Source organism: Gilliamella sp. wkB171, from assembly GCF_001693755.1.
Lineage (GTDB): Bacteria > Pseudomonadota > Gammaproteobacteria > Enterobacterales > Orbaceae > Gilliamella > Gilliamella apicola_F.
Genome location: NZ_LYST01000043.1, coordinates 1 through 57671, shown reverse-complemented (window position 1 = coordinate 57671; position 57671 = coordinate 1). Strand labels below are relative to the sequence as shown.

At 35.6% G+C, this 57671-nt stretch carries 51 protein-coding genes; 33 read left to right on the top strand and 18 right to left on the bottom strand.

Annotated features, from left to right (window positions below; translation table 11 throughout):
* The first annotated feature begins 1203 nt into the window (after positions 1–1203).
* Positions 1204–2448, top strand: a complete 1245-nt coding sequence (locus A9G03_RS06385; protein WP_143425827.1) for a hypothetical protein — start codon at positions 1204–1206, stop codon at positions 2446–2448.
* Positions 2449–2758: 310 nt separating this feature from the next.
* Positions 2759–2893 (top strand): hypothetical protein, encoded by a 135-nt coding sequence (locus A9G03_RS12720; protein ID WP_257006545.1) that lies wholly within the window; start codon positions 2759–2761, stop codon positions 2891–2893.
* A 252-nt stretch (positions 2894–3145) separates the two neighbouring features.
* Here A9G03_RS12720 and A9G03_RS06375 read toward each other — a convergent pair whose 3' ends face one another.
* From A9G03_RS06375 to A9G03_RS06350, 6 genes are all read right to left on the bottom strand, one after another.
* A complete protein-coding gene (locus tag A9G03_RS06375; RefSeq protein WP_065798732.1) occupies positions 3146–4261 on the bottom strand; it encodes an ABC transporter permease in 1116 nt (371 codons plus the stop codon).
* Between the two features lie 19 nt (positions 4262–4280).
* Positions 4281–5399 carry an ABC transporter permease gene (locus A9G03_RS06370; RefSeq protein WP_065798731.1) on the bottom strand — a complete coding sequence of 373 codons (1119 nt, stop codon included), beginning with the start codon at positions 5397–5399 and terminating at the stop codon, positions 4281–4283.
* Positions 5396–7126 (bottom strand): ATP-binding cassette domain-containing protein, encoded by a 1731-nt coding sequence (locus A9G03_RS06365; RefSeq protein WP_065798730.1) that lies wholly within the window; start codon positions 7124–7126, stop codon positions 5396–5398. Before A9G03_RS06365 ends, A9G03_RS06370 begins: the two co-directional genes overlap by 4 nt.
* 10 nt (positions 7127–7136) lie before the next feature.
* Entirely contained in the window at positions 7137–8126 is a 990-nt protein-coding gene (gene hlyD, locus A9G03_RS06360; RefSeq protein ID WP_065798729.1) for a secretion protein HlyD, read from the bottom strand.
* A gap of 18 nt (positions 8127–8144) precedes the next feature.
* Positions 8145–8639: a MarR family transcriptional regulator gene (locus tag A9G03_RS06355; protein WP_065798728.1), complete on the bottom strand. Its 495-nt coding sequence runs from the start codon at positions 8637–8639 to the stop codon at positions 8145–8147.
* 147 nt (positions 8640–8786) lie between these two features.
* On the bottom strand, positions 8787–9314 hold the full coding sequence (locus tag A9G03_RS06350) for a DUF4865 family protein (RefSeq protein ID WP_065634851.1): 528 nt from the start codon (positions 9312–9314) through the stop codon (positions 8787–8789).
* Between the two features lie 107 nt (positions 9315–9421).
* Between A9G03_RS06350 and A9G03_RS06345 the strand changes: the two genes are divergently transcribed.
* Positions 9422–10159, top strand: coding sequence for a LysR family transcriptional regulator (locus tag A9G03_RS06345; protein ID WP_065634850.1), 738 nt, complete (start codon positions 9422–9424; stop codon positions 10157–10159).
* A gap of 17 nt (positions 10160–10176) precedes the next feature.
* Here A9G03_RS06345 and A9G03_RS06340 read toward each other — a convergent pair whose 3' ends face one another.
* The gene (locus tag A9G03_RS06340) at positions 10177–11043 is read right to left on the bottom strand and encodes a helix-turn-helix transcriptional regulator (RefSeq protein WP_065634849.1); all 867 of its coding nucleotides are present in this window, start codon (positions 11041–11043) and stop codon (positions 10177–10179) included.
* Positions 11044–11297: 254 nt separating this feature from the next.
* Between A9G03_RS06340 and fsa the strand changes: the two genes are divergently transcribed.
* From fsa to A9G03_RS06325, 3 genes are all read left to right on the top strand, one after another.
* The gene (fsa, locus tag A9G03_RS06335) at positions 11298–11960 is read left to right on the top strand and encodes a fructose-6-phosphate aldolase (RefSeq protein WP_065798727.1); all 663 of its coding nucleotides are present in this window, start codon (positions 11298–11300) and stop codon (positions 11958–11960) included.
* Positions 11961–12111: 151 nt separating this feature from the next.
* On the top strand, positions 12112–12900 hold the full coding sequence (locus A9G03_RS06330) for a siderophore-interacting protein (RefSeq protein ID WP_065798726.1): 789 nt from the start codon (positions 12112–12114) through the stop codon (positions 12898–12900).
* A gap of 17 nt (positions 12901–12917) precedes the next feature.
* Positions 12918–13505: an acyl carrier protein phosphodiesterase gene (locus A9G03_RS06325; RefSeq protein ID WP_065798725.1), complete on the top strand. Its 588-nt coding sequence runs from the start codon at positions 12918–12920 to the stop codon at positions 13503–13505.
* Positions 13506–13564: 59 nt separating this feature from the next.
* Here A9G03_RS06325 and A9G03_RS06320 read toward each other — a convergent pair whose 3' ends face one another.
* Complete coding sequence (locus A9G03_RS06320; RefSeq protein ID WP_065798724.1) at positions 13565–15646, bottom strand: 3-hydroxybutyrate oligomer hydrolase family protein; 2082 nt, start codon at positions 15644–15646, stop codon at positions 13565–13567.
* A 113-nt stretch (positions 15647–15759) separates the two neighbouring features.
* A complete protein-coding gene (gene ilvY, locus A9G03_RS06315) occupies positions 15760–16665 on the bottom strand; it encodes an HTH-type transcriptional activator IlvY (RefSeq protein ID WP_065798723.1) in 906 nt (301 codons plus the stop codon).
* A gap of 199 nt (positions 16666–16864) precedes the next feature.
* Between ilvY and prfC the strand changes: the two genes are divergently transcribed.
* The 12 genes from prfC (at position 16865) to A9G03_RS06255 (ending at position 32364) form a co-directional block, all read left to right on the top strand.
* The gene (gene prfC, locus A9G03_RS06310) at positions 16865–18457 is read left to right on the top strand and encodes a peptide chain release factor 3 (protein WP_065634843.1); all 1593 of its coding nucleotides are present in this window, start codon (positions 16865–16867) and stop codon (positions 18455–18457) included.
* Between the two features lie 532 nt (positions 18458–18989).
* The gene (gene ptrA / locus A9G03_RS06305; protein WP_065798722.1) at positions 18990–21863 is read left to right on the top strand and encodes a pitrilysin; all 2874 of its coding nucleotides are present in this window, start codon (positions 18990–18992) and stop codon (positions 21861–21863) included.
* 100 nt (positions 21864–21963) lie between these two features.
* Positions 21964–22836, top strand: coding sequence for a helix-turn-helix domain-containing protein (locus A9G03_RS06300; RefSeq protein WP_065798721.1), 873 nt, complete (start codon positions 21964–21966; stop codon positions 22834–22836).
* A 19-nt stretch (positions 22837–22855) separates the two neighbouring features.
* Positions 22856–24139 carry a 3-phosphoshikimate 1-carboxyvinyltransferase gene (gene aroA, locus A9G03_RS06295; protein WP_065798983.1) on the top strand — a complete coding sequence of 428 codons (1284 nt, stop codon included), beginning with the start codon at positions 22856–22858 and terminating at the stop codon, positions 24137–24139.
* A gap of 1 nt (position 24140) precedes the next feature.
* Entirely contained in the window at positions 24141–24821 is a 681-nt protein-coding gene (gene cmk, locus A9G03_RS06290) for a (d)CMP kinase (RefSeq protein ID WP_065634840.1), read from the top strand.
* A 110-nt stretch (positions 24822–24931) separates the two neighbouring features.
* A complete protein-coding gene (gene rpsA, locus A9G03_RS06285; protein WP_065634839.1) occupies positions 24932–26614 on the top strand; it encodes a 30S ribosomal protein S1 in 1683 nt (560 codons plus the stop codon).
* A 57-nt stretch (positions 26615–26671) separates the two neighbouring features.
* Complete coding sequence (ihfB, locus tag A9G03_RS06280; protein WP_306453255.1) at positions 26672–27004, top strand: integration host factor subunit beta; 333 nt, start codon at positions 26672–26674, stop codon at positions 27002–27004.
* Positions 27005–27362: 358 nt separating this feature from the next.
* Positions 27363–29606 carry a DNA internalization-related competence protein ComEC/Rec2 gene (locus A9G03_RS06275; protein ID WP_065798720.1) on the top strand — a complete coding sequence of 748 codons (2244 nt, stop codon included), beginning with the start codon at positions 27363–27365 and terminating at the stop codon, positions 29604–29606.
* 82 nt (positions 29607–29688) lie between these two features.
* Positions 29689–30696 carry a tetraacyldisaccharide 4'-kinase gene (gene lpxK, locus A9G03_RS06270; protein WP_065798982.1) on the top strand — a complete coding sequence of 336 codons (1008 nt, stop codon included), beginning with the start codon at positions 29689–29691 and terminating at the stop codon, positions 30694–30696.
* A 3-nt stretch (positions 30697–30699) separates the two neighbouring features.
* Complete coding sequence (locus A9G03_RS06265; protein ID WP_065634836.1) at positions 30700–30885, top strand: Trm112 family protein; 186 nt, start codon at positions 30700–30702, stop codon at positions 30883–30885.
* Positions 30886–30904: 19 nt separating this feature from the next.
* Positions 30905–31672, top strand: coding sequence for a 3-deoxy-manno-octulosonate cytidylyltransferase (gene kdsB, locus A9G03_RS06260; protein WP_065634835.1), 768 nt, complete (start codon positions 30905–30907; stop codon positions 31670–31672).
* Positions 31672–32364 (top strand): DUF2461 domain-containing protein, encoded by a 693-nt coding sequence (locus tag A9G03_RS06255; protein ID WP_065798719.1) that lies wholly within the window; start codon positions 31672–31674, stop codon positions 32362–32364. Before kdsB ends, A9G03_RS06255 begins: the two co-directional genes overlap by 1 nt.
* Positions 32365–32452: 88 nt before the next feature.
* On the opposite strand, the gene A9G03_RS06250 is transcribed toward A9G03_RS06255, so the two are convergent.
* The gene (locus A9G03_RS06250; protein ID WP_065634833.1) at positions 32453–33115 is read right to left on the bottom strand and encodes a MarC family NAAT transporter; all 663 of its coding nucleotides are present in this window, start codon (positions 33113–33115) and stop codon (positions 32453–32455) included.
* A gap of 103 nt (positions 33116–33218) precedes the next feature.
* On the bottom strand, positions 33219–33737 hold the full coding sequence (locus tag A9G03_RS06245; RefSeq protein ID WP_065798718.1) for a single-stranded DNA-binding protein: 519 nt from the start codon (positions 33735–33737) through the stop codon (positions 33219–33221).
* A 212-nt stretch (positions 33738–33949) separates the two neighbouring features.
* Here A9G03_RS06245 and corA point away from each other — a divergent pair, with 212 nt between their 5' ends.
* The 4 genes from corA to A9G03_RS06225 all read left to right on the top strand — a co-directional run bounded on the left by corA (position 33950) and on the right by A9G03_RS06225 (position 37095).
* The gene (gene corA / locus A9G03_RS06240; RefSeq protein WP_065798717.1) at positions 33950–34891 is read left to right on the top strand and encodes a magnesium/cobalt transporter CorA; all 942 of its coding nucleotides are present in this window, start codon (positions 33950–33952) and stop codon (positions 34889–34891) included.
* A gap of 553 nt (positions 34892–35444) precedes the next feature.
* Positions 35445–36416, top strand: a complete 972-nt coding sequence (locus tag A9G03_RS06235) for a glucokinase (RefSeq protein ID WP_065798716.1) — start codon at positions 35445–35447, stop codon at positions 36414–36416.
* An 11-nt stretch (positions 36417–36427) separates the two neighbouring features.
* Positions 36428–36676 (top strand): YcgL domain-containing protein, encoded by a 249-nt coding sequence (locus A9G03_RS06230; protein ID WP_081297552.1) that lies wholly within the window; start codon positions 36428–36430, stop codon positions 36674–36676.
* Entirely contained in the window at positions 36673–37095 is a 423-nt protein-coding gene (locus tag A9G03_RS06225) for a YcgN family cysteine cluster protein (protein WP_065798715.1), read from the top strand. Before A9G03_RS06230 ends, A9G03_RS06225 begins: the two co-directional genes overlap by 4 nt.
* A 29-nt stretch (positions 37096–37124) precedes the next feature.
* On the opposite strand, the gene A9G03_RS06220 is transcribed toward A9G03_RS06225, so the two are convergent.
* Positions 37125–37682, bottom strand: coding sequence for a YggT family protein (locus tag A9G03_RS06220; protein ID WP_065634827.1), 558 nt, complete (start codon positions 37680–37682; stop codon positions 37125–37127).
* 36 nt (positions 37683–37718) lie between these two features.
* Complete coding sequence (locus tag A9G03_RS06215; RefSeq protein ID WP_065798714.1) at positions 37719–38420, bottom strand: YggS family pyridoxal phosphate-dependent enzyme; 702 nt, start codon at positions 38418–38420, stop codon at positions 37719–37721.
* 35 nt (positions 38421–38455) lie between these two features.
* On the opposite strand from A9G03_RS06215, the gene A9G03_RS06210 reads away from it, so the two are divergent.
* The 6 genes from A9G03_RS06210 to A9G03_RS06185 all read left to right on the top strand — a co-directional run bounded on the left by A9G03_RS06210 (position 38456) and on the right by A9G03_RS06185 (position 43986).
* The gene (locus A9G03_RS06210) at positions 38456–39403 is read left to right on the top strand and encodes a type IV pilus twitching motility protein PilT (protein ID WP_065798713.1); all 948 of its coding nucleotides are present in this window, start codon (positions 38456–38458) and stop codon (positions 39401–39403) included.
* A gap of 477 nt (positions 39404–39880) precedes the next feature.
* Positions 39881–41368, top strand: coding sequence for a hypothetical protein (locus A9G03_RS06205; protein WP_065798712.1), 1488 nt, complete (start codon positions 39881–39883; stop codon positions 41366–41368).
* Between the two features lie 232 nt (positions 41369–41600).
* On the top strand, positions 41601–42143 hold the full coding sequence (locus A9G03_RS06200; protein ID WP_065798711.1) for a hypothetical protein: 543 nt from the start codon (positions 41601–41603) through the stop codon (positions 42141–42143).
* 105 nt (positions 42144–42248) lie between these two features.
* Positions 42249–43058, top strand: a complete 810-nt coding sequence (gene proC, locus A9G03_RS06195; protein ID WP_065798710.1) for a pyrroline-5-carboxylate reductase — start codon at positions 42249–42251, stop codon at positions 43056–43058.
* Positions 43059–43366: 308 nt separating this feature from the next.
* Positions 43367–43576 (top strand): transcription antiterminator/RNA stability regulator CspE, encoded by a 210-nt coding sequence (gene cspE / locus A9G03_RS06190; RefSeq protein ID WP_065634821.1) that lies wholly within the window; start codon positions 43367–43369, stop codon positions 43574–43576.
* A 128-nt stretch (positions 43577–43704) separates the two neighbouring features.
* Entirely contained in the window at positions 43705–43986 is a 282-nt protein-coding gene (locus A9G03_RS06185; RefSeq protein ID WP_065634820.1) for a DUF5339 family protein, read from the top strand.
* Between the two features lie 15 nt (positions 43987–44001).
* On the opposite strand, the gene A9G03_RS06180 is transcribed toward A9G03_RS06185, so the two are convergent.
* The 3 genes from A9G03_RS06180 to A9G03_RS06170 all read right to left on the bottom strand — a co-directional run bounded on the left by A9G03_RS06180 (position 44002) and on the right by A9G03_RS06170 (position 46975).
* Positions 44002–44487 (bottom strand): thermonuclease family protein, encoded by a 486-nt coding sequence (locus A9G03_RS06180; RefSeq protein ID WP_065798709.1) that lies wholly within the window; start codon positions 44485–44487, stop codon positions 44002–44004.
* Between the two features lie 241 nt (positions 44488–44728).
* The gene (gene fabA / locus A9G03_RS06175; RefSeq protein ID WP_065634819.1) at positions 44729–45250 is read right to left on the bottom strand and encodes a bifunctional 3-hydroxydecanoyl-ACP dehydratase/trans-2-decenoyl-ACP isomerase; all 522 of its coding nucleotides are present in this window, start codon (positions 45248–45250) and stop codon (positions 44729–44731) included.
* A gap of 147 nt (positions 45251–45397) precedes the next feature.
* On the bottom strand, positions 45398–46975 hold the full coding sequence (locus A9G03_RS06170; RefSeq protein ID WP_082209430.1) for a Lon protease family protein: 1578 nt from the start codon (positions 46973–46975) through the stop codon (positions 45398–45400).
* 385 nt (positions 46976–47360) lie between these two features.
* Between A9G03_RS06170 and A9G03_RS06165 the strand changes: the two genes are divergently transcribed.
* The gene (locus A9G03_RS06165) at positions 47361–49133 is read left to right on the top strand and encodes a DUF3413 domain-containing protein (RefSeq protein ID WP_065798707.1); all 1773 of its coding nucleotides are present in this window, start codon (positions 47361–47363) and stop codon (positions 49131–49133) included.
* A 20-nt stretch (positions 49134–49153) separates the two neighbouring features.
* Here the strand turns inward: A9G03_RS06165 and lipA are convergent, their stop codons facing one another.
* Both lipA and lipB read right to left on the bottom strand, forming a co-directional pair.
* Positions 49154–50113, bottom strand: a complete 960-nt coding sequence (gene lipA / locus A9G03_RS06160; RefSeq protein WP_065634816.1) for a lipoyl synthase — start codon at positions 50111–50113, stop codon at positions 49154–49156.
* A gap of 13 nt (positions 50114–50126) precedes the next feature.
* Positions 50127–50744, bottom strand: a complete 618-nt coding sequence (lipB, locus tag A9G03_RS06155; protein ID WP_065634815.1) for a lipoyl(octanoyl) transferase LipB — start codon at positions 50742–50744, stop codon at positions 50127–50129.
* Positions 50745–51120: 376 nt separating this feature from the next.
* On the opposite strand from lipB, the gene aceE reads away from it, so the two are divergent.
* The 4 genes from aceE to A9G03_RS06135 form a co-directional block, all read left to right on the top strand.
* On the top strand, positions 51121–53787 hold the full coding sequence (gene aceE / locus A9G03_RS06150; RefSeq protein ID WP_065634814.1) for a pyruvate dehydrogenase (acetyl-transferring), homodimeric type: 2667 nt from the start codon (positions 51121–51123) through the stop codon (positions 53785–53787).
* Between the two features lie 12 nt (positions 53788–53799).
* Complete coding sequence (gene aceF, locus A9G03_RS06145; protein ID WP_081297550.1) at positions 53800–55389, top strand: pyruvate dehydrogenase complex dihydrolipoyllysine-residue acetyltransferase; 1590 nt, start codon at positions 53800–53802, stop codon at positions 55387–55389.
* Positions 55390–55405: 16 nt separating this feature from the next.
* The gene (lpdA, locus tag A9G03_RS06140) at positions 55406–56830 is read left to right on the top strand and encodes a dihydrolipoyl dehydrogenase (protein WP_065798706.1); all 1425 of its coding nucleotides are present in this window, start codon (positions 55406–55408) and stop codon (positions 56828–56830) included.
* A gap of 302 nt (positions 56831–57132) precedes the next feature.
* Positions 57133–57671, top strand: a 539-nt coding sequence (locus A9G03_RS06135) for a ShlB/FhaC/HecB family hemolysin secretion/activation protein (protein WP_179854746.1), incomplete at its 3' end; no start/stop codon positions are given.

Genomic DNA, 57671 nt, shown 5'->3' with positions numbered 1-57671 from the left:
AGATGATTTGAGATCATACCTGTTTTTATAAAAAGCACATACACAATTCCAATAACTAACTTGAAATCACCGATAAAAATGAACCAATCATTGGTATTTTTTGACTAAGTTAACATGCAAAAACATCGTTATGTTTAACCCTTTTTTTTACCTTAAATTTAAATTAAATAAAATCAATGTATTAAAAACAAGCTCAAAAAAAGGGTTTTTAGCAAGAAAAATGTATTTTGTCTTTTATCTGACAGGCGTTATAGTATGTCTGGTTCTAGATTAACGCCGTATAGGTAGTTTATAAAATCCAGCACCGAACTCTAAACGCTAACGTCTGGATTAAGGCTGTATAAACGTCAGATAATTTAGTCTATCTCTCTTTATACTATGATCAGCAATTCATAGTATAAAGAGAGTTTCTTACTCAGAAATAGTGGGCAACATTGTACTTTTTCTGATACTTATCAATTTTGTTGCAAAAATAATTACAACTCACGTGTCCTCTTAAAAATAATCAATTAATCAGAATATATTACACAACAGATTAAGGTAGCATATGACCTTTTCACTGGTGGATAATCATCGCGGTAACCATAAAATACTATGATAATTATGCAAAAGATTCATTGATTAAGTTAATGGTTAATCCTAGTAGGTATTCGTCATTAAATTGTAGACTTAAAATACATTTATAACGTTGCTATTGATGATTATTGACAAAAATTTACATAAATACACATTACAATTTTTATATTCTATTTTACGATTGAACCGCATTATTGACATTATCACGCACAAAAAAGCTGCATTAGATGATATACATAAAAGCTAATACATTGTATTTTTTTGAAAAAAGTTAATCAAATTAGCTATAAGGAGTAGTAAAAATATGTTAAAATATGGTCTTAATCGGGCATCGGGCATCGGGCATCGGGCATCGGGCATCGGGCATCGGGCATCGGGCATCGCAATTTTTTGTTCAAAAATCCATCTTTAAATTTATTTCTACATTTTCCAAATATTAATCAAAGTAAACAATCGTTTGTCAAAATTTGTTTCAGAAAGGGCATAATAAATTTAGGATTATCAAACCTCTTTTTGTTATTAATATTGACAGCGTTATCGATAAAGCAGGTGTATGGCTTAAACTCACAAACAGCTCAGGTAATTAATGGCACAGGGCCTTATTTAACCTTTGACAATGGAAAGACAGTGTCAACAACAATATTACCACTCTTATCGTTAACGTTGCCGGATAATAAGGTGATAAGCGCGTTGGAAGACAAATCATCAGTAGTTGAGCCCATTGTGATAGAAAAAGTGCCGACAACTTTTAATGATATCAAAACCCATTTACCTTTTAACAATTATCCATCAATGCCGTTAGCCAATGCGATAGTAGCAAATAATTATTGGCGTGATCCAGATGGAGATAAACTTTTTACCATAACGGGTTCTATGAGAGTGAAATGGGAAACGTACGATGGTGAAGATGTGACCGATTATGTGAAATCGAATCCGAATAGTGAGTTAGATGCGTGTAAATCTCCCTATAAATTAACACTTAGTGCCGATGATGGTGCTTTAGCAACCCGTTATGGTATACCGGATATAGGTCAATTTACGGGGGCAAGCCACAGTTATTATATTTTATCTAAACGCGAAGTATGTTATCTCAAACCTAACGCAACAATTGTGCTACCCGCTAAGCAATGGTTAACTAATAATCAAAAAGGCGATTTTAACTTTGATTCAGATTCAGATAATTGGTGGAATATACCCGACAGCACAAAACCAGATCCTCTTAATGGCGGTGGTTATACTTCAGATTATGTGCCTAATTTGGGTTTTAAAGCGGCGCCATCAGTATCGTCAAATAAGTTTCCTTCTACTGGCTTTCCTGGTGCACAGTTTCAGCTAATATTAACTGGTGCGCAAACAGATTATAACTATTCTGTTCCTAACAATCCTGGTGGAAAAGTCTCGATTGATAAATTAGGCAACGTACTACTTAGTGATAAGCCTTCTGGACCTGTCACTGTTCGGGCAACGTTAAAAAACAATCCATTGTTAAAGTATGATTATACTTTTGATCCACGAGGTATTTGGGTTGTACCTTATGAATTTGCATATAATTGGCAGAATGCGTCTAATTTTTGTAGTTTGATAACTCGTAAAGAATTAACTAATTCCCCTCGTAGTGCTGCGCCAATGAATTGGATTTATCAATATAGTGCTTATACAAGGTCTATTGGCGAAAGCATTTTGGGTGAATGGGGACATTTAGATAAAAATACCTATCCAAAATCACACTGGCTAGATCAGCTGTTTTGGACAGCAGACTATTGGGGAACATTATCGGGTGGTAACAGTGCGCACTTTCGAATAGGTTTGTACTATGGTGATGTTGGTGTGGGTGTCGATACCAATATGCATTATGTTTTATGTAAAGAATGATTTAACTACGTGTTTATTTAATGACTATCCAATTGATTTAAATAGTATAAATTAGATAAGGATTTCATGTTGCAATAAGGATTTATGATCAATATTTGTCATAAGTTGGATTATCAACAGAATTTAAATAAGGCATTTTTATTTAAAGAAGGTGCTTTTTTAAGCACATATAATCTAACTGTATTTGTCATTAACCAGCAATTAGGTTACTGTTTTAAAATTGTTTTATTTCAATTTAAAACATATCTTAATAAGTCGATTTTTGTGTGTAGCTTTTTCCGTAACTAAGCTAAGCGAACATTTGCCATAAGTGATTTCAACCGAGTTTGGCGTACAACTTGAGGGCGAGTATGGTGTGGATGGTTATAGCGATGAATACACGCGACGTTGCCATAACATTAACGAAGTAAATGTTGTGGCAAAAGCCCGCAACGAGTCGTTGTAAACGAACGAGGCGCGGGCGTCGGAGCCGCAAGCATACAATTAGATCAAAATTTAAGCAATACATCTATCTAACTCAGTAAGCAGCAGGTAAGTTATTCACGCGGTTGGCCGCCAAATTTTTTTCTTCAGACGCTGATTTGGTTTTATAGAGCGTTAAAAATAATAAATAACAAGCTTGTCGTAGTATAAGTGGCATAAAAATAGGTCAATAATCATAATAGGCATTATTCGAATCTTCGAATGTTATGAGATGTTACACATACTTTTTAAATAGATAGTAAGCACTACCACCTAATAATATTGTGATGGCATACAGTTTCCATAAACTATGCCAGATAATAGCAAAACTGACATTTTTTAGATAAATCTGCTTTGTTAGTTCGACAAAATGGCGCACCGGATTAATTTCTGTTAGATATTGTAAAAAAATTGGCATGTTTTCGACCGGCGCAATAAATCCTGATAATAATATTGCCGGCATCATAAAGGTAATAATACCAATAAATGCTTGTTGTTGAGTTGAACAAAGCGCAGAAATAAATAAGCCAAATCCAACTAACGATAATCCATAACTAAACATACATAAATAAAAATAAATGAGTGATCCTTGAAAGGTAATGCCATAAAGAAAAATGCTGGCAATCAGTATCAGACTGCCTTGTAACATGGCGACAATAATTGCTGGTATTGCTTTACCAGTAAAAATTTGCCAAGTCATTAAAGGTGAAATGCGTAACTGGTCAAGGGTACCTTGTTCGCGTTCACGCGCTACCGAAAGTGAGGTGACAATCATAACGCCGATAGTCGTAATTAACGCAATTAAGGACGGTAAGATAAAATGTTTATAGTCTAAATTACTGTTGTAACGATGACGGACAATCAATTGACTACTATTTTGCCCTAGTTGTTCTTGCTGATATTGCATAATAATTTGTTGAATATAGCTAGCAGCAATTTGTGCACTGTTAGACTTGCGACCATCTAAAATAATTTGGATTTGTGTGGATTGCCCACTAAGTAATTTTTGCGAAAAATCACTAGGAAATTGCACCGCAACTAAGGCTTTTTGATAATTAATTGTATCAATAATGGCCTGCTGCGAATCGAGTACTAATATTTTAGAAAAAGAACTCGAATGTGCAAATCGATCAATTAACTCTGTACTCGGTTCATCTATTGTTGGTCTATACACGGCTATTGTTGCATTGGTGACATCAAGCGTAGCGGCAAAAGGAAAGATAAAAATTTGCAGTAAAACTGGCATGACTAAAATAAGACGGGTTTGTTTATCTTGCCAAAGTAGGGCGAGCTCTTTTTTTATTAGAGTCAATGTTCGATATAGGGTTATTGTGTTAATCAATTTTATCATAGTAATTGTTCCGGTTAGCTTAATCTAATTGCATACGGGTTTTTTTAAATATCACCACAAATAAAAGACAGATACAGGTAATTAAAAAAGACGCATTAATTAGCATTACCGATACAATATCGCCGGCTAAAAACAGCGTTTGTAAAATATTGACGTAGTAACGAGCCGGGATGATATAAGTAACGAGTTGAATAATGGCCGGCATACTGTTGATTTCAAATACAAATCCCGAAAGCATAACGGCTGGTAAAAATGCCGCGTTTAATGCAATCATAGCTGCATTAAACTGGTTGCGGGCTAATGTTGATATTAATAAACCCAGTTGTAAAATAACCAGTAAAAATAAACTACTCACAATTAATAATAGTGTAATCGAACCGCGAAAAGGCACTTGCATGATGCCCACCGTCACAATTACACAAATAATTAACGCGAGTAGACCAATTAGATAATAGGGAATAAGCTTTGATAATAAAAACTCTAACTTAGTCATTGGCGTTGATAATAACGCTTCCATCGTGCCACGTTCCCATTCACGAGCAATCACCAGAGCAGTTAGAATTGAACCTATCACTGTCATAATGATCGTAATAGCGCCAGGTAAAATAAAGTTTTTGCTTATCGCCGCTGAGTTAAACCAAACGTGCGAGGTTATTTCAATACCTTGACGATGGTCAATCAATCGTTGTTGGTTTTGCTTTTGTTGCCAAATTTGCCATATGCTCGTTAAATAACCTTGTACAAAATTAGCAGTATTGGGTTCACTGCCATCGGTGATAAGTTGAATAGTTCCTTGGTGATTTTGTACTGCTTGCGCAAAATTAACGGGTATGACAACTATCCCTCGAATTTGTCCGGCGCTTAATTTTGTTGATAATTCATAGCGGTTATTTGAAAACACAGGATCAATAAAGGGGGAACCATTCAATTCTTGTACAAAATCATGAGCCGGCTGGCTTTGTTGTTCGACTAATACACCAATACGAATTTTGTTGGAATCTAAACTAATACCGTAACCAAATAGGAACAATAATAACAAGGGAATAATAATGGTGATCATCCAGCTACTTGGATCACGAAGGATTTGCTTAATCTCTTTGTTACACAGTGTCAATGTACGGCTGAATGAAAACATCATAATGTTTTTCCTGATTTAGCATCAACGACCAGTTTAATAAAAGTTTGCTCCATAGTTGCATTGTCGGCGACGGATTGCTTTAATTGATTTGGTGAACCTAAAGCAATCACTCTGCCACCATTAATTAAAGCGATGCGATCACAATATTCAGCCTCATCCATAAAGTGCGTTGTCACCATAACCGTTACACCTTTTTCAACCAGACTATTAATATGAACCCAAAATTCACGACGCGTTATCGGATCGACTCCTGATGTCGGTTCATCTAAAAAGACAATTTCGGGTTTATGCATCAAAGCACAAGCTAAAGCTAATCGTTGTTTAAATCCTAGTGGCAATGATTCAGGTTTTTTAGCTAACATTGGCGCTAAATCGAATGCGGTTATCATCTCGTTAATACGTTGTTTTTGTTCATCTGCCATCAAGCCATAAATCCCCGCAAAAAAGCGCAGATTTTGATACACACTCAATTTATCATATAGCGAAAAGCGTTGCGCCATATAGCCAATGCGTTCACGTACTTGGATCGCACTTTTTTTCAGATCTAACCCCAAGACTAAGGCTTTTCCGCGACTAACAGGCAATAAGCCGCACATCATTTTAAACGTTGTTGATTTACCTGCGCCATTCGGGCCTAATAAACCAAAAATTTCGCCACGTTTAATGGTAAAATTTACCTGATCTGTGGCAATAAAGCTGCCAAAAGTTTTTGTCAAATCTTTGGCTTCGATAACAATATCATCTAATGAACCCGATATTTTCGGCATAATTTTAGTCAATATCGATTCTTTATGAGTAATACCACCAAGTAAATCGATAAATGCATCTTCAAAACGCCCACAAGTGGGTTTACTGGTAATATCGGGGATAGGCAGATGCTTTAATATTTGCTCAATAGATTGATCTGATTTTATAATCAAGCGAATATTATCGCCTTCAATCACACCGTCACTTACTGCGGGTAATTTTAAAACTGTTTGTAATAACTTTCGATTTGATGTAGATGAAGAAAGCAAGTAAACTCGATTGGCAACGCGCTGGGTTAGCCGTTGCGGTTGTCCTTGAAAAAGTAATTCACCTTTATTAAGCAATAAAATAGATTTACATTGTTCAGCTTCGTCAAGGTAAGATGTACTCCATATGATAAGCATCCCTTCATTGGCTAACTGATGCACCATTTGCCATAGTTCCTTGCGTGAAATCGGATCAACGCCAACACCCGGTTCATCGAGCAACAAAATTTGTGGATCGCCCAATAAAGTACAAGCTAGACCAAGTTTCTGCTTCATCCCGCCGGATAACTTACCGGCTAGTCGTTCAGTAAAGCGCGCCAAATCGGTAAATTTAAGCAGTTTATCGAAAATTTGCTGACGATCTTCGCTTTTGATATCACGTAGATCAGCAAATAAATTAAGATTTTCTAACACGGTCAAATCTTCATAAAGACCAAACTTTTGGGGCATATAGCCTACAATTGTCCGTAGTTGATCACGGTTTTCTATCGGGTTTAATCCTGCAACAGTAATTTTGCCTTCACTTGGCGTAAGCAACCCTGCTAACATTCGTAACAAGGTGGTTTTGCCGGCGCCATCCGGACCCACCAAACCAGTCACCCCATGTGCGGAAAGGGTTATCGATAACGGCTTTATAGCAATTGTTACCGGTTGATTGTTTTGCACAAACTGTTTGGTGACCTTATCGAGTACAATTTGCTGATGATTTTGCATAATGTCACCATTATTGTGAAAATTTAATGGTTACCGGCATACCTTGACGTAACATCTCATCTGCTTGACCTTCACCGGTTTGGTTAATTTGAATTCGCAAACGGTAAACTAAATCAGTGCGTAATACGGGTGTTTCAACCGTTTTCGGGGTAAATTCAGCTGTAGGAGACACAAAGCCAATTTGACCGATATAGGGTCTGTCCGGCTGAGAATCGGTATATACATAAACGGTTCGACCCGGTATGGCTTGACTTAAATTGACTTCATCGATATAAGCACGCACCCAAACTGGCCTATCTAACGAAATCGCATAAATCGGTGTGCCTGCACTCAACATTGTACCGGCTTCAACTGCGCGAGTTAAAATGGTGCCGTCAGTAGGAGCATAAAGTTCGGTATCCGATAAATTAAGTTCAGCTTGTTCAAGCTCAGCTTTTGCCACTGCAACGGTTGCTTGTGCTGATTCAATTTCCTCTTTGCGATAACCGTTAGTGAGTTGATCTAGCTTTTGTTTTGCTGTCTGTAAATTGGCTTTGGCTTGATTTCGCAAGGTTAAGCTGTTATCCAGTTGATCTTTAGATATCGAGGCGGATTTAATCAATGTTGCCATGCGTTGATAATTGCTTTCGGCATAATCATAACTCGCTTGATACTGTAAGACTTGTGCAGTAGCTTGCGCGACTTCTTCTTTACGATAGCCGGTGGTGACTAAATCCAATTGCGCTTGCTGCATCATTAAATTGGCTTTCGCCTGATCTAAAGCAATTTGATAAGGTTTAGCATCAAGTTTAGCTAATAGATCACCTTGTTTGATATGATCGCCTTCTTCATGATTTAACTGCATTAAGCGACCTGAAACACGAAAACTACTATTCACAGTGCGAATATCGACATTACCATATAAAACCAGTGAAGCCGGGCTTTTATAAATAAACCAAACGATACAACTTATTGCCAAAATGAATAATAATATTAGAGGTATGAGCTGTTTTTTCTTCATAAATATTCTCGCTTATCGTTATTCAGTAAGGTGCTTTAAAAGTTTAGTTAAGATTGAACGTAACTGCTGCCGTTCTTCTTGCGAAATAATTTGCCAGGCAGCAACCATTTTCTGTTCGATAGGGGGTAACTCATTTTTCAAAAAATTAGTCCCCTTATTTGTCAAAATCAGACAGTGGGAACGACGATCGTTCGCATCATCTTGGCGTTCAACCAGACCATTTGCGACCAATGTCTCGACACAACGGCTGACTTGCACACGCGAAAAATTGGTTAACTCGCTGACTTGTGACGGCTTCACACCGTCAGGATGATGCCAATGAATCACCAGTAAAATGGCAAATAATTTGTCATCAAGCTGATACTGTTGGTAAGTTTGGTTAAGATTTTCTAACAGTGTTTCGGTACTAAACTGTAATAAACGAGTCAAAAAAATCTCATCATAGTTGAATGAAAGTCCACGAGATTTAAATTTATCAATCAGTTTTTCAACGGTTGTAATGGGGATCGCCATAAAAAAGCCTTATTAAATTAGTTTCAATTGAAACTATAACAAATGAAACTAATTTTAACAATAACAATTTATAGCATTCATTAACATGCTGTTATTTAAATGTTTTCCAATTGTAACGGCACTATTTTGCCGTTAGCTTTTAGTTAATTATTGACCGAGTGAAAGATGTAATACCTGATAGAGATTGTGATTAACTAATGTCGGTTTTTCATGAAAAAAAGTGAAAATACAATACATCCATTTATCAGGATTATAGATTACTATTTGTCCTGTTTGATTTTGATGTGTGGGATGTTTGAAGTCGAACCCTTTTAATTGTGGTTGAGCCGTAATGACGAAGTTTTCTTCTAACATGTAATTGCTTTGTTTAAAACGATCACTGAGATTGACTTGCGCAGCCACGCCTATATGAATATTTTGCCAACCAAATGAAGTCAGAATATTGTCATAATAACCGTCAAATATGAACGTTGTCATGCCTTCTGTACGTCGCCAAATATAGAGTGGGCAATAGCTATTGGCAATATTATCGTTATCTTTTTCTGAAATTAAGTAAGCTTTAAATAATAAATCTTTAAAACCATCCGTTTTGTGGCCATTAGTCATAATTCGTTGTTTGATTATCTTCATATCATAATCAGCCGGTAAATTTATTTTATATTGCATTGCTTGCATAATTTGTCTCCTTTCAATGTTTGATTTAGTTTAGAAAAGGAATTGAGATTTGAATAATCCTCATTTATGATTGGGGTATCAAAAAAAGTGATAGGTACTGTTTTTAAATGAATTTCAAAGGATTATTGATTTTTAAGACGGTTTATGAAATGAATAGTCTTAATAAAGCCGCTAAAATTTTAGGTTATACTCAATCAAATTTGACGGCTCATTTAAAAAAAATAGAGCATGAGTTACGTGCAAGCTTATTTATTCGTCGATTTGATGGTGTCATACCTACAGAAGAGGGGCAACAGTTTTATCATTTCGCTATTCAAACACTCGATAGATTTGCACAGCTTCAGACATCATTTAAATTTCGCCAACCTACGCTATTAATTTCTGAACTTCTTTTTCAATTTATTGTGATTGAACAACAAAAATATGCAATTGGAACAACGGAGATTGTTATAAAAAGAACCAGTGAGATGAACCATGTTATTAATGAGCAATTTTTTGATAATGTGATTACGTTTAAAAAATTTAATCATGCTGATTATTGTTTAGTGGCTACAAAATATTTACCTGTTACTTTTTTAAAAAGCCATTCAAATATCACTCATCAACAACTGCCTATTTTAATTAATAATGATGTTGATTGTCCGCTAAGAGCTAAGACTTTAGCTATATACCAACAGACGAGTAATATTATTACCGTTGATTCTTTAAGCCAATTGTTGAACCTTGTCGAAAAAGGGCAGGGAATTGCATTATTGCCGTTATTTTTGCAAAAAGATAATTTTGAAAAATTTAATGATGAACAGTATTTGATTGCATTTTATTGTTATCAACACCAATCGATTTAGTTTTTAAACCTCATTTATTATTTTTGTGATAATTTGCTGTGGTATTGACGGCGGTATTCGGTTGGTGTGCGTTCGGTTTTTTTTCTAAAAATTCGGCAAAAGTAGTTACTATCTTGAAAGCCCGATGCTTGTGCGACTTCTTTGACATTTAAATCATAATTTTTTAATAGTGATTTGGCATATTCTATACGTACATGATTTAAATATTCATTTAAGCCAATTTTGCCTTCACGTTGAAATAGATGAGATAAATAGTTAGGCGAGATGTAAAACATATTGGCTAAAAAGTCGCGGGTGATATCGTCACAAAAATGGGTATCGATATATTGTCGGATCGCTTGAAAAATGCTTGCCGTTTTCGATGCAGTTTCGACATTGACATTGAGAAGATCTAAGGTATTACTCAGTAGACTTTGTATCAAAAAGTGCGCGGTTTGATTGTTTTCTGATGGTTGATTATGCCAAGTCAGTTCGGCGAGAGCTTGAATAATAAAAGCGCCGACTCTTGGACCGCGCCTTAACGTATTGATTTGACCATAAGAGGTAAATTGGTTGCCATTCCAATGTAGTAAACTGAGGTTAATTTGTTGTTTGGCAAATAAAATGGTTAATGTGGTGACAGGCTCTTCTAGAATGGGTTTATTCCAACTATGGGCCACAGTATATAAGAGGTCATGGGCTGAAAGCGTTTTGTGAATAATATTGCCGGCATTATCAGTCCATTCAATTGGTTGTGTACCTTCCAGCACAATCTCTATCTTCGGAAAATCAATCTGGTAAGCTTGCAGTGGCGGTGCATTGCTATTATCGGCAAAGTAGATGTGATTAATCTTTATTTGTCCATTAACCAGCTTAGTTAGTGTGTTATTGATGGATATTTTCATGCTATTTAAGTGAGTATGATATCAAGAAATACACGCTGTTTTATAGAGTATATATCGTCAATGATTAAAGCAAAGCATAATAAAATATCTTTATTATTAAATGTGTTAATTATGTGATCAAGATCTCATTTTTATATTTAGCGTACAAAAATCCAGTAAATAGCAAAATCGTCTTCTAGGCTAACAAAACAATATTTTTTACTATGCTAGTGTCTTATCACTCAGATAATCAACCTATATACAAGAGGCATAGTATGGAATTATATTTAGATACAGCGGATATTTCAGCAATTAAGCGTCTTGCCGCAATATTGCCCATTAAAGGTGTCACGACGAATCCAAGTATTGTGGCAAAATCAGGAAAGCCGATTTTTGAGTTGTTAGCCGAGTTACAAGAACTGTTAGGTTCGGATAAAGTACTCTTTGCTCAAGTACTGTCGAATCAAGCTAAAGAGATGATAAAAGAAGCTAAGCAACTAAGAAAAGCTGTGCCAACTATCGTAACTAAAATACCCGTTAATGCCGAAGGTTTAATTGCCATAAAGGAATTGAGCAAACAAGGAATACCAACATTAGGTACGGCGGTATATGGGGCGGCACAGGGTTTTTTAGGTGCTTTAGCCGGCGCTAAATATATAGCACCTTATGTTAATCGCATTGATGCTCAAGGCGGCAATAGTAAAGAGACAATTCAAGAGTTACAGACATTATTAGATTTACATTGTCCTGAATCTATGGTGTTAGCGGCCAGTTTTAGAACACCACGACAAGCCTTGGATTGTTTATTAGCAGGATGTCAATCAATTACGTTACCTGTTGATGTGGCTGAACAATTTATTTCTGATCCAGCTGTGGATGCAGCAATAGTAAAGTTTGAGCAAGATTGGTGCCATGCTTTTGGTTCCTTAACTTATTAATTCAAACTGTCAATACTGTTGTATGCATTGCTCGTAAAGCTAAGCTTTAATTGCGGTATTGAACGCAAAACCGTTAAATAAAAAGTTGGCTATATTTTGGCTATTTTGTTGTATGATAATGCTAATAACATGGAATGAAAGGATCTTAAATATGACAGAACAACATAAAAGAGTGATTGTTAATGCAATATTGACAGTGGTTAAGATTGAAAAAATATCCCATAGTTTTGTTCGATTACACTTTACTTGTAGTAAGCCACTCACGATTGATAAATCTTGGGTTTGTCCACATATTAAATTACTCTTTACTGATCCTGAATCTGGTCAGATTCCTTTTCCCCAGTTAGATGAAAATAATAAAATTATTGTCAATGAACGAACTCGCGAATTGGCTCGAACTTATAGTGTGCGTTATTTTGATGAAGCAACACAACAATTAGCAATTGATTTTGCTATTCATCCAGAAGGTTTGGCAACGTTATGGGCACAGCGGGCAACTGTTGGCGCTCAAGTTGGTGTAGTTGGTGTTGTATCTAAATTAAACGTTGATGATCAGCAGTTAGTTTTTATGGGCGATATCGCTGCCGTGCCTACTATTAGTTACGCTATTGAGCACTTGCCTGATTATCAAAAAGTCAATGCCTTTATTGAAGTTAATCATCCAACCGATGTATTACCCTTACCTGTTCGAGACAACCAACAAATTCATTGGTTAGTCCGTGACAAAGGACAACCAAGTCAACTGATTGATAGCATTTTGGCGACAGATTTTACCGATAATCCACCACTACTTTTTTGGGGGGGAATGGAGGCATCGCTAGCACAGCAGCTGCGTCGAGCGCTAAAAGACAAATATAGTAATTTGCCAGCCGATGCATTCCAAATTACCAGCTATTGGCGTGAAGGATTTGCTGAAGGGCAGTTTAAACACCGTGAATAATTGATTATTCTTATTGTATGAATATTCTTGCACATTTACATTTGGCAACATTGGCAAACAGTTCCTTGATTGGCAATACCGTTGCCGATTTTGTTAAAGGTGATCCTTATATAACTTATCCGCAAACTATTGCAGATGGCATTATGCTTCACCGCAAAATCGATAGCCTGATCGATTCTTTACCCGAAGTGAAGCAAGCTAAACAGTTATTTAGAAAAACTCACCAACGAGTGGCGCCCATTGCATTAGATATTGTTTGGGATCATTTTCTGTCTAAATATTGGTCAGAGTATGGTATAAAATCTTATGCTGCCGTAGCTGAATTTAATCAGTTGACCAAAAAGCAAATTGCCCCTTTTATTGCTAATTATCCAACAGATTATCAATATTTTATGCAGTCAATGTGGCAAGGTAAATGGCTGGAAAATTATGCTTATATTGAATTTATTGAAAAAGTACTTAAAGGTATGGCTGCGCGAAGACCTAAACTCATTTTATTAAAAGAGACAATTGTTGATATTAAGCAACATTATTCAGCGCTTGAATCACTTTTTTTTAAATTATATCCCCAAATGATAAAATTTGTTATTTCCAATCATTTTTAAAAAATAGGCGATTATCGGAATAAGTTTAGTTAATCAACTTACCCGATAATCTTTAGTTGTTAATTTGGAATAGTAAGTTTACCGTTTTCTTTCTTAATGACATTGTTGCGATTTGGTGATTGTGAAATCGGCACTAAGTTTTTAATGGTAGCATCAAGGGTAATATCATTATTACTTACTCGTGGTTTTGTATGAACCACTTGGCTTTCGGGCAGGGTTGCTTTATTCGTTAGATTTGCCCATAACCACTCCATTGCATCTTCACCATAATAATCTATAGGGAGTAAAATGTTCTCAAATGGCGGTTTACCATCTAAATAGCTCGTATTTTCAACTTCAATGTAGCGTAATTGTGAATTTTTACCTTCTACTTGGCTATTTAACGCGACATAAGCTCGTGATGTGTAATCCGGTAATTGTTTAACATTATTACGGCCATGTACAATATAGGTTTTGATTCCATTTAAATTAGCCGAAGCAATGATTTGCCCCATACCATATTGAACGCGCGGATCGTTTATTTTTTTATATAAACATATAGCCCCTTTACTATTATAATCAATGTTTTCTTTGCTTTCAGAACTAGAATAGAAATCCCTTCTAGGTGAAATCACATCTTCATTATTGACCAGCGCTAACGCAGTTGAATCATTACCAATCCATACAGGTAAATGCCCATTAGATAATCCCCAAAGTTGTTCAAAGGCGACTTCTTTTAATGGTGCAACTTTACCGGTATAGTAAATAGGATTTTGTTGCGTGCTAGCAACCGAATAGTTGCACATTCTTTCGGTGATGTCGTAGTGTCCGTAAGCGCTAATGTATTGATAAGGTAAACTGACCGTTTCTTTAAAATAAAAATAGGGTAATTGCATATCCATTTCAGGCGTCCACCCATATTTATGCAGCTTTTCAAGCGCTTCTTCAGGTGTGCCTTCTTTTAATAGTTTAGCTTGTTTTAAGTCATTACAGCGGTTTTGTGAAAAAACATATTTATCGGCAAAAGGAATATGGTTATCTTTATTGTTTTCAATAATTGCTGGCACAGCACAAGGGATATAAAGTGAAGCATATGCGCTGTATTGTGCTATCGATTGATATTCGATTTTAACAGGAGGATTTTTACCAAATTGTACGCTAGCGGGTATTTTTTTGGAATAAGGTACAATTTGCGGGTTTACTGCGACGATTCCTTTTATCACATTATTTTTGTCAAGTTCACCCGCTTTAAGTGCCGCACCGCCGCCATCACTCGCTCCATAGACTAATACTAATGTATTGTCTTTGTTATATTTGATTGTTTTATCTGGTGAATATAATGTATTGAGTTGATAAAATGCAAATTCGATAGAATTTAAAACAAATTCCCCCCAACGCTGCTCTGAATTCTGTCTTGAATGCAGTTGCTTTATGGCGTAGCGGTTGGGATAGGCTTTAACATACCTTTCTCGATTGTTAATATCTGGTTTAAAAAGAAGATTATCTGTTTGTGTTTTGCCATCAATGGCAAATCCACGCTGATTAGTGATATCATAAATACCATTGCCTAATCCCTTATCGTTGTAAACAACCGCACAGTTATGACGTAATCCCCATAATCCTCTAATTTGTACATCGTGAGCATTAAATAATCCATCGGAATCGGTGGAAGGCACCGCAACAATGCAAGGTTTGTTTTTATCAAAATCCAAAGGGATTTGTAATAATAAACCGACAGTTTCTTCTTTATTTTTAAGGGTGGCTAAAACCTCAGTACCTGCCACTTTGCCATCAAACAATGGGGTTAAGGTTTTACGTTGATAACCAAAAAGAGTGCCTTCTCCCGTTTTAGTATCAATGAATCGGTTAAGTTTTGATTGCCTTAGTTCTTGAGTTGTTGGCTGCTTAGGGTTAGCCTGCTTAAGATTGATTTTAGTTGTTGATAGCGGTGTAAAGCCTAAACCCGCTGTGGCTAAGTCATCGCTATCACCATCATAATAGTTTGTACTTTCTATGGTTAACCATTGAGGTTTTACAATAGTATTATTCTCTTCACGGCTAATATTTAAACGTGTATTACCTTTGGCCTGTACTGTAAAAGCAATCGTAGTTGTAGTAAGAAGAATTAATGATGTTAATATTTTTATCGTTCTTGTGTTCATGAAAATATTTCCTTTTTAAACAACCAAGCTTGTCGTCAAAGTATTTTTTATGTTGCTTGCAGTATTAATAATGTAACTATTTTCTAGGTAAATGATTATACACGATATTTTGTTTATTGGGATTGGTTTGGTAAATTAAGATTGCATAATCCCCAAAACGCCGCAATAATTTTTTCTGATAAACGTCTTTTTTGAACACAGATCCCAACGTCAAACGGTTCCATTAAATTGGTTGACCATTCAGTAATTCTTTCCCGAATTCTTTCAGGGCTATTTTCCATAACAACTTTAGGTAATAAGGCTACACCGCAACCTAATGCCACCATAGAAACAATTGCCTCGTGACCTGCAACTGTTGCATAAATTTTGGGGCTCATGATTTTTTGCTGTTTAAACCATAAATCAATGCGATGCCGGCTTGGGCCATGTTCCGGTAGAATAAAAGGTATATTATGCCAATCCGGTTTTTTTTGGTGTAATTTATCACTAAATGAGCTATTGAGCTTGGGTATGAGTAACACCATCTCTATTTCACCAAACTTTAAAAATTCGACTCCTGAAGGTAATTGTTTAGGCTTGCCTGCAATGGCTAAATCGGCTTGATTGGACTGAATTTTTTCAACCGCATCTGCTGCATCGCCGGTTGAGAGTTTAATTTCTACAAGCGGGTAATTAATTCGAAAGCGGTCAAGTATTTCAGGTAAATGGCTGTAAGCGGCTGTTACTGAACAAAATAGAGTTAATTCGCCAACTAATTGTTGATTGGATTGATCTAATTCTTGGCGCACTTGCTGATGCAAACTGATTACTTGCTGAGCAAAACGTTTTACCTTTTCTCCTTCTGGTGTCATTTGGACTTGGCGATTGTCACGAATAAAAAGGGTATGACCAAAATGTTCCTCTAAGCGTTGTATTTGTCTGGATAACGTTGAAGGGCTTACATGCATAGCATCAGCGGTCATACCAAAATGGCATGTTTCGCATAAATGTAAGAACAATTTTAAATCACGAATATTCATAACAAAATCCAATTTATACTGAAAGCTAGGTTTTCTTTCAAACTAAAAAAATGGCAACTAATCAATACTAGTTTAAGCAAACATTATGCATAGATAAACCAATAACGCAAATAACAACATAAATAACTGCAATGGTAAAAATTGACTGGATCTGTTAAAATGGTCAATTATTTTTTGCAGGATAATTATCGTTAATTTTATGACAGAACAAGCTTATTTAGATGAAGTGAATGCGCGTCGCACTTTTGCTATTATTTCGCATCCCGATGCAGGTAAAACAACCATTACCGAAAAAGTATTATTATTTGGTCATGCCATTCAAACAGCTGGAACGGTAAAAGGTCGCGGCGCCAATGCCCAGCACGCTAAATCCGACTGGATGGAGATGGAAAAGCAGCGTGGTATTTCGATTACAACTTCTGTCATGCAGTTTCCTTATAATGAATGTCTGGTTAATTTACTCGATACCCCAGGACATGAAGACTTCTCAGAAGATACCTATCGAACTTTAACGGCCGTTGATAGCTGTTTAATGGTGATTGATGCAGCAAAAGGGGTTGAAGATCGCACGCGTAAATTAATGGAAGTAACGCGTTTACGTAATACGCCGATTTTGACCTTCATGAATAAGCTTGACCGCGATATTCGTGATCCAATGGAACTGCTTGATGAAGTTGAGAATGAGCTCAATATCATGTGTGCACCAATTACTTGGCCAATTGGTTGTGGTAAATTATTTAAAGGTGTCTACCATTTAGCCAAAGATGAAACATATCTTTATCAATCAGGTCAGGGCCATACCATTCAAGAAGTCCGTATTATTAAAGGCTTAACTAATCCTGAATTAGATGCCGCAGTTGGCGATGATTTAGCTGCTCAGCTTCGTGATGAACTTGAGTTAGTGCAGGGTGCATCGAATGAATTTGATTTACAAGCGTTTTTATCCGGTGATTTAACTCCCGTCTTTTTTGGTACCGCATTAGGTAATTTTGGTGTTGATCATATGTTAGATGGCTTAACGGCTTGGGCACCAACACCACAGCCCCGACAAACAGATAAGCGCGAAGTTGAGGCAAGTGAAGAAAAGTTTACAGGTTTTGTCTTTAAGATTCAGGCAAATATGGATCCAAAACACCGAGACCGCGTTGCGTTTATGCGTATTGTGTCGGGTAAATATGAAAAAGGCATGAAATTGCGCCATGTTCGTCTTGCTAAAGATGTCAATATCTCTGATGCATTAACCTTTATGGCAGGCGATCGTGAACATGTAGAAGAGGCTTACGCAGGCGATATTATTGGATTGCATAATCATGGCACTATCCAAATTGGTGACACCTTTACCCAAGGTGAAGATCTTAAGTTTACCGGTATTCCTAACTTTGCCCCGGAACTATTCCGTCGAATTCGTTTAAAAGATCCGCTAAAACAAAAACAATTATTAAAAGGATTAGTGCAATTGTCTGAAGAGGGCGCTGTGCAGGTATTTCGACCATTAGCCAACAATGACTTAATCGTTGGAGCAGTTGGTGTACTTCAGTTTGATGTGGTCGTTGCTCGATTAAAATCTGAATATAATGTTGAAGCAATTTATGAACCGGTGAATGTGACCACCGCTCGCTGGGTAGAATGTAGTGATGTGAAGAAATTCGAAGAGTTTAAACGCAAGTGTGAGCAAAATTTAGCGTTAGATGGGGGTGATAATTTATCCTATATTGCGCCAAGTATGGTTAACTTAAATCTAACTCAAGAACGTTATCCAGATGTCGAATTTAGAAAAACACGGGAACATTAATTGTTATTATTTTTCTATTGTTGTTTGAAAAAATGAAGAGCTGGGTTTTCCCAGCTTTTTTATATTGTAGAGAAATTGAAACGATATAAAATAAAGGCGACAGCCAGTATTAGTATCCGTACTTTGATCACTCAATTAATTGTATAATATTGCTGACAAGTTGACTGTCAACATTCACAACAAGATTTAAGGTGTTTGATTTTTAGGTAAATAGGCGACGAAGAAAATCGAGAAAGATTACGTTGTAATTGACTCGTTTTTCTATCTCAATCCAATATTGTTATTGAACGTAACTTGTGACTTAGTTGATGACTTACATTTAACCAAGCTCTTTTTAATCTAGTAATGGCGTCAAAAATGTGGCGGGTAAATTGCCATAATAGATTAGTGATACCTAGTGCTTTCAGATTATGATTTACTAGATTATCTTTTATTTAAGATAGATAATAGAAAACTTACATCTCAATTTTTAACCAGATAAATTTATCTGATTAAATTCATCATAGAATATGACATATTAGGCGGAGAATATATGCATAAGATAAAAATAACGCTCTTAATTGTGCTAGCTTTTTTTTACTTCAATTCATCTTTTGCGATTGAAAACAAACTTTCACATCCTGTTTTATTAGAAAAGGTTCAACAAAGTGATCGCGATAATCGCCAATACGAAGTCATCGAACTAGCCAATAAAATGCGTGTATTATTAGTATCCGATCCTAAAGCCGTGAAGTCATTAGCATCGCTCGCCTTACCTGTTGGCTCTTTACAAGATCCTGCTGATCAACAAGGTTTAGCTCACTATACTGAACATATGGTCTTGATGGGGTCAAAAAAGTATCCTGAACCAGCTAGTTTTTCTCAATTCTTAAATCGCCATGCAGGTAGTTATAATGCGAGTACTGCTGCTTACCGGACTGCTTTTTATTTTGAAGTTGAAAATGGCGCATTTAATCATGCGTTAGATTATTTAGCTCAAGCGATTGCTAACCCTATTTTAGATCCAAAATTTGCAGATAAAGAGCGAAATGCCGTTAATGCTGAGCTGACAATGGCCAGATCAAACGATGGTTTTCGTATTGGACAAGTTGATTCTGAAACAATTAATAAAAAGCACCCTGCGTCACAATTTTCAGGGGGAAATTTAGAAACCCTAAGTGATAAATCAACAAGTAAATTACACGATGCGTTAGTTAATTTTCATAAAAATTATTACTCAGCTAACATTATGGTAGGGGTTGTCTATAGCAATCAATCTATTAATAAATTGGCAAAACTTGCTGAATCTACGTTTGGTCAAATTCCTAATAACAATATTCAAGCCCCAAAAGTTGAGCAAACCGCTATGACAAGTGACGTATTAGCTAAACAAATTACTATGTTACCTGCTCAGCCTAAAAAATTGATGCTGTTACAATTTCCAATTGAAAATAATTTAGTTAAATTTGCCGATAAAAGTGATGAATATATTGCTTATTTAATTAGTAATCGTAGTCAAAACACGTTATCAGAACAATTACAAAAGCAAGGATTGATTGAAAACATTAGTGCATCAAACGATCCTATTCGTTATGGTAATAGTGGTGTTTTTAGTATTAATGTAAGTTTGACGGATGAAGGCCTTGCTCAAAAAGATAAAGTGATAGCGGCTATTTTCAATTATTTACAATTAATACAAAAAGATGGGGTAAAGGATTCTTATTACGAAGAACTTAAAAAAGTATTAGCACTTGAATTTAAATATCAAGATATTGAACGAGATATGTCTTATGTTGAATGGCTATCTGATCAGATGTTGCTTTATCCAATCCAAAATATTTTAAACGCTGACTTTATTGCATCGCATTTTGATAAAGATGCGATAATCAACCGTCTAAAGAGCCTAACGCCAGATAATGCTAGAATTTGGACCATTGCACCAAATCAACCTACCGATAAAGTTGCCTATTTTGTTGAAGCACCTTATAAAATTGATGCTATAACTAGTGAACAAAAATCAAATTGGTCGAATTTAGCAAAAAGTTTTTCGTTTACTTTGCCTGAACTAAATCCTTATATTCCAGATGATTTTACGATTGTTAACCCAAATAGCAATCAATCTGAGCCTTTAGAATTTAATAAGCGCGGTAATCATATCCATTTTGTTAGCCAATATTTTGGTCAAGAACCTAAAGCCGCAATTGTCGTTTCATTACGTAATAATCAAGCATTTAGTGATGCGAAATCTCAAGTTGCGTTTGATTTGCTCGATTATCTTGTTAGCCGTAATCTAGCACAACTTCAATTCCAAGCTAATGTGGCCGGCATTGAATTGTCGACTGGTCGTGATAATGGTTTGATGGTGACAGCTAATGGTTTTAATCAGCACCTTCCCGAAATGGTATTAGCGGTACTTAATCGTTATCAGCAAATAATTGTTGATGAGCAAAGTTTAGCCTTAGCTAAATCGTGGTATATCCAAAAATTAGATGCAATTGAGCATGCGAATAGTTATCAGTTAGCAGCCAATCCTGTCAATGCATTATCTGTATTACCTCATTACTATGAACGTAATTTAAGAAAACAAATCACAGCAGATATGAGTGTTAACGATATTGTAGCTTATCGTGATGAGCTGATGACGCATTCAGTTCCTTATATGCTAAGTTTAGGTAATTTATCGAATCAAAGCTCGTTAGATCTTTATCATAAAATTCAAGAAAAATTTGCATCTAACGCGCAATTTACACCAACTGATAACCTTAAAATTAATGCACCATTAACGGCACGCATTACTCAAGAGGCGAAAGCAACTGATAATGCTTTAATGATGAGTTATATTCCGACTAATTATGATCGAAATTCGAGCCGCGTCTTGAGTTATACGCTTTCGAAGATTATATCGCCTTGGTTTTTCGATCAATTACGATCTAATGAACAGTTAGGTTATGCTGTTTTTGCTGTATCAATGTCAGTAGGCGATTCTTCTGGTATTAGCTTTATTATACAAAGTAATCAATACGATCCTGCTTATTTGCTAGGCCGTTATCAGCATTTCTATCCAATTATGCTGCAAAAATTACAAGCATTATCCAAAAATGATATAGAACAATATAAAAAAGCGGTGCTTGATGAATTGACGATGCCACCTCAAACGTTAAATGAAGAATTAGAACGTTATCTGGCTGATTATCGTTTATCACATTTTTCGTTTGATTCACGCGATAAGAAAATAGCCGAAGTGAAAAAAATTGATAAACAAGACCTAATTGATTTTTATAATAACGCTATTGTTAAACAGAAAGGTTTGGTGTTTGCTTCGCAAGTATTAGGGCAAGCGTCACAAGGTTCGAAAAAACCTGAAGCGATTACTGAATATACTGAATTTGCAGATGCATCAAAATTACAAGATGTTTTGCTAAAATAGTTGACTAAAATGTGGATGTTACCTTAAACATTTTTAGCGAAAATTGGCATTGTTATCACCTTGTGATACACTGCCAAGATTCGAATATTTTGAGTCAATTATGATTAGTGAAGCAATTGATTATTTGGCAATAGGGCAGCGATTACGCGCTTACCGTATTGCCGCCTCACTTAAAGCCGAAGATGTAGCTAAGAGTTTAAGAATTTCAAGAGCTGCTGTTTATCGCTTAGAAAAAGGTGAAATCGTTAAAATTGAAACATTAGAGCGATTAGCCCTATTGTTAGATACCTCTTTAGGTAGTTTACTTGGTATTGATACTGAATATTATTCAAGTGGTGAAGGGTTTTTTGAACGCATGCGCCAACTGGAAGAACAATCTACCCATATTTATTCACACTTTGATCCCTTCTCTTTTTTGCTAACTTCACCACACTATTTATCGCATTTGGCTATGATGCTTGAGGAGTCCGGTGAAGCGATTGAATCAGATAAATATGCGGTGAGTTTATCAATTTTGAAACATCGTAAAACGCAATTTTATCAGTCTGTTCCTAAAGTGATTAATTTAATAAGTTTACGCAATGTTGAGCGTTTTTTGCATATTGGTTTAGTCGGTAATTTAACCATTTCGCCGGGAAAAAAATCGGAAAGAATGTTATTAGCGCGTCAAGAAGTTTATCATTTAATTGAACTTTTAGAACACCAATCTTATGCGCCGACAATTGCTATTACTGAACAGGCTATTCCGTCGATAGCTTTTCAAATCTTTTATCAAGATCAAAATCCGATCTCTTTAGCGATGAGTCCATTTCGTTTGGGGGAATTACCCAATGTGACAACGGGGATTGCTTCAATTACTTCATCATTTGATGCAATCAAGCGATATCGTTCTTTATTTGATAAATTATGGCAAAATAGTGCTAAAGATAAGCAAGCTATTGATTTGTTAAAAGCGACGCTAGAAAAATTTTAAAAAATATTTATAGAGAGTGATTATGTTATCTATAACATTACAACCGATAAAAAAAATTAATGGGACAATCAATTTACCTGGGTCAAAAAGTGTCTCTAATCGAGCATTACTATTATCTGCACTGAGTAAAGGTAATACCCGTTTGACCAATTTGCTTGATAGTGATGATGTACGTTACATGCTTGATGCTTTGAAGGCTTTAGGTATTAAGTATCAACTATCTGATGATCGCACTATTTGTGATATTCAGGGCATCGGTCATCACTTGCAAGTGACTCACCCTTTGGAATTGTTTCTTGGAAATGCTGGCACTGCGATGCGTCCATTAACAGCGGCATTATGTTTGGGTAACAATAATATTATATTAACAGGCGAACCTCGTATGAAAGAGCGCCCAATAGGGCATTTAGTCGATGCTCTGCGTCAAGGCGGTGCTAAAATCGACTATCTTGAAAACGAAGGTTACCCGCCACTGCATATTCATGGTGGTTTTAGTGGAGGCAATATTAACGTTGATGGAACGGTTTCAAGTCAGTTTTTAACCGCTTTATTAATGACTGCACCGCTAGCGGATAAAGATACCGAAATTACCATTATTGGTGATTTGGTTTCGAAACCTTATATTGATATTACAATTAAGATGATGGCGATTTTTGGTGTCACAGTTACCAATCATGATTATCAAAAATTTACCATTAAAGCCAAACAATGTTATCAATCTCCTGGCAATTATTTAGTCGAGGGTGATGCTTCGTCCGCTTCTTATTTTTTAGCCGCTGCGGCAATTAAAGGCGGTACGGTGCGTGTTACTGGTATAGGTAAAAAAAGTTTACAAGGTGACACCCAATTTGCACATGTACTTGAAAAAATGGGTGCTAAAGTGATTTGGGCAGATGATTATATTGAATGTACTCGGGGTGAATTAAACGGTATTGATATGGACATGAACCATATTCCCGATGCAGCAATGACTATTGCCACTACAGCTTTATTTGCTAAAGGACCAACTACTATTCGCAATATTTATAACTGGCGCGTAAAAGAAACCGATCGTTTATATGCGATGGCAACTGAACTACGAAAGGTTGGGGCTACGGTTGAAGAGGGGCCTGATTATATTACTATAGTTCCTCCTGCAAAATTAACGCATGCAAAAATCGAAACATATAACGATCACCGCATTGCAATGTGTTTTTCGTTAGTTGCATTATCAGATACACCGGTGACCATATTAGATCCTAAATGCACAATGAAAACTTTTCCAGATTACTTTGAACAATTTGAACGATTAAGCGAATATTAATATGACTAAAACTGTTCCCGTAATTGCCATTGATGGACCTAGTGGCGTAGGTAAAGGCACATTATGCCAAGCATTGGCTAATCATTTTAATTGGCACCTTTTAGATTCGGGGGCTATTTATCGAGTATTGGCATTTTCAGCCTTGCAACAAAACATCGCGCTTGATGATGAAAGTCAGCTTGTTAAATTGGCGTTAAATCTGCCTTTAACCTTCGATTCTACGGGGGCTGAAGTAAAAGTTTTATTACAGAATAACGATGTAACTAACGCTATCCGCACCGAACAAACAGGTGGAGCCGCATCAAAAGTGGCCTCGTTAAGTCAAGTGAGAGTTGCATTATTACAACGACAGCGTGATTTTAAACAGGTACCAGGGTTGATTGCTGATGGCCGCGATATGGGAACCGTTGTATTCCCAGATGCACCAGTCAAAATCTTTCTCGATGCCAGTGCGCAATCTCGAGCAGAAAGAAGAATGAAACAGTTGCAAGATAAGCAAAATCATGCTAAATTCGCCGAAATTTTGCAGGAGATAACTGCGCGTGATGAGCGTGATCGTAATCGGGCTGTTGCACCGTTAAAACCTGCTGTTGATGCACTTATAATTGATACTACATCACTTTCTATTCAAGATGTTTTTAATCAATCTATTAAGTATATAAACCAAAAACTCGAGCAATAAATTTTTTTATTGCTTGAACCAAGCTCCACAAAAGGATAGGTGGAGTTCCGTAAACAACCCCACAAAACATGATGTAATGTGGACGTTAATATTAATTTAAGTATATAAATATGACTGAATCTTTTGCTCAACTCTTTGAAGAGTCTTTAAATCAACTAGACACTCGTTCTGGTAATATGATCCGTGGTACTGTCGTTGCAATCGACAAAGATGTTGTTTTAGTTGATGCTGGTTTAAAATCTGAATCAGCAATTCCAGTAGAGCAGTTTAAAAATGCCCAAGGCGAATTAGAAGTTCAAGTAGGTGACGTTGTTGACGTTGTTCTTGACTCAATTGAAGATGGCTTTGGTGAAACAATCTTATCTCGTGAAAAAGCTAAACGTCATGAAGCGTGGCTGACACTAGAAAAAGCAGTTGAAGATGCTGCAACAGTTTTAGGTGTTATCAATGGTAAAGTTAAAGGTGGCTTTACGGTTGATCTTAATGGCGTGCGTGCGTTCCTACCAGGTTCACTTGTTGACGTTCGTCCATTACGCGATACTTCACATATTGAAAATCGCGAAATTGAATTAAAAGTTATTAAATTAGATCAAAAACGTAACAACGTTGTTGTTTCACGTCGTGCAGTTATCGAATCTGAAAATAGCGCAGAAAGAGAACAACTTCTTGAAAATCTACAAGAAGGTTCAGAAGTTAAAGGTATCATTAAAAATCTTACTGATTACGGTGCATTCGTTGATCTTGGTGGGGTTGATGGTTTACTTCACATCACTGATATGGCTTGGAAACGTGTTAAACATCCAAGTGAAGTGGTTGAAGTGGGTCAAGAGTTACTTGTTAAAGTGCTTAAATTCGATAAAGACCGTTCACGTGTTTCTCTTGGCTTAAAACAATTAGGCGAAGATCCATGGGTTTCAATCGCTAAACGTTACCCAGAAGGAACAAAAGTAACTGGTAAAGTAACTAACTTAACTGATTACGGTTGTTTTGTTGAAATTGAAACTGGTGTTGAAGGTTTAGTACACGTTTCAGAAATGGATTGGACAAACAAAAACATTCACCCATCTAAAGTAGTTAGCTTAGGTGATGTGGTTGAAGTCGTTGTTCTTGAAATTGATGAAGAACGTCGTCGTATCTCTTTAGGTCTTAAACAATGTAAACCAAACCCATGGTTACAATTTGCTGAGTCACACAATAAAGGTGATAAAGTTAGCGGTAAGATCAAATCAATCACTGACTTTGGTATCTTCATCGGTTTAGATGGCGGTATTGATGGTTTAGTTCATCTTTCAGATATCTCTTGGAATATGCCAGGCGAAGAAGCAGTTAAAGCTTATAAGAAAGGTGACGATATCGAAGCGGTTGTGTTACAAGTTGACGCAGAGCGCGAACGTATTTCTTTAGGTATTAAACAATTAGAAGATGATCCTTTCAATAATTTTGCTGCAAACTATAAAAAAGGCACTATTGTTAAAGGTAAAGTGACTGCTGTTGATGCTAAAGGTGCAACTATCGAAATTGCTGATGGTATTGAAGGTTACTTAAAAGCTCAAGATATTGCTCGTGAACGTATTGAAGATGCAACTACTGCACTGAAAGTCGGTGACGAAGTTGAAGCTAAGATTGTTAACATTGATCGTAAGTCTCGTGCGATTTCATTATCAGTACGCGCTAAAGATGAAGCTGATGAAAAAGAAGCACTTGCTGCTGTAAATAATACTGCAACTCAAGAAGAAGCATCATTTACTAATGCAATGGCTGAAGCTTTCAAAGCTGCTTCAAAAACTGAGTAAAAATTGTTTATGTAAAGAGTAAAGAGGGCTTGCCCTCTTTTTCTTTTGTGGTATAAAATAAATCAGTTATATACCACACAAAATAAATTAGGAGTGACCATGAACAGATCAGATTTAGCCGAAAAGATAGTTAACTGGCGGACACACCTTCCTGTACAACTAGTTGATGATGCTGTAAGAGATATTATCGAACAGATCGCTTTAGCTATGGAAAGTAATGATCGTGTTGAAATTCGAGGTTTTGGTAGTTTTAGTTTGAACTATCGTGCCCCACGTAAAGCGAGAAATCCTAGAACAGGTGGTAATGTTGAAGTTAAACATAAATATATCCCTCACTTCAAGCCGGGTAAAGAATTACGTGAACGAGTTAATAATGCTGCCAAAGCATAAGTTTGCATAATATTACAAAAAAACCTTTGACTAAAATCAAAGGTTTTTTTATTTATAATAATACAGGTATTCATCTAATGCTTGCAGCACCATTCTAGATTACCGACACCTCTTCTTTAGCTGTGATTCGAATTAACGTAAAAAAAGTTTATCTAAAAATCAGTTTAGTTTTGTAAAAGTTTATCAACTAATCAATAAAATGGAAGCAACCTCTAGAAATTAGCAAATGGAATATTTTGAGAAAACGGTTATATGATAGCTTGATAGCCAATCAAAATTAATCCTATCAAAATCAATGCGGCAACTTTTTTCACTGGATCTATTAGCAATAATTTTTTCTTTAGGTTGTTTGCCACTTATGTTTTTACCTTCATTACCTTCTTATGAACAGTGGTATATGCTAGCTATTGTTCTTGTTACTTTTATTTTGATTGTCCCATCAACGTATTATCGCTTTACAATCATGATTGCGGTATTTATCCTTAGCTTTTTATGGTCTACTGCTTATAGTCATCAATATTTATCTAATATTGAACCTTATATCGATAAGACCTTGGTTGTGCAAGCTAAAGTCGAAACAATTGATGTTCAAGCCCAAAACATAACAGAACCGTATTATATAAAATTTGCCCTAATCAATTCTGACCAGCATTATTTGTCTTTTAATCCGACTATTTCAGTCTATTGGGATCAGCCAATTATTCCTAAAGCTGGTCAAATTTGGCAACTTACGTTGAAAACCAAAGTCAGCCAAGGTTATTTGAATGAAGGGGGTTTTGATAGTCAACGCTTTGCAATTGCCAACAGACGCCTATTATCAGCAAAATTAAAACAAGCTAAATTACTTGAAGATAAGCGTGGTGTTAGACAAGTTATAGCAGATTATGCGTTACCCTATATTAATCTATGTGTTTACCGAGGAATCATGATTGCGCTTGCTTTTGGAGAGCGCACACAAATAAGTGGTGAAGATCGCCTAATAATGATGCAAACAGGTATAGCTCATTTAATGGCAATATCTGGTATGCATATTCTTTTAGTTTTTTATTTTTGTTGGTTTATTGTTAAAACAGCTATGTTTTTACTGCCAAATCGTTATATACATTATTTTGTACCAATCATAGTTGGTTGGCTAAGTGCGTTATTTTATGCTTGGCTAACAGGATTTAATCCGCCAACACTACGTGCAATATTCGCACTATCAATATGGATATATTTACGCTATCAAAGCTACCATTTAAGCGCTTGGCAAAAAGTTAATCGAATTATTGCAATATTACTCTTATTTGATCCGTTGATGATTTTATCAGAAAGTTTTTGGTTATCTTGCTACGCGGTTATCAGTTTACTCTTTCTATCCCAATGGATGCCTTTACCACACCGTTTTAAGCAAAAAAAGCGTTGGTATTTAATCCGGTTATTGCATCTACAATTTGGCTTAACATTATTATTATTACCTATACAATTTTTTATTTTTCACGGGATAAGTACTGTTGCATTATTCTCCAATTTAATAGCAATTCCACTTATCACACTATGTACCTTTCCTGCTATTTTATTGGCACTATTATTTAGTTTGGTAAATTGTTTTTATTTATCCTTGTGGTTTTGCTTTATTGCGGACATTTCTCTTAAAGGATTATTTTTATGTTTAAAAGCAATGAATATGTTGTGGTTGACGTTACCGGCTAATTTTTATCTACTAAGTTTAATTGGTTGGTTGATGATTATTGTTATTCGTACTGAACTTTGGCGTCATTTTTTCGTGACTATATTGTCTATTTTATGCTTAATGATTTCACCATTTTTTGTTGTTCTTGATTATGTTTGGCGAGTAGACATGTTAGATGTTGGCCATGGGCTTGCTATTGTGATTCATAATGGAAAGTCAGCTATTTTGTACGATACAGGTGCTAAATGGGATAAAAATTCAGTAGCAGAGCAGGTCATTATACCGTTTTTATTGCAGCATAATTTAACAGTTGAAGGCATTATTATTAGTCACCAACATAATGATCATATTGGTGGGCTGAATATTTTAAAGCGTATCTATCCAAAAGCGTGGCTGATGAGTTCATCATCATCATTAAATAATGATTATTTATGCTTAGCGGGTAATCACATTACGTGGAAACAGCTTTCTTTTAATATTTTATGGCCTAAAAAGCTTGTTAATTATGCACAAAATAAAGACTCATGTGTGATACAAATAACTGATGGTCGATTCTCGGTATTGTTAACGGGGGATTTAGAGCGAACGCAAGAGTATCAGTTAATTGAACAATATGGAGTTAAATTATCTTCAACATTTTTACAAGTTCCTCATCATGGTAGCATGAGCTCATCAAGCTATGCTTTTTTAAATCGGGTAAAACCGAAAAGTGCATTGGTGTCGACTTCGCGCTATAATGCTTGGAACTTACCCGCAGATAAGATTACTTTACGTTATCATGAACTTAACTTAGATTATCATGTTACTGCAAGGACAGGTCAAATTAGTCTATTTTTTAATAAATTAGCGTGGAATATCAAAACAATGCGGGAACAAGTGAGTCCTAGGTGGTATCATGATTGGCTTGGGCGTTTACCTATTTATGAGTAAAATAATAGCCAATATCGCAATATTTATATTACGTCAGATGTGGCAGTAATGGTAACAAAACATAATCAAGTGATAATAAATGATGATTGAAAAATTATGGTATGGTAAAAATAGACTATATTGGTTACTTATTCCTTTTTCTTTGTTGTATGGTTTGATTGTTTTTGTTCGTCGCCAGTTATATCGATTCGGCCTTTTAAAATCATGGCATTCACCTGTTCCGATTGTTGTTGTTGGCAATTTATCCGTCGGCGGTAATGGTAAAACACCTTTCACGATTGGTTTGATTCAAGCTTTACAAGCTAAAGGGTTACATGTTGGTGTCGTTTCACGAGGATATGGCGGTAAAGCTGATTCTTATCCCCTGATTTTAGATGACAATACAACAACAGCCCAAGCGGGTGATGAACCGGTTCTGATTTATCAACGCACTCAGGCGCCTGTTGCGGTAGCACCGAAACGGGTTGATGCGGTCAAAGCTTTATTACAACACTATCAGTTAGATGTTATTTTGACTGATGATGGCTTACAACATTATGCGCTAGCTCGTAACATAGAAGTTGTTGTAGTCGATGGTAAACGTCAATTTGGCAATGGGTGGTGGATTCCTGCAGGTCCAATGCGAGAGCGACAAAACCGTTTAACGTCAGTAGATTTAATAATCATTAATGGTGATAGCGATAGTCTGTTAGCTGAGAAATATCCTAATAAAACTTATACTATGCAATTGGCTCCCAACTATGCCATTAATTTGCTTACTCAAGAAAAAAAACCATTATCTTCGTTACAAAATATCTGTGCTATTGCTGGAATTAGCAATCCTAAACGTTTTTTTGACATGTTAACAATGATGAATGCGGATTTAATTAAAACGGTATCATTTGCTGATCATCAACAATTTACTTTGCCATTGTTAACAGATATAGCAACTGATCAACAAATTATTTTAATGACAGAAAAAGATGCAGTAAAATGTCAGCAATTTGCATTACCAAATTGGTGGTATTTACCTGTAGATGCCATTATACCTATGCCAGCAATTAACCATATCTGTTCATTATTAGCGGATATAACATCACATAGAGAATAAAATATGAAAACGCTTCTTCTTAATGCTATTGCTTGCCCTAAATGTCATGGCAAATTGCAATATGATAAAGAACATAATCAGCTAATTTGTCAAACTGATAAATTAGTTTTTCCTGTAAAGGATGGTATTCCCGTATTACTTGAAACCGAGGCAATGGCACTGACTCAAGTAAAATTTAACCAAGAATAGAACATTACAAGGATTAGTTATGAATTTTTCTGTTATTATTCCAGCAAGATATGCATCAAGCCGTTTACCTGCAAAACCTTTAGCAGATATACATGGTAAACCGATGATCGTACGAGTGATGGAACAGGCAAAAAAGTCATCGGCAAATCGAGTCATTGTTGCAACCGATCATCAGCAAGTTTTCGAGGTAGTAAAAAAACATGGTGGTGAAGTGATTCTAACCAGTGATAAACATAACTCGGGGACTGAGCGTCTGGCCGAAGTTATTAATACCTTTCAATTTGCTGATGATGAAGTGATTGTTAATGTTCAAGGTGATGAGCCACTTATTCCCCCTATTATTATTGATCAAGTCGCTGAAAATTTAGTGAAATATAAAACAGGCATGGCAACTTTAGCTGTGCCTATTGAGTCGGTTGAAGAAGCGTTTAATACTGGCGCGGTTAAAGTTGTAATGGATAAAGATGGCTATGCACTTTATTTTTCTCGAGCGACTATTCCTTGGGAGCGGGATCGCTTCGCGAAAGCTAGCAATTTATTTAATCAATCCAGTATTGGTGATTTTTACCTTCGCCACATTGGTATTTATGCTTATCGAGCAGGTTTTATTCGTCAGTATATCAACTGGGCACCTTCTTCACTTGAGCAAATTGAAATGCTTGAACAGCTTAGAGTTCTTTGGTACGGTGAAAAAATTCATGTTGCAGTAGCTAAAGAGTCACCTGCTATTGGTGTTGATACGCAACAAGATTTAGAAAAAGTCAGAGAGTTATTTAAGGAGCAATAATGGCCATATTTAACGGCTTTTCTCAAGCGGGTTTAAATTTTTTACAAGATGCTTGGATTCACAACAGTAAAACTTGGTTTGATGAACATCGTTCTATTTATGATAACGACTTAGTTAAACCATTTAAGTTATTGGTTGAACAATTAACCCCAGAAATGTTAAAAATTGATGAGTGGTTTGAAACCAAACCTGCGATAGGTAAAACCATATCACGCATCCATCGTGATACTCGATTTTCCAAAGATAAAACACTGTATCGAAGCCGATTGTGGCTAACATTTAAACGACCAAACAAGGATTGGAAAGAAGCGCCTGCTTATTTTTTTGAAATTAGCCCGAATAGTTATCAATATGGTTTAGGTTATTATTGTGCATCCAAACAAACTATGGATATTTTTCGTGAAGAGATTGCTAATGATACTGCTAAGTTTTTAGAGATGATTCGTTGCGTCAAAAAACCTTTTGAGTTGGTTGGTGAAAGCTATATACGACCACTGATTAAAGATCAAGATGAAAAGATAGCAACATGGTATAACCGTAAAAGTTTAGCTGTTATGGTAACCAATAATCATATAGCTGATGTACTAGATAGTGATCTGCCAAATAAATTGATAAAAGGATTTAAAAAAATTGTTCCTCTTTATGATTATTTAATGCGGGTTGAAATGATCAAAAATATACCTAAACTTTAATTGATGTCAGAACAGTAGGGCATCAACGTGCCCTATGGCTCATTATCAGTTAGTGCTTGGGTTAACTATCTGTATATTATTTAACCTATTAAATATTGGGGAAATTTAATACCAGCTCTTTTACGCCGTTAATGATAAATTGGGTACCGACACAAACTAATAAAAATCCCATAATTCTAGAGGTTGCTTCAATACCACTTTTCCCCATAAATCGCATGATACTGCCAGCACTACGCATACAAAACCATAAAATAATACACAATAATAGTGGCACCATTATAGAAGTGGTATAAACGACCCAAGTCGATACGTTGTAACCACCACTTTTAACCGTTGAAGCCATACTAATAATCATCGCAATCGTACCCGGGCCAGCAGTACTCGGCATTGCTAGTGGGACAAACGCAATATTGTTTGATGTTTCTCGTTTTTTTGCATCGGCTTCTAACGTTTTATGAGAAGGTTGCTGGGGGAATAGCATTCTAAAACCGATAATACCGACTATCATTCCACCCGCAATACGTAATCCAGGAATTGATATACCAAAGGTATTCATCACTAATTGTCCACCATAAAATGAGACAACCATGATAATAAACACGTAAATACAAGTCATTTTAGACTGATAGTTACGCTCTTCATTGGTCATATCACCGGATAAACCTAATAGTAATACAACAGTCGTTAATGGATTAGTTAATGGTATGAAAAGAATTAGACCAAAGCCAATAGTTTGTACAAGTTCCAGCATATCAATTTCAAGACTTAATAAAAAACATTAAGATAAGTATAATTGAAATTGATAAGATATGATACATGGGCGTAATAAAACGCCCAAAAAATCATTTGGTTGATTAGAAAGGAATATCGTCATCAAAATCCATTGGTGGTTCAGGGGCTTTAGGTTGTGATGTCGGTGCACTTTGAGTTGCTTGTCGGGTTGACGCTGGCGCTGATGAAAAATTATTTGCGCTTTGCCCCCAATTTTGTGAGCCATCATCAAAGCTTTCGTTACTTGAGCCACGCGATCCCAAAATTTGTAAGGTTCCCCCCATAGTATTGATAACTACCTCAGTGGTATACCGATCTGTTCCCGATTGATCTTGCCATTTTCGAGTTTGCAATTGTCCTTCAAGATAAACTTGCGTTCCTTTTCTAATGTATTCGCCAGCAATTTCAGCTAATTTACCAAACACGACAACTCGATGCCATTCAGTGCGATCACGGTTTTCACCGGTTTGTTTATCCTTCCATGATTCTGATGTTGCAACACTAAAATTAGCGACAGCATTACCATTCGGCATGTAACGGACTTCAGGATCTTGTCCTAAATTACCAACTAAAATGACTTTGTTTATTCCTCGATTTGCCATTATAAACTCCTAAAAATTGCATAAAGATTTAATTTCGATATTGTAGCATGAGACAGAAGTAACATCACCGTATTTAATTTAATTATGCGAGCTATTATCCATTTTTAAACATTGAGAAAGATTTGTCTTACCATAGGAATTTCTTATTATAACAGGTATAATGCCACACATTTGTTGTGTAGTGTTCTAAACATATTTTTACTGGAGGCCTTATGATTAATGCGTTTGGACTAAAAAACAAACAGTTAGTGAAAATTAATGAAGGCGATATAAATAATGCGACTTGGGTTGATTTAATTGAGCCAGAAGAAGCCGATCGTGATTTTGTTTTAACCCATTTAGGACAGAACTTAGCAACGAGCATAGAGTTAGATGATATTGAGGCGTCAGCCCGTTTTTTTGAAGATAACGAAGGATTACATGTGCATTCTTTCTTTTTTTATGAAGATGCAGAAGATCGTGCAGGTAATTCTACTGTTGCATTTACAGTCCATAATGGACGTCTTTTTACCTTAAGAGAACGAGATCTTCCTGCGTTTCGTTTATATCGAATGCGGTCACGATATCAGAGCATGATAGCCGGTAACCCTTGGGAAGTATTACTCGATCTATTTGAAGTTAAAGTTGAGCAGTTAGCCGATCAGATTGAAAATATCTATAGTGAATTAGAAGAGTTGAGCTTAATTATCATGGATCGCTCTTCGCAAGAACATTATGATGAAGCGATTACCTCTTTAGCCGAGTTAGAAGATACCGCATGGAAGGTAAGACTTTGCTTAATGGATAGCCAAAGAGCGGTGAACTACTTAGTTCGACGAGCAAAAATGCCCGTTGATCAGTTAGAGCAAGCACGTGAAGTTATTCGTGATATTGAGTCACTTGTTCCACATAATGAATCCTTGTTCCAAAAAGTAAACTTTTTAATGCAAGCTGCGACTAGCTTTATTAATATTGAACAAAGCCGAATTATCAAGATTTTCTCAGTGGTGTCAGTTGTATTTTTACCGCCAACGGTAGTTGCTTCGGCTTACGGAATGAACTTTGAAAATATGCCAGAATTGAAATGGGAATATGGTTATCCATTCTCATTAATATTAATGTTACTTGCTGGTGTCGCACCTTATATCTATTTTAAATTAAAAAAATGGTTATAGATAAAAGCATATTAATTATGGTTCGAAATTATTACTATATTGATTTATTCTCGAGTTATCACCTTGATGTTAATCAAGGTTAACTCGTTAAGCATATACTCATAGTAGAAAGTGTTCATCTTGATGCTTATTATCAATGATTACTGTGCAAACTGTTGATATGCTTTGACTAAGTTTATGAGTAAAGATTATCAATTAATTTGAGACAAAAAGAGTAAAGAATCACAATTAGTTTATTAGTACTACTTTATAAATAGTATGACCAGTGTTAAACAAGAACAGTCATTTATACAATGACTACATATGAATAACGCCGAATAAAGCGAAATTCAAACAGTTCTTGCTTACTTTTTTAGGCGTACAATAATTGCATGGGTAAGAAGCAAAGCATCTTAAAATAACGTTATGTTTCACGCCAAAAATCATTGCTAGCGGTGAGATTTTTAACTTATTTGACTCGCTTTTTAACAAGTAGCTCAAAAATGCTTTAAATACCGATGATTTTGTACGCAGCAATAGGATTTAAAAACAATTTGTAATAGAAGGGAATAACATGAGTCAATATGCTTTAGTCACTGATATTGGTGGAACCAATGCCCGTTTTGCGTTGTACGATTTAACCACTAACAAATTATCTGCTATCACAAAAGTTCTGATTTCAAAAGATGATGATCTATTAGTTTTGATTAAAAACTATCTTACTAATCAATCAATCAGTGTCGATATGGCCTGTATCGCAATTGCTTGCCCTATTGATGATACGGATATGGTGAATATGACCAATAATAATTTGTCGTTTTCACGTTCAGCGCTGATTAAAGCATTAAACTTAAAACAACTTGAAGTAATTAATGATTTTACGGCTGTATCGACCTCTATTCCACAATTAACCGATAAAGATTTAGTAAAAATTGGCGGTGATGACGCCGATTTAAATTACCCAATTGCGATTTATGGTGCTGGAACTGGTCTTGGTGTATCGCATTTAATAAAAGTTAATCAACATTGGATCAGCTTGTCTGGGGAAGGTGGGCATACCGAATTACCAATGACCAATGAGAAAGAAGATCGTCTTTTAGCTGAGTTACGCAAAAAGTTTGGTAGGGTATCGTCTGAGCGATTTTTATCTGGAAATGGTATTGTAAATATATACCAAGCATTATTAAACATTAATAATCGACCTATAGAAGAGATTACGCCTGATGTAATTGTCAAAAAAGCGTTGTCCAATAGCTGTCCACTCTGTTTAGAAACGCTAACCTATTTTTGTACTTTTATGGGACGATTTGGTGGTAATTTAGCATTAACACTGAACACACAAGGTGGCGTTTACATTGCTGGTGGCATCGTACCACGTTTTATCGAGTTTTTTAAATCTTCACCTTTTCGGCATGCTTTTGAAAACAAAGGGCGAATGTCGTACTTGGTTAAAAAAATCCCTGTTTATGTCATTACTCATGAAGATCCTGGTCTATTAGGTGCAGGTGTTTATTTACAAAATAGTCTTAATAAAATGAAGGAGTAGGTTCATCGGTTATGATGTGGTGTTATATTTATCGAAGTCCAAAAAAAGAAAATTGTTATTTATATCTGGAAAAGGAGAATGATTTTTCTACTATTCCTGAAAAAGTAATGTCAATTTTTGGTTCACCTGTATTGGTGATGAAAGTATTATTAGACGGTAAACGCCGTTTTGTTGTTGGTACTTCAGATGAAATAGAAGAAAAAATAAAAGCAGATGGTTTTTTCTTACAAATGTTAAAAGAAGATGATTTTAAAGTATGACAGAGCGATTTTGGGAATCTAAAACGTTAGATCAATTAACTGATTCACAATGGGAACAGTTGTGTGACGGCTGTGGTCAGTGCTGTCTTAATAAGTTGATGGATGAAGAGACCGAAGAAATCTTGTATACCAATGTCGCTTGTAACTTGCTTGATTCTAATACGTGTCGTTGTAAGCATTATCACAATCGTTTTAAATATGAGCCTGATTGTATTAAGTTAACGCGTGAAAATCTTCTTACTATTGAATGGTTACCGTTAACTTGTTCTTATCGTTACTTTTTACAAACAGGGCAGCTGCCAGAATGGCATCCACTCATTACCGGTGATAAAAAGCTTATGCATCAGCTAAGAATATCAGTTAAGAATCGAATTGTGTATGAAAAAGATATAATTTGTTGGGAAGATCATATTTTATAAAGGGAGAATACTCCCTTTTTTAAAAGCTTTTATAATATTAGCCAAATACTTCCGACCACATCGATGGCAAATAAATTTAAGAACATTAGAATAAAGATAAAAATCATAAATGAAATATCAATCATGCCAATAGGTGGAACAATGCGTCGAATTGGTGCGATAAAGGGTTCAGTCAACTCTGCGAGTAGCTCATCAGCGACCGATTGTCCACGGCTTACCCAACTTAGGATAGCTCTAAATAACAGTAACCAAAATAATAAATGACCAAAGGCGTGTATCATAGCAGCAACGGCATATGCTAAATACTCAGGACTCCAAACAGGCGCATTAATCATGGCAAAATGCAAAATAAAAATAATTTTAACTAACGCGACCAGATAGAAAATTAACCAGGTTGCACTATCAACTCTTCCTATTGACGGAATTACTTTACGTAATGGTCCAATAATGGGTTGAGAAATGCGAACTATAAATTGAGTAAATGGATTATGAAAATTAACTCTTACACTCTGCATCCATAGACGTAAAATGATCACATACAGACAAACAGTTAAAACAGCTCTTCCCAAGAAGATCAGTGATATCATTTAACACTCCTAAAAATTTTATAAGTTTGCAATATATCATAAATACTGCCTTGCGCCAAAGATCGCCGAGCCAATTCTAACCATAGTACTGCCAGCAACAATTGCTGCTTGCATATCAGCAGACATTCCCATAGATAATGTATCAAGAAATGGATAATCTATTTGTAGTGATTTTAAAAGTTGTTGCATCTGCTTAAATACATCTAATTGCTTGTTAAAGTCATTCTCGATTTCAGGAATAGCCATTAAACCACGTAAATTCAAATTGGGTAATGCTATAACTTGCTTAACTAACTCAGCGACTTGATTGGGTGCAATACCAGACTTGCTCGCTTCTTGGCTTATATTAACTTGAATTAATACATTAAGTTTATTCATATTGGCTGGTCTTTGTTCATTTAATCGCTGAGCGATTTTAAAACGATCAATTGTGTGCATCCAATCAAAATTTTCTGCCACTAATTTTGTTTTGTTTGATTGTAATGGGCCAATAAAATGCCAAATTAAAGGGGCATTGGGCATATTTTGTTTAAAAAATTGAATTTTTTCGACGCCTTCTTGAACATAGTTTTCGCCAAATGCAAACTGACCAGCACTAATAGCTTGTTCGATTAATGTCACAGGTTTTGTTTTACTGACGGCAATTAGTTCTATGCTATTGGGATCTCTTTCGCATTCTAACGCAATATTTTTAATTTTGTTTTTAATGGTGAGTATATTGTCATGTACTGTATTCATGTGAATCCCGAATCAAAGTTAGTTGGAATAATTGAATGTTAAATTCATTTTTGGCTCTTAGTGTAACGCAAAATGCCTCTGATTTGCACCTTTCAAGTGGTGAAGCTGTGTGTATTCGGATTAATGGGCAATTACAATTTTTATCAGAACACAGGTTATCGCCAATAAGTTTAGAGGCGGATTTATTATCGTTATTAACTGGCGATCAAAAACAACAATTATACCAAAATAAGCAAATTGACTTCGCTTATCAGGTAAAGGAATTAGGCAGATTTAGAGTGAATATTTTTTATCAGTATCGAGGAATCTCAGCTGTTTTTCGCATAATTAAACAACACATTCCAACTCTTGCCGAGATAAATGCGCCTGAAATTTTTAAACAACTTATCAATTATGAAAGTGGCATTATTTTAGTTACCGGTTCAACAGGGAGTGGTAAGTCAACCACACTAGCATCATTAATTAATCACATTAATTTTAATCAATCAAAGCACATATTAACCTTAGAAGATCCGATTGAATTTATTTATCATAATCAAAAATCATTAATTCAACAAAGGGAGTTAACAAATTTAGAGCAGACTGTTGATAGCCTTTTAAGACAAGATCCTGACATAATATTGCTTGGGGAATTACGTAACAAAAAAGCTATCCAAACCGCATTAACAGTAGCTGAAACAGGGCATTTAGTTTTTGCTACGTTGCATACAAATTCTGCTATTGAGACTATTAATCGTATTATTGATGTATTTGAAGACAGTTCACAAGATTTTATTCGTACTCAATTATCTCATAGTTTGAAGGCAATAATAAGTCAGAAACTAGTCACCACCGAAAATGGACGTAAAGCTTTATTTGAAGTGTTAATCAATACCCCCGCAGTAAGTAATTTAATTAAAGAAGGCAAAGTTAAACAAATTTATTCTTTAATGCAAACTGGACAGCAATATGGTATGCAAATTATGCCCAAGCAGTTTGAATAGTTTAAAAAAATCATAAAAAATAGATTGTTACCAATTTAAGACTAAAATAGTTATCGTTTTATTGGGTTGATCATTATTATAATTTTTACATTATTTGCTAGGAAAATGATGCAATTATATTATGATATATTTAATAATATCTGGTATCATTTGCGAGTACTTGATTACTTAATCTAATTGAGTTTTAATAATTAAAAATCAACCTATTGAATTTTATGAAAAAATTAAGTAAATCGCTACAGGGAGTGGCAAAAATATGTTAAAATGTGGTCTTAATCGGGCATCGGGCATCGGGCATCGGGCATCGGGCATCGGGCATCGGGCATCGGGCATCGGGATTTATTAGCGCATCAAGTCGTTAGCGGTCAGCAAACTTTTCAATCTTTATTACCGAACTTATCACCAGTTCCTTTTATAATTTCTTTTTCTATCTATCTACTAACTATTTCGGTTTTATTGCCGCATCAGCTTACTAAAGTGACATTGTTTTATGCAAAACAATCATTATTAAGTAGATGGTTAATAAAATTAGTAATAGCCAGTCCTCTACCTTCTTGTTTACTAATATTGTTGTTGGTTGATACGGTATTGATAAATACGGCTCATGGTCTAACAACACAAACAGCGCAGGTAATAAATGGAAAAGGTCCTTATTTAAGTTTTGATGACGGAAAGACCGAGTCGGATACGGTTTTGCCACTATTATCGTTGACCTTACCAAATAAGAAGAAGATATTGGCATCCGAAGATAATTCAAGTATGACTAATCCTATTTTAATGGATGGCGGCTCTGTCACATTTAATGATATAAAAACAAGTATGCCCTTTACTAGTTACCCTTCAACTACTTTAGCGAATGTAATTGTGAAAAACAATTATTGGCGCGATGAGGATGGAGATAAACTTTTAACGATAACGGGGAATCTAAAGGTAAAGTGGGAAACAGCTAATGGTGATGATGTGACAAATTATGTCAAGTCAAATCCAAATTATCAGTTAAATGCGTGTCAATCACCGTATAAAATGACGATGAGTGCCGATAGTGGATCGTTAGTAACGACTTTTGGCATACCAAGTATAAGTATATTCAGTGGTGGAAGTCATAGTTACTATCTACATTATAAAGTTCCGAAAACGTGTTATGCTAAACCTAGTGTTATCAATGGTAGTGGTTTTTTTGCCGGTCCTTCAGAACAATGGGATCCAAGCAAGGGTTTTAAATTACAGGATGTAAATCAACCCGAGTCTAATTTTCCAACGACGGGGTCAAATGGTTTGAATTTTTCATTAATGGTTGAGGGGATTTCTGCACAAGCGGCCATTATACTCAATGGTTCAGTGGTTAGACCGGTAGAAGGGTCTGGTGTAACATTACAATTAACGGCTCGAAGTAGTAATATGATTGATGTTAAACTTATTGGACCAAATAAAGATTCCGCAAATAAGTGGTTTTCTCCAACTACATTTAAAATTTATGGGGATAAAAAAAAGAAACTACTGCTGTATTCATTTAAGATATCCCGTTGGTTTATTGCTGATCCAAGTGGTGCTAGTGGATTAGGGCAAGTTGATAGTGACTATGAAAAAACCAAAAGCTTCTGTAATGGTTTATTATATTATCGAATACCAAGTGTTCGCGATTATACCAATGGCAATGGTAATGATTGGAATGGTGGTTTACCTAATTTCACTCATTTAGATTACCAAAGAAGAATTAGTTATAAAGATAGCTCAGCAAAATGGGTTGGTGGAATATTTAGTGAATGGGGTATGACTTATACTGATGAAGGCGAATATGCTGCTAGCGACTGGCGTTATTGGCATGGCTACTGGACAAGTGATATTTACAGTGATGGTAATCCATTTTATGTTGATCCGAGTTTAGTTGGTGGTGGTTCTGGTATTAGCCATAAATTTCCTCAAAACTATATTAATATTAGAGCTGCTTGTGTGAACAATTACTAATAACACTAGAGCACTAATATTATTTATTTCAGCAGCTAACGGATTTAGATATAAAACATAATAGAACATTAATCTTATGCTTGTAGTGCGAAGCACACCAAGCAAGTTGAAAAAAGGTTAACATGGCATAAGAACCTTATTGCGCAAAGCGCGGTAAGGTTCTAAAAAATTGAATAAATTTTAGTCATTAGCTGTTTTAAAATTCCAAAGAATTATTAAAATTAGATATCAAATGAATACTCAAGAGAAAATCAATTTAACAGAAAATTGTTCAGCCGTGTGCTTTATTAAAGATAGTGGTTTATTTTGTAGACTTTATAATCAGTCAGCTTACATTGTTACTCAATTGCTTAAGCGTTCTTTAAAATTACAAGTTAAACAAATAAAAAAGCTAGATAATCAGTATGTGATTAGTTGTGGTTTACCAATAAAAAGTGTTTTAACTTATTTTCCTCACGTCAATAAAACAGATTGGGGATATCAATTGAATGGCGAGTTTGATACCCAAGCTTATCCAAAATGGCGGGTTGAGCAAATATCATTAGTAGAGAATAAAATTAAACAACAAAATATTGCTTTAATATCAGAGGATATTATATCGCAAACTCATTTTAATTTATTAAATTTGTCCCAAATATTCCGATTAACATCACATCAAATAGCTTATTTAATCAATCGTCCAATAACAAAATATCCGAGCTATACAGATAATCAGTTTTTGAACGAATTAAAACGTTGTTTAATAAGGCATTCTATTGAACATCAAAATAAATGATCTATTGATCCATCTGAAATAAACAAACTCATAAAATTTTGAACTTCAGCTAAAAAGTACTCTATAATAATTAGATAAATCATTCTTTGATAGGAGTATAAGTAAATGGAACAAAAAATTGGATTTATTGGTTTAGGAAATATGGGGAATGCCATTTTACAAGGGATTTTATTAAGTAATATTGTTCCAGGATCTCAGCTTTATGTTTATGACCATCATCCAGAAAAAGGGCAACGCCTTAATCAAGAATATGCTGTTAATAATCTCAATTCCGAGCGTGAAGTTGCGCGTGAATCGGATATTGTTTTTATTGCGGTTAAACCAAATGTCATTGTAGATGTATTAAACGATATTCAAAAAGAGTTAAAAAAGAATACGATTGTTATCTCAATTGCAGCAGGTGTCACAATTAAAACTATTGCAAAAAGCGTTGGTTATGAGCAAAAGATTATTCGAGTGATGCCAAATACGCCGGCATTAGTAAATGCGGCAATGTGCTCAATTACCCCTAACACAGAAGTGACAGACGATGAATTAACAATCGTGCAGTCGTTATTGAATTGTATTGGTGAAACCGAAGTTGTGCCTGAATATTTGATTGATGCGGTTGTTGGCGCTAGTGGATCTTCACCTGCATTTGTATTTATGTTTATTGAAGCGATTGCTGATGGTGCTGTTAAAGGTGGTTTGTCGAGAAAACAAGCTTATAAATTTGCAGCACAAACGGTGTTAGGATCGGCTAAACTGTTACTTAAAACCGGTAAACATCCTGGTGAGTTAAAAGATATGGTTTGTTCACCTGCTGGAACAACCATTGAAGGTGTACAAGTTCTTGAAGAAAAAGGATTTCGAGCGGCAGTTATCGATGCAGTAGAAGCAACAATCAAAAAATCGAAAGATTTGTCCGAAAAATAAATTGTTAAGTGTGACATATTACTCTAATAGAAATTCATTTTGTATACCTTTCTGTTAGAGTAATGAAATGTTGAAAGTAAAACATTTCTTGCATTCAATTGAAATTTATGCGTTAATAGTTACCAGCATATAACATGCAGATTTATTTTGTAACATTTAGATATTCGCAGTTTGTAGTTTACTTTATATCAGGGATTCGTATTAGTTTTCTTCAGTCTCCTCTTCTTAGTGTTAATAAGTAGTCTAGGTTTTATGTTTTAAAGATGGCCGTCAGCGGCTAAGATTAATTTATTTATAGGAAGATTGTTATGTCTAAGAAAACTGGTCAAGTTAAATGGTTTAATGAAAGTAAAGGTTTTGGTTTTATTTCGCCTGCAGATGGCAGTAAAGATGTATTTGTACACTTTTCAGCGATTTCTGGTGATGGCTTTAAAACTCTAGCTGAAGGTCAACAAGTAGAATTTTCTATCCAAGATAGTCCTCGTGGTCCAGCTGCTGCTGACGTTGTTCTAATTTAAATACCTCCCTTCATATCCTATCTTATCAGCAACTATTTGCTGGTAAGATAACAAGCAAAATAATTCTACATATATACTTTTAAAAAATACTTTATAACGTATCAATAGTAAAATAATATGAGGAAAAAATGAAAAAATTACTACTTACCATCTCATTACTGGGATTATCTTCTTTTGCCATGGCAGACTTATCAGCGTCTTGTAAAACTTACTTTGATAAAGTGGATAACCTAATTAAAGCCATTCCAGATAATGCAGCGACCAAACAACAAACGGATATGTTGAAACAAAATTTAGAAATGGGTAAAAAGCAAGTTATTGCAATGTCTCAAGCTGATCAAGAAAATGCTTGTAAGAAAGGATTAGATGCATTAAAACAAGCAGAAGCAGCATTATCTTCTAAAAAATAATGCGCTAAAGTTTATTTATCGTTTATTACGATGTCGAAAATCCCAAGGGGCTATAGGATTTTTATCTTTCCAAAGCCCTTTTTTGTTTTGTTTGGCTTGCGTTTCTAATCTTATCATTTCTTGATTATTCGCTATTCCTTTATAACGGTAAGCCCAAGCATAGCCGCTTTCAACCATCTTAGCATTGATATTTATCTTATTCGAAAATACAGTACCTAATGTTCGTTGGTATATATCTTTTTTACTCTCTTTTATAAAAACAGCTTTACCAGCAACAAGTGACGCTAAATATTTTCTCGACACATTGCCATAAGCTTGTTTTTTTTCGGGCGCATCGATATCTAACAATCTAACTCTAATTTTTTGTTTAGCGTTGGTTAATACATCAATTGTATCGCCATCAATCACTTTGACTACTTTGCCTGCAAAATCAGCATAAACAAAAGAACTGAATAAAAAAGAAAAAACACTAATAATAAAAAAACGTTTTAACAAAATCATATTTAACAACTTAAAAAATAAACTTATTATGGTGATTACTATCAATATAATGAACTAGTTTATATTGTTATAAGGAATGTAATTCGGTCATAGGTAAAATAGCTAACTTAGTTGAGCTGCAATGAAAAACAGCAAAAACACGTTGTTATTAATGATACCCAACCAACCACTATTGTCTACTAAATAGTTAGTTTAGCCTTACAACATGCGCGTTATAAGACTAAGTAATCTTTGTTATGAATTAAAATTCGCTGGTATCTTTAAATAATCCAACTTTTAGATCAGTTGCTTCATAAATTAATTTACCATCAACATAAACTTCGCCATCCCCAATTCCCATAATTAATTTACGGTTAATGACGCGTTTAAAATGAATTTTATAAGTTACTTTTTTATTTTTTGGTAGGATCTGACCTTTTAATTTTAATTCACCAACACCAAGGGCGCGTCCTTTACCTTTACCGCCAATCCAACCAAGATAAAAGCCAACTAATTGCCATAATGCATCTAAGCCCAGGCAACCAGGCATCACAGGATCATTTTTAAAGTGACATTTAAAGAACCACAAATCAGGATTGATATCGAATTCTGCTTCAACATAACCTTTACTATAGTTGCCGCCATCTTCATTCATTTCAATCACACGATCCATCATTAACATTAGATCAGAAGGTAAAGGAGGACCATCATGACCAAATAATTCACTATTGCCTGATTTAATCAAATCTGCTTTATCGTACGAAGACTTACGTTCAAATGTCATAAAAAAACCTTTTATTTGTTGTTATTACTTTCATGGTCAAAATAACGGTATTATTAATATCCATGTTATAAAAATAGATAGTGCTTAAACAGTATCAGTTTAACTCATTAATAAATGAGATTTTGCTTTAAAGTGTATTGGTTATTGTTATTTTTTGCAATATTTTTGCCATCTACTCAACCAACTGTCGTGTTTTTTATCTTGCAGTAACAGTGATTGCATGCGCGCCTGAATCAATTTGTATAAGCTAATACCATGCTCATCTTTATAGGGAATACCCGTTAGTAAATACAAGGCATCGGCAATATGCTCAACTGCCCAAATTGAAAATTTATTTTCTATCACTGCATTAATCACTTCATCGCTTAAACTCAAATGGCGTTGGTTACTGGCGGGAATAATAACACCTTGGTGGCCAGTTAAGCCTTGATGCTGACAAACGGCAAAAAAACCTTCTATTTTTTCATTTACGCCACCAATTGACTGTACATGACCAAACTGATCAACTGAACCGGTAACAGCTAATTGTTGATCGATAGGCTGATTGGATAATGCACTAATAAGTGCACAAAATCCAGCAAGTGAAGCACTATCACCATCGATTTCACTATAAGATTGTTCAAACACTAAAGATGTTGAAAAAGGTAATTGATGATTTATCGCAAATTCAGACATCATAAATGCTTGCATTATCATCATTCCTTTAGAATGAATGTTGCCTGCAAGGTCAGTTTTACGTTCAATGTCAATCAATTCACCATCACCAAAATGAATAATGCAACTTAAACGAGAGGGTTCCCCAATGGCTCTCGGATAACCTGGATATTCAATGACAGATAACCCATTTATTTGCCCAACAACCTGATCTTTGGTATTAATCATTATCTGGTTGGTAAATATTTCATCATAAAACCGCTCAGTTAAATAACTTTCGCGCCAGAGCTTTTGCTTGATTGACTTGCTTATAGCTGACTCATCAATGACACTATTTTGCATATAATGGGCAGCATTAACTAATAAGGCGTAAACCCAATCAACCGCCATCGGAAGATAAAATTGATCGCCGGTATAACGTGTTGCTTCTTTATATAACCTAGTGAATGCTGATTTATCAATATGTGGTAAGTTTTGATTGTCAGCTAAAAATTCTAAGTAATTAAACCACTGTTCTATCTGTAAAGGTGAGTTAACGGCTAATTCGTTTTCAAACTCACTATAAATTGAAGTAGAGTAAAACTCGGGATCGAGATCTTGTAATTCGGTTAAGCTTAATCTATCACCGACTAAAATAATGCGTAAATCAAGAGGCATTTTGGGAATAGCAATAGGCAATGGGTGTAATTCATCAGCAGAAAACCATTCAAATTCTTGTTTTATCACCATCTGTTTTAATTTAAACCACAATGATGGTTGGGCAAGTAACGAGCGAAGTCCTAAAATCAAAAAACCACCATTGGCTTGATGAACTAATCCTGCTTGTAATTTGATAGGATCATTTTCCGGTTGTCGAACGCAGCCTAATAGCATTTCACTGTCGAAAGAGAGGGCTGTTAAACACGTATCTTGAACAGCAAAGTTATCTTGTTTACTTTTGGCCTTTGTTAGCGTGATTTTGTTATCATTGATATAATAACTAAAGCCTAAAATAGAGGTTGAAATACTAGGTTTGATTGCTTGTTTAAATAAACTAAAAAACAGTTCGCTTTCTGTCCCTTTTAGGAGCATAAACCGAGGGGTATAAGCTTGCTTTTGCTTTGGGCACAATAGTGAAAAGGCATCGGCAATTCGTGGTTGCCATGTCAATAAATTATTTACCTCTTTAGTGGCTAAATCAGAAGGTATTTTTTTGTTATTAACGATGATTTCGATTTGTTTTAAATCTGGTTGAAGCTGTTGTGCTTCGAGTTGTTTGATTGCCAAAATGAGTATCTTTTTTGTTAGCCAAATAAATCTTTAAATTATAGCAAGTATCGATTGTAACGCCAACAAATTACCGAGATCTTTATGCTAACAAATAAAAAATTTACAGAAAGATTTTTCAAAATCAGGTAAACTATGCCATAAATTAATAGTTACTAATCATTGTTATCATCATTGCCAACAATTAAATATGCTCAAACTTAAAAATAATCATTTTAAAGATGAACAAGTTTCACAAATTGTGAGCTGGGGACACTGGTTTACATTATTTAATATTTTTGTCGTAATTATTCTTGGTAGTCAATACTTGATGATTGGGGACTGGCCTCGCACATTTATGGGAAGATTTTATGCCATTATTAGTGCGATTGGGCATTTTAGTTTTTTGACTTTTATTGCTTACTTGATTTTACTTTTTCCATTAAGTTTTTTCATTTATTCATCAAGATGGCAACGCATCATTGCAACAATTATAGCTACTTTAGGTATTACCTTACTTTTAATAGATATTGACGTTTTTTCGCATTTTCGAATGCATCTTAATTTATCGATTTGGCAATTGCTAACTACGCAAAAGGCTTCTTTTTTAAGTACAGCATTTATTCTTATTCCGTTTATCCTCCTTATTGAGATTTTATTTGCAATCTGGAGCTGGAAAAAGTTACGTAGCCTTACTAAACGAAAACGATTTGCAAAGCCTGTTGTGCTTATATTTATTCTTTGCTTTATATCTTCTCATCTTATTCACATTTGGGCCGATGCTAATTTTTATCGACCAATAACTATGCAGCGTTCAAGCCTGCCACTGTCTTATCCACTTACCGCAAGGCATTTTCTTGAGCGTTATGGTTTTATTGAGCAAAATGATTATCGTAATCGAGTTATTCAAGAAGGTAATCCATTCGCGCTTGCAATTGAGTATCCACTTGGACGTATTACATTTAATACCGAACAACAGATGAAAAATGTGGTAATGATTGCTATAGATGGGTGGAATTATGACTTGTTTTATAACAATATGCCTTGGTTAAATCAATTTGCGCAAAACAATCTCTTTTTTGCTAATCATTATGGTGCAAGTAATCAGTCATATTTAAATGATTTTTCATTGTTTTATGGGTTAGATCCAAATTATTACAACAGTATTTTAGCGAGTCACAAAACTTCGGCTTTAATTGATGCGGTGATAAAGCAACATTATAATTTAGGATTATTTTCGGCAGATGGTTTTGCTGAACCTCTCTATCGTTATGCATTACTCTCTAATTTTACATTGCCAGAACCTAAAAAACAGACTAATCGACAGGTGACGGATAACTGGATGGCATGGCATGACAAACAGAATGAATTGGATAACCATGCACCTTTATTTTCTGTCATTCAATATTCACTGGGCTTTAAAAATAAAAATATGCCGATAGCGGAATTAAAAACAGAGGCAAAAAAATTAGATCAGTATTTAGAATCGATAATTAGCTACTTAAAATTATCAAATGCATTCGATAATACGATTATTGTTATCACTGGTTCAAATGACATTAGTGTCAATGAAAATTTGAAAATTGCTATACGTGATAATACAAAAAGTTTTAGTCGTGAATCACTAAAAGTACCGTTAATTATTTCTTGGCCAAATAAAGAGATGAAACAAATTAGTGATGTAACTACGCAAACTGATATTTTGAGTACATTAATGCAAGAAGCATTTAACGTTACCACGCCACTTCAACAATATAGCCAAGGTAAAAACCTATTTGATCAAAAATCTAGACAATGGATCATTGCTGGTAATGAAAACGAAATAGCAGCACTTTATAACGATAAAACTGTTGTACTAGATGAATTTGGACGCTCAAAAGTTTATGATTTAAATGATAAACTAGAAAAAGATGAGAAGATAAGCTTACCGATATTCTTACAAATTGTAACTGAAAACCGTCGGTTTATGGTTTATGATGATTAAAAGAGTAAAAAAGGTGAAGATTACTTCACCTCTTTTCCCATGGCTTGTAAATCGGCATGATAAGATGAACGAACAAATGGGCCGCATGCGGCATGAGTGAATCCCATATTTAATGCGATTTGTTTTAACTCATCAAATTCTTCCGGTGGCACATAACGCTCAACCGGTAGATGATATTTGCTTGGTTGTAGATATTGACCTAACGTCAGCATAGTTACGCCATGAGTGCGTAGATCTTTCAATACCTGAATCAGTTCTTCATTAGTTTCACCAAGTCCCACCATTAAACCAGATTTTGTGGGTATTTCAGGATGTCTTTCTTTAAAAGCGGCTAATAATTTTAGTGAACCTTGATAACTCGCACCGGGACGAATTTTTTTATATAAACGAGGAATGTTTTCTAAATTGTGGTTAAAGACATCGGGTGGATTGTCACTTAATACCTTAACCGCTTCATCAATGCAACCACGAAAATCCGGCGTTAAAGTTTCAACTTTAATATTAGGACTTAATGCTCTAATTTCTTTGGTACACGAAGCAAAATGGCTCGCGCCTCCATCTTTAAGATCATCACGATCTACCGAGGTAATTACTACATAACGCAGTCTCATTTCTTGTATAGTTTTAGCTAATTTTATAGGTTCTTCACGATCTGGCGGTAAAGGTCGCCCGTGTGCAACGTCACAAAATGGGCAACGACGCGTACAAATATCGCCTAAAATCATAAAAGTCGCGGTTCCATGATTAAAGCACTCAGCTAAATTAGGACAAGAAGCCTCTTCACAAACTGAATGTAAACCGTGTTTGCGCATGGTATTTTTAATATGCGAAATGTTATCAGAATGAACCGGTAATTTGATTTTCATCCATTCTGGCTTTTTCAGTGGCGCTACATCTTCAACTGTAATGGTTGGGATTAATCGTGTTTTATCAGCATCACGATATTTTGAACTTCTGATTATTGTTTCATTATTTTGCATAATTTATATCTTATTAGTTTGTTAACTGCTTGATGAAATTATTGGTTAACAATTGTTTTATTTTTTTACGATCAATTGGCGAGACATATTCTTTTAATTGTGTCATTTGTAATCCTGCATAACCACAAGGATTGATATTTTGAAAAGGTCCAAGATCCATATCAATATTCAATGCAAGCCCGTGCAATGTGCAGCCTCTTTTAATATGTAATCCGAGTGAACAAATTTTCTTATTATTTATATACACACCCGGTGCATCGACTTTAGCGTAAGCTATAATACCATAGTGTTGCAAAGCATCGATGACACTCTTTTCCAAATAACTGACAATATCACGAATGCCGATCTTACGTCGTTTCAAATCAAATAATATATACATAATTTGCTGACCAGGTGCATGATAGGTAATTTGTCCGCCGCGATCAGTTTGTACAATCGGAATATCTGTTTTGCATAACAAATGTTCTGGCTTGCCAACTTTTCCTTGAGTAAAAACAGGATAGTGCTCAACTAACCAAATTTCATCCAATGTTTGTTCATTGCGATTAAGTGTAAATTCATGCATGGCTTGATAAGTTTGCAGATAGGGCTGTATATCTAAATCCTTAATAATAATATTTTCTACTTTCATCTTCACTGTAGCTTTAATCTGCCATTTTTATCAAAAACTTACATCTATATATCAGATTTTACTATAACTTGACAATACATAGCTAATCACGGTATAACCAATCTCATTAATTCAGATAAATTAATTTTTATTAAATTTGATTTATATCAATTGATTATGATCTTATTTAAATCAATAATTGAAATGGTTGATTAATTTGATAGGAATTAACATTCTTTTCTAAACTATGGTTTGCTTTACTTTTTCTTTGAAAATGGCAGACTTATACTAAATAAGCTCCGTAATGCAGAGTAGAAGGTTATAAGTTAGTTATGGCTTACGTTATAGCTAAGGATAGCAAAAGCTGCATTTTTTTTAACAAAAAAGAGGTTTTTATATGTCGGACATGCAAGTGAATGATATCGATCCTATTGAAACACAAGATTGGCTAAAAAGTCTTGATTCAATTATTCGTGAGGAAGGAATCGAACGTGCACAATATATTATTGAACAAATAGTCAATAAAGCCAAAGATGGTGGTGTACCTTTACTTTTTGGTTCTTCAACCAGTAACTATATCAATACCATCCCTGTAGAAGAGGAGCCTGCATATCCGGGGGATTGGGAAATTGAAAGACGCATTCGTTCAATTGTTCGTTGGAATGCTATTATGATGGTACTTAGAGCGTCTAAAAAGGATTTAGAGCTTGGCGGTCATATGGCATCATTCCAGTCTGCTGCTACATTTTATGAAGTTTGTTTTAACCACTTTTTCCGCGCTAGAAATGAAAAAGATGGTGGTGACTTAGTTTATTTCCAAGGTCATATCTCACCAGGTATTTATTCACGTGCATTTGTTGAAGGTCGTTTGACTGAAGAACAATTAGATAATTTCCGTCAAGAAGTTCATGGTAAAGGGTTATCATCTTATCCTCATCCAAAATTAATGCCTGAATTTTGGCAATTCCCAACTGTTTCTATGGGATTAGGTCCGGTTAGTGCGATTTTCCAAGCTCGATTCTTAAAATATCTAAACCATCGTGGACTAAAAGATACTTCAGAACAAACTGTCTATGCATTTTTAGGTGATGGTGAAATGGATGAGCCAGAATCAAAAGGGGCAATCACAGTTGCAACTCGTGAAAAACTAGACAATTTAGTTTTTGTTATCAACTGTAATTTACAACGCTTAGATGGCCCTGTAACTGGTAATGGTAAAATCATCAATGAACTCGAAGGTGTATTTGCTGGTGCGGGTTGGAATGTCATTAAAGTGCTTTGGGGTGATCGTTGGGATAAATTATTACAAAAAGATAAATCAGGTAAATTAATCCGTCTAATGAACGAAACACTCGATGGTGATTACCAAACATTAAAATCTAAAGATGGTGCTTATGTTCGTGAACACTTCTTTGGTAAATACCCTGAAACCGCTGCCTTAGTTAAAGATATGTCTGATGAAGAGATCTTTAGATTAAATCGAGGTGGTCAAGATCCATCTAAAATGTTTGCTGCATTTATGCGAGCAAAACAAACTAAAGATCGACCAACTGTAATTTTAGCTCATACTATTAAAGGTTATGGTATGGGTGAAGCGGCTGAAGCGAAAAATATTGCTCACCAAGTTAAAAAAATGAATATGGATGGTGTTCGTCATGTTCGTGATTTCTTCAATATTCCTGTGACAGACGATGCACTAGAAAAATTACCATATATCAAATTTGAAGAACATACGCCTGAATACAAATATATTCATGAACGTCGTAATGCGCTGCATGGCTATGTTCCGTCAAGATTAACCAAGTTCTCTGGAACAGTTTCAATTCCACCATTAAGTGAATTTGCGCCATTACTTGAAGCACAAACTAAAGAAATTTCAACAACAATTGCTTTTGTTCGTGCACTTAACATCATGCTTAAGGACAAAGAGTTAGCACCTCGTTTAGTGCCAATTCTTGCTGATGAAGCGCGTACTTTTGGTATGGAAGGCTTATTCCGTCAAATTGGTATCTATAATCCACATGGACAACAATATACCCCACAAGACAGAGAACAAGTCGCTTACTATCGTGAAGATGAAAAAGGTCAGATTTTACAAGAAGGAATCAATGAATGTGGTGCGACAGCTTCTTGGATTGCTGCTGCAACTTCATATAGTACTAATGATTTCCCAATGATTCCATTCTATATTTATTACTCAATGTTTGGTTTCCAACGCATTGGTGATTTAATGTGGGCAGCTGGTGATCAACAAGCTCGCGGATTTATGATCGGTGGTACATCTGGACGCACAACCCTAAATGGTGAAGGTTTACAACACCAAGATGGTCATAGCCATATTCAAGCTTTAACTATTCCTAATTGTATCTCTTATGATCCTGCATATGCTTATGAAGTCGCTGTAATTATGCAAGATGGTTTACGTCGTATGTATGGCGAACAAGAAAATGTTTACTACTACATCACAACTCTTAACGAAAATTATGCGCAACCAGCAATGCCAGAAGGTGCTGAAGAGGGGATTCGTCGAGGTATTTATAAACTTGATACTGTTGCAGGTCAAAAAGGTAAACCAACTGTTCAATTATTAGGTTCAGGTTCTATTTTACGTCACGTACGTGAAGCAGCTGATATTTTAGCAAAAGATTATGGGGTTAACTCAGAAGTCTACAGTGTAACATCATTTACCGAGCTTGCTCGTGATGGACAAGATTGTGAACGTTACAATATGTTACATCCAAGTGAAACACCAAAAGTGCCTTATGTTGCACAGGTGATGAACAACAATCCAGCGGTTGTCTCAACTGACTATATGAAACTGTTTGCTGAACAAATCCGCGGTTTTGTTCCTGCCGAAAGTTACCGAGTATTGGGTACTGATGGCTTTGGTCGCAGTGATAGTCGAGAAAACTTGCGCCATCATTTTGAGGTAGATGCATCTTACGTTGTTGTTGCTGCATTGGGTGAACTTGCTAAACGTGGTGATATTCAAGCTAGTGTGGTTGAAGAAGCCATCAAAAAATTTGAAATCAACCCAGATAAACTCAACCCACGTATTGCATAAGAGGTAAAAAGAATGAGTATAGAAATAAAATTACCCGACATTGGTGGTGATGAAGTTGAAGTAACCGAAATTTTAGTCAAAGTCGGTGATAAAGTTGCTGTTGACGATAATATTATGACTGTTGAAGGTGATAAAGCGTCAATGGAAATTCCAGCACCACAAGCAGGCGTAGTCAAATCTATCATTGTGAAAGTTGGTGACAAAGTAAAAACTGGTGTTGCTATTATGGAATTTGATGAAGATGGTGCAAGTGCACCAGCTACCAAAGAAGAGCCAAAATCAGCGCCAGCTGCATCTGCTGCTCCAGCCGCAAGTCAAATTGTTGATGTCAATGTGCCTGATATCGGTGGTGATGAGGTTGAAGTCACTGAAATTTCGGTTAAAGTTGGTGATAGCGTAGCAATCGATGATAACATCATTACTGTTGAAGGCGATAAAGCGTCAATGGAAGTGCCTGCAACCGTTGCCGGTGTCGTTAAAAATATTGTTGTTAAAGTTGGCGATAAAGTTAAAACTGGTTCTAAAATAATGGAATTTGAAACTGCTGCAACTAGCGCGCCGGCAAAAGCAGACACTTCAACACCGGTGTCAACACCCGCTCAAGTAGCTGCGGCGCCTGCAACAGTAGCCGAGCCGGTTAAGGCGTCAGCTCCAGCAGCGGCTGGGAATGATTTTGTTGAAAATGATGCGTATGCACATGCAACACCATCTGTTCGTCGTTTAGCTCGCGAATTTGGCGTTAATCTTGCTAAAGTGACACCAACAGGTCCTAAACATCGTATTTTACGTGAGGATATTCAAGCTTACGTTAAAAATGCGGTTAAACAAGTTGAAAGTGGCAATGCGGGTGGTGCATTACCTGGCTTATTACCATGGCCAAAAGTTGATTTCAGTAAATTTGGTGAAGTAGAATCATTACCATTAACTAAGATTCAAAAAGTATCTGGTGCTAATTTACATCGTAACTGGGTGATGATTCCGCATGTTACTGAATTTGATGAAACAGATATTACCGATCTAGAAGCATTTCGTAAGCAACAAAATGCTGAAGCTGATAAGAAAAAACTTGATCTTAAAATCACACCACTTGTGTTTATTATGAAAGCAGTGGCAAGTGCGTTAACGGCTTACCCACGCTTTAACAGTTCATTATCTGAAGATGCACAAACTTTAATCATTAAAAAATACATTAATATTGGGGTAGCAGTTGATACGCCAAATGGTTTAGTAGTGCCGGTATTTAAAGATGTGAATAAAAAAGGTATTGTTGAACTTTCACGTGAACTGGCTGAAATTTCTAAAAAAGCGCGTGACGGTAAATTAACAGGTTCAGACATGCAAGGTGGTTGTTTTACCATTTCTAGCCTAGGCGGAATTGGTACCACTTCATTTACACCAATTGTAAATGCGCCTGAAGTCGGAATTTTAGGGGTGTCGCGCTCAACCATGAAACCTGTTTGGAATGGTAAAGAGTTTACACCGCGCTTAATGTTACCATTGTCATTATCATTCGATCACCGCGTGATTGATGGTGCTGACGGTGCACGCTTCTTAAGCCATATTGTTAACGTATTATCCGACTTACGTCGTTTAGTGATGTAGTGGAGGAAAATAGATTATGAGTCAAGAAGTTAAAACACAAGTTGTGGTTTTAGGTGCAGGACCAGCGGGATATTCCGCTGCGTTCCGTGCAGCCGATCTTGGTTTAGATGTCACCTTAGTTGAACGTTACTCGACGTTAGGTGGTGTATGTCTGAACGTAGGTTGTATTCCTTCTAAAGCATTACTGCATGTTGCTAAAGTAATGGATGAAGCTAAATCATTAACTGAACATGGTATTCATTTTGGTACCCCAAAACTTGAATTAGATAAAGTACGCGGTTGGAAAGAGAAAGTCATCAATCAGCTCACTAATGGATTAGCGGGTATGGCTAAAATGCGTAAAGTCAACGTAATTCAAGGTGAAGCGCAATTTACTGGTAGTCATACTATGGATGTGACATCGTCAAAAGGCATTACCAAAATTACCTTTGATAATGCGATTATTGCAGCTGGTTCACGCCCAATTACATTACCATTTATTCCTCATGAAGATCCGCGTATTTGGGATTCAACCGATGCATTAGCGTTAACCACCATTCCTAAAAAATTATTACTAATGGGTGGGGGAATTATCGGACTTGAAATGGGTACTGTCTATCATGCCCTAGGTTCAGAAGTGGATGTGGTTGAAATGTTCGACCAAGTGATTCCTGCGGCTGATAAGGATGTAGTTAAAGTTTTCACTAAACAAATCCAGAAGAAGTTTACCCTAAGACTGGAAACTAAAGTCACTACCGTTGAAGCAAAACATGATGCCATTTATGTCACCATGGAGAAAAAAGACGGAACGACCGAAACACATACTTATGATGCCGTGTTAGTCGCAATTGGACGTACCCCAAATGGTAAACTAATTGGCGCTGAAAAAGCTGGCGTAAATGTTACCGATCGTGGCTTTATCGAAGTTGACAAACAAATGCGCACTAATGTACCGCATATTTATGCGATAGGTGACGTAGTGGGTCAACCAATGCTTGCGCACAAAGGTGTGCATGAAGGGCATGTTGCTGCTGAAGTGATTGCCGGTAAAAAACACTTCTTCGATCCAAAAACTATCCCTTCAATTGCATACACCGAGCCTGAAGTAGCTTGGGTTGGTTTAACCGAAAAAGAAGCCAAAGCTAAAGGTATTGATTACGAAGTTGCAATCTTCCCATGGTCAGCATCAGGACGCGCGATTGCTTCTGATTGTTCAGAGGGTATGACAAAACTGATCTTCAATAAAGCTGATAATCGCTTGCTTGGTGGTGCGGTTGTCGGTGTTAATGGTGGTGAGCTACTAGGTGAAATCACTTTAGCTGTTGAAATGGGATGTGATGCAGAAGATATTGCATTAACTATCCATGCTCATCCAACATTACATGAATCAATCGGCTTAGCGTCCGAAATTTATGAAGGATCGGTAACCGATCTACCGAATGTAAAAGCGAAGAAAAAATAGTTAAAACAGACTTTTTAATTGTATATAAAATGCCATTAGTATTAAAAATGCTAATGGCATTTTTATTTCGATTAACAATCCCATTTTCAACGCCAATAACAAACGCAGTATTTAACTTTTTATTTATTGGTTTGATTTAAATTCAGGACGTTATATCTCAATCAACTTATTAATATTTACATAAAACTTACAGTAAAATCACAAACATTTACACCGAATTTACAACCTGTGTATACATATCGGTTATTACTCATTAGTATGGCCGACATGGTTTTATGTGTCTATTTTGTAGCGTTGTGATTATGTCTTTCTCCGTAAAAAATTTTGTATTAACGGCTGTCATTACTATTTCGCCGTCTTGTTTATTATTCGCCGAGCCGCCACCGATAAAAGTTATTAGTGATGAGCAGCTTATTCATCAACAAGAGCGCGACAAAGCTTTACAAGAAACATTGACGCCCGCCACTCCCGATATCCGTTTATTACCGCCCTCAACCCACACAGGTGAACTTAATTTTCCTACTGAATCATTATGTTTTGTTATCAATCAAGTGCAGTTACTTGAGCGGGATAAATTACCCTGGTTTATTCCCTTAAATAAATTGGCTAAACAAGCTGAGCACCACTGCTTAGGCTCGCAAGGTGTTAATTTATTGATGAAAGCAATACAAGACAGACTGATTAGCTATGGTTATATCACCACGCGAGTGGTGGCGCCAGAACAAGATTTGGCAAGTGGTAAGTTGCAACTATTATTGGTTGAAGGTAAAACCCGGCATATTTATTACAGTGATGATAGTGATAACTATGCCCAGCTTTATACAGCCATGCCAGCACGCGA

Excerpts from the sequence above, each read along its gene's own strand:
- A9G03_RS06365 (WP_065798730.1), bottom strand. The coding sequence starts at position 7,126 with ATGCAAAATCATCAGCAAATTGTACTCGATAAGGTCACCAAACAGTTT.
- A9G03_RS06370 (WP_065798731.1), bottom strand. The coding sequence starts at position 5,399 with ATGATGTTTTCATTCAGCCGTACATTGACACTGTGTAACAAAGAGATT.
- lipB (WP_065634815.1), bottom strand. The coding sequence starts at position 50,744 with ATGAAAGTAGAAAATATTATTATTAAGGATTTAGATATACAGCCCTAT.
- ptrA (WP_065798722.1), top strand. The coding sequence starts at position 18,990 with ATGCATAAGATAAAAATAACGCTCTTAATTGTGCTAGCTTTTTTTTAC.
- A9G03_RS06345 (WP_065634850.1), top strand. The coding sequence starts at position 9,422 with ATGAATTTCAAAGGATTATTGATTTTTAAGACGGTTTATGAAATGAAT.
- A9G03_RS06185 (WP_065634820.1), top strand. The coding sequence starts at position 43,705 with ATGAAAAAATTACTACTTACCATCTCATTACTGGGATTATCTTCTTTT.
- proC (WP_065798710.1), top strand. The coding sequence starts at position 42,249 with ATGGAACAAAAAATTGGATTTATTGGTTTAGGAAATATGGGGAATGCC.
- A9G03_RS06170 (WP_082209430.1), bottom strand. The coding sequence starts at position 46,975 with ATGCTCCTAAAAGGGACAGAAAGCGAACTGTTTTTTAGTTTATTTAAA.
- A9G03_RS06230 (WP_081297552.1), top strand. The coding sequence starts at position 36,428 with ATGATGTGGTGTTATATTTATCGAAGTCCAAAAAAAGAAAATTGTTAT.
- A9G03_RS06215 (WP_065798714.1), bottom strand. The coding sequence starts at position 38,420 with ATGAATACAGTACATGACAATATACTCACCATTAAAAACAAAATTAAA.
- A9G03_RS06265 (WP_065634836.1), top strand. The coding sequence starts at position 30,700 with ATGAAAACGCTTCTTCTTAATGCTATTGCTTGCCCTAAATGTCATGGC.
- prfC (WP_065634843.1), top strand. The coding sequence starts at position 16,865 with ATGACAGAACAAGCTTATTTAGATGAAGTGAATGCGCGTCGCACTTTT.
- A9G03_RS06320 (WP_065798724.1), bottom strand. The coding sequence starts at position 15,646 with ATGAACACAAGAACGATAAAAATATTAACATCATTAATTCTTCTTACT.
- aceE (WP_065634814.1), top strand. The coding sequence starts at position 51,121 with ATGTCGGACATGCAAGTGAATGATATCGATCCTATTGAAACACAAGAT.
- A9G03_RS06255 (WP_065798719.1), top strand. The coding sequence starts at position 31,672 with ATGGCCATATTTAACGGCTTTTCTCAAGCGGGTTTAAATTTTTTACAA.
- A9G03_RS06375 (WP_065798732.1), bottom strand. The coding sequence starts at position 4,261 with ATGATAAAATTGATTAACACAATAACCCTATATCGAACATTGACTCTA.
- A9G03_RS06300 (WP_065798721.1), top strand. The coding sequence starts at position 21,964 with ATGATTAGTGAAGCAATTGATTATTTGGCAATAGGGCAGCGATTACGC.
- A9G03_RS06350 (WP_065634851.1), bottom strand. The coding sequence starts at position 9,314 with ATGCAAGCAATGCAATATAAAATAAATTTACCGGCTGATTATGATATG.
- cmk (WP_065634840.1), top strand. The coding sequence starts at position 24,141 with ATGACTAAAACTGTTCCCGTAATTGCCATTGATGGACCTAGTGGCGTA.
- fabA (WP_065634819.1), bottom strand. The coding sequence starts at position 45,250 with ATGACATTTGAACGTAAGTCTTCGTACGATAAAGCAGATTTGATTAAA.
- A9G03_RS06210 (WP_065798713.1), top strand. The coding sequence starts at position 38,456 with ATGTTAAATTCATTTTTGGCTCTTAGTGTAACGCAAAATGCCTCTGAT.
- A9G03_RS06245 (WP_065798718.1), bottom strand. The coding sequence starts at position 33,737 with ATGGCAAATCGAGGAATAAACAAAGTCATTTTAGTTGGTAATTTAGGA.
- corA (WP_065798717.1), top strand. The coding sequence starts at position 33,950 with ATGATTAATGCGTTTGGACTAAAAAACAAACAGTTAGTGAAAATTAAT.
- A9G03_RS06180 (WP_065798709.1), bottom strand. The coding sequence starts at position 44,487 with ATGATTTTGTTAAAACGTTTTTTTATTATTAGTGTTTTTTCTTTTTTA.
- lpdA (WP_065798706.1), top strand. The coding sequence starts at position 55,406 with ATGAGTCAAGAAGTTAAAACACAAGTTGTGGTTTTAGGTGCAGGACCA.
- rpsA (WP_065634839.1), top strand. The coding sequence starts at position 24,932 with ATGACTGAATCTTTTGCTCAACTCTTTGAAGAGTCTTTAAATCAACTA.
- A9G03_RS06330 (WP_065798726.1), top strand. The coding sequence starts at position 12,112 with ATGACAGAACAACATAAAAGAGTGATTGTTAATGCAATATTGACAGTG.
- A9G03_RS06220 (WP_065634827.1), bottom strand. The coding sequence starts at position 37,682 with ATGATATCACTGATCTTCTTGGGAAGAGCTGTTTTAACTGTTTGTCTG.
- A9G03_RS06275 (WP_065798720.1), top strand. The coding sequence starts at position 27,363 with ATGTTTTTACCTTCATTACCTTCTTATGAACAGTGGTATATGCTAGCT.
- lipA (WP_065634816.1), bottom strand. The coding sequence starts at position 50,113 with ATGCAAAATAATGAAACAATAATCAGAAGTTCAAAATATCGTGATGCT.
- hlyD (WP_065798729.1), bottom strand. The coding sequence starts at position 8,126 with ATGAAGAAAAAACAGCTCATACCTCTAATATTATTATTCATTTTGGCA.
- A9G03_RS06250 (WP_065634833.1), bottom strand. The coding sequence starts at position 33,115 with ATGCTGGAACTTGTACAAACTATTGGCTTTGGTCTAATTCTTTTCATA.
- kdsB (WP_065634835.1), top strand. The coding sequence starts at position 30,905 with ATGAATTTTTCTGTTATTATTCCAGCAAGATATGCATCAAGCCGTTTA.
- A9G03_RS06200 (WP_065798711.1), top strand. The coding sequence starts at position 41,601 with ATGAATACTCAAGAGAAAATCAATTTAACAGAAAATTGTTCAGCCGTG.
- fsa (WP_065798727.1), top strand. The coding sequence starts at position 11,298 with ATGGAATTATATTTAGATACAGCGGATATTTCAGCAATTAAGCGTCTT.
- lpxK (WP_065798982.1), top strand. The coding sequence starts at position 29,689 with ATGATTGAAAAATTATGGTATGGTAAAAATAGACTATATTGGTTACTT.
- A9G03_RS06165 (WP_065798707.1), top strand. The coding sequence starts at position 47,361 with ATGCTCAAACTTAAAAATAATCATTTTAAAGATGAACAAGTTTCACAA.
- A9G03_RS06235 (WP_065798716.1), top strand. The coding sequence starts at position 35,445 with ATGAGTCAATATGCTTTAGTCACTGATATTGGTGGAACCAATGCCCGT.
- A9G03_RS06355 (WP_065798728.1), bottom strand. The coding sequence starts at position 8,639 with ATGGCGATCCCCATTACAACCGTTGAAAAACTGATTGATAAATTTAAA.
- cspE (WP_065634821.1), top strand. The coding sequence starts at position 43,367 with ATGTCTAAGAAAACTGGTCAAGTTAAATGGTTTAATGAAAGTAAAGGT.
- A9G03_RS06340 (WP_065634849.1), bottom strand. The coding sequence starts at position 11,043 with ATGAAAATATCCATCAATAACACACTAACTAAGCTGGTTAATGGACAA.
- A9G03_RS06325 (WP_065798725.1), top strand. The coding sequence starts at position 12,918 with ATGAATATTCTTGCACATTTACATTTGGCAACATTGGCAAACAGTTCC.
- ilvY (WP_065798723.1), bottom strand. The coding sequence starts at position 16,665 with ATGAATATTCGTGATTTAAAATTGTTCTTACATTTATGCGAAACATGC.
- A9G03_RS06225 (WP_065798715.1), top strand. The coding sequence starts at position 36,673 with ATGACAGAGCGATTTTGGGAATCTAAAACGTTAGATCAATTAACTGAT.
- aceF (WP_081297550.1), top strand. The coding sequence starts at position 53,800 with ATGAGTATAGAAATAAAATTACCCGACATTGGTGGTGATGAAGTTGAA.